Raw genomic sequence first — 57,671 nt, 5'->3', positions numbered from 1 at the left:
GCGATTTCCAAGGTTTACAAGGGCTTGCCGATGGAACACAACGGACGCAAACAACACTGGGCCAACTTCCTACACTGTGTTCGCGAACGCAAAGAACCGATTTCGGATGTCCATTCGCACATGGAAATGCTGAACGTCTGCCATCTAGCAGGCATCTCGGCTCGCTTTGGCCGCGATCTAAAGTGGGACGATTCACAGGAGCAAATCGTGGGTGACGAAGAAGCCAACAGCTTCTTGGCACGTCCTTATCGCGAAGGGTATGAAATTGAGATGCGAAAGCCAGTGAAGAGCTAGCATCTTGATGAAGGACTAAGAATCAAGCGAAACGCCACGGGGGAAGCTGACTTCCTCTGTGGCGTTTTTGTTTTGCATTTCAAGCGATTTGCTAACCGCATTTGCTTTCCTCGGCCGGTCCACGCCCCCTATAATAGCGAAGTTCGGCTTCGAGCCCGCCCTTCGCCCCTCTCTCGCCCATACCTATTTGGACCACGCAATGAACGATCCTCACGCCGTTAACCGTCGTCAATTTCTGGGACACAGCTCCGCAGCCATCGCAGGTGCTGCGATCGCGGGCGCCGCAGCCACCCCGCTGCTTTCTTCTGCAGCAGAAACAGCCGAAGCAACGCCAACTGCCGAAACCTTGGTAGGCCGACTGTACGAAACGCTCAGCGAAAAACAGCGTGCCGATGTCTGTTTCGACTGGAATCACCAAGATCCCAAACGAGGTTTGTTGCGTACCTTCGTTGCCAACAACTGGAACATCACCAAGCACGAGATCAACGACGACTTCTATAGCGACGAGCAGCGTGACCTGATCAAGCAAACCTTTGAATCGATCATTCATCCCGATTGGCACCAGCGTTACTACCAACAACTCGAAGACGACGCTGGTGGATTTGGAAACGAACAATCCATTGCGATTTTTGGGACTCCCGGCAACGGCAAGTTCGAAATGGTGATGACGGGTCGCCACATGACATTGCGCTGCGATGGCGATTCGACCGACCACGTCGCGTTCGGCGGGCCGATCTTCTATGGCCACGCGCCGGAGTTCAACGAAGGTGCAAATCACATCGACAATGTGTTTTGGGACCAAGCTCTCGCCGCAAATGAGCTGTACAAAATGCTCGACGGACGGCAACAAAAAGAAGCGTTGGTCGCAAAGACACCACGCGAACAGAACGTTCATTTTCGTGGCAAACAAGGCAAACGAACTGGATTGCCGGTGTCCGACATGTCGGCCGATCAACAAGCTCACCTGCAAACGGTTTTGCAAAAATTGGTCGAGATGTATCGCCAAAGTGATCGCGACGAAGTGGTCAAATGCCTAAAGAGCCAAGGTGGACTCGAAGCCTGCGAATTGGCGTTCTACCAAGACCACGACATCGGTAACGACAAGGTTTGGGACAATTGGCGTCTTGAAGGCCCCGCCTTTGTATGGCACTATCGCGGGGCTCCTCACGTCCATGTGTGGGTCAACGTTGCCGATGATCCAAGCGTAAAAACGAACAGCTGATCTTGTCGCGGGCGGCATGCACGCTACAGTCAAACCAAACTTTTACCCTTTTTCCTTTCACGATTTACCATTGATTCAGAGAGACCTTCTATGCGTGGAATTGCTTACGCGATCGCAGCCCTTGCCGCCGTTATCATCATGGTGGCTATTGCAAAAATGCCCCCTAACCCGGCACAACCCACAAACGAAGTGGCCAGTGCGAAGACCGAAACGGTGTCCAGCGAAGTGATGGCCGACGAAGGAACGCTGACGCTTGCGGTTCCTGAAATGCACTGCTCGGTGTCGTGCTACCCCCGTGTCAAGGAAGTACTGGAAAACACCGAAGCGGTGGAAACCGTCGAGTTGGCTGCACAGAAAGAAGAAGGCATCATCGACAATCGACAAGTGATCGTGCACTACAAACCGGGCTTTGATGTCGGCCAAGCTCTGACCGCTTTGGAAAAGGAAGGCTTCTCCAAATCCGACGTCGTGCACTAGTCGCGTCTGACAATGACAGTGCCTGAGCTTCGACCTGCCCCGAGCGATCCGATTGAACCAAACGCAAAACCGATCGGCGTTTTGTTAGTGGGACACGGTACGCGAGACGAAGTCGGCACGCAGCAGTTTTTTGAACTCGCCGGCAAGCTGCAAACCCAGCTTCCGGCCATGCTGGTCCAACCGAGCTTGCTCGAGTTTCAGCAGCCGACGATTCCGGTCGCATGGAATCGGTTGGTCAGCCAAGGCGTCACCGAAATCCGCGTGGCTCCGCTGCTGTTATTTGCCGCTGGCCACGCCAAGCAGGACATTCCGGACTTGGTGCGAAAGTGCCAAGCGGCAACACCGCATGTGTCGTTTACCCACACACGGCCAATTTCACGGCAAGCGGCGCTGGTGGATTTGGTTTGCAGCCACTTGCGTGCATCTCGCCGCCAGTTCACGCATCCGGACGATGAAATCACGTTAATGATGGTCGGCCGGGGCAGCCACGATCCGTGTGCCCAAGCCGACATGCGAGTGTTAAGCGAAGTGGTTTCTCATCGGCTAGGCATCAAAAATCCATCCACTTCGTTCTATGCGATGGCGCAACCCCCATTTGCCGAAACCCTCGACCATCTGGCCCGACGCAGTCGCCAAATCCTGATTCATCCTCATCTGCTGTTTGATGGCCGCTTGTTTCAAGCGATTCAAGCGATCGTGACGCAAGCCCAAGCCAAGTATCCCGACGTCGAAATCCGCTTGTCGTCGTATCTGGGACCTCATGAATCGGTCGCCCAATCAATCGCGGCGCGTATCACTGAGAACACTGCTCACGTGTAAGACGCATCTCGAGTGCGGATCGCCGCAATGAGCGACTGGCTCGTTACAAAAAATGCTTGCGATGGTGTGTTGCCCCCCTTTATAGTGAACCGGCTTTCGATCACATGTCGCTGATGATTGATGCGTCGCTGCATGAATCGTGTTTGAACCGGCGGTATCGAAACCCCATCGCCATTCCGATTGTCACTTCACCCCTGACTGTGCCATGCGACAAACCAACCACCGCGCCTTCACGCTCGTCGAACTGTTGGTCGTGATCGCAATCATCGGAATACTGGTGGGTTTGCTGTTGCCGGCGGTGCAGTCGGTTCGTGAAGCGGCACGCGTCATCCAGTGCCAAAATCACCTGAAGCAAATCGGACTCAGCTTTCACAATTACTCAACCGGATTTCGCCAATTCCCGGGGTACGCGGGCGAGGCAAAGCCGCAGCTTGTTTACTTTCCGGATCGCAATCAACCGAAGCTCGCGATGGCCGGAGCAAATTGGATTGCTCAAACGTTGGCCTATTCCGAACAGAACGAATTGGCGGCAAAGTTGTCTCGGATCGCGGAAACGCCCAATGCAACGTTGACCTCCGAGCGGATCGAGACGATCCAATCTTCGGTTGCCATGCTGCATTGTCCGTCGCGCCGCGATGCTCACCCTTATCCGCTGATGTCGCGTTATCAATCGCATTACGGCAGCGAGGCGGCACGCACGGACTATGCCATATCAGCGGGCAGCGGCAGTGAGCTCGACCCCAGCGAAGCTTTGAGCGATCGCATGATCCGAGTTGAAAAAAGCGGGGTTTGGCAATTGGGCCGATCCACCCGTGCACGAGATGTTTTGGACGGACTGAGTGCCACCTACGCGGTTGGCGAAAAAGCAATGGATCCCAACCATTACACCACCGGCATTTGCCAAGGCGATCAAATGCCCATTTGCGGTGACCCCCGCGACGATGACACACCAAGCACGTATGCTCGCTATGCCGTGCGGCCTCCGATGCTGGACCGCATGAACGATTGCTTGGTATGCCATGATTTCGGCAGCGCTCATCCAGCCGGCTGGAACGTGCTGATGCTGGACGGATCCGTCAAGATGGCGACGTTCAGCATCGATCTGGAAATCCATAAAGCCAATGCGTCGATCCAAGGGCACGAAGTTCCTGAGTCGTTTTGACCAACGCTCGGATCGCGATCCTCGCATCCATCCATCTCGGCAGCCATTGATCTCAGCATGGGGCCATCTTGGCATGGGGCTCCCTAAAAGCGTCATTCGAATCGCAAATTCGGACATCCGACGTGGACCAAGGGGTGTAGAATGGCAGAACGCGAGTCCGCTTTGTCGGATTTCGTTTTTTAGCCTGATCGCAAAAGCCGCCGACCATGGAACTCGAAATCCTTGTCTTTCAATGTGAACAACGTCACTTTGGCGTCGAGGCTCACTATGTTCGGGAAGTGTTGCGAGCCGTGTCGCTGACCCCCGTTCCCAAAGCTCCGGATGCAGTAATGGGTTTGGTCAATCTTCGCGGCCATGTGATACCGGTGCTGGATACCAAACGGCTGCTGGGGCTAGGCCGATCGACGATTCGCACGAGCGATCATTTGATTGTGATCAAGGTCGCGGATTGCGAGTTCGCCTGGCACGTCGACCACGCCGTGGACCTGCTGCGGATCCGCCCCGATGACGGTGAGGTGACTGACGGTGAAACGGTGACCGACAGCGACACAGTAGCTGACAACAGTGCAGAGACCGACAACGGAGACGACAAAGACCACACGGCAATCCGCGCGACCACTGCGGAAACCACCAAGGCATCCTCGTCGATGATTCCACCCTCACGCTTGCTTCGCACGGTTGCCAAGACGCACTTGGGAGTCGTCCAAGTGATCGAACCGACGACGTTGTATTTGGATGACGCAATGAGAGACGTGCGAGAACTTGCCGCGTCGGTCGTTGCCACCGAATACACGACGTGATGGAGCCCGCGTGGTGAACGACAGCGAACTGAGTAACGTCCTTGCCGTCATCCAACAACGCACCGGACTTTCGTTTCGCAGCGACCAACGACCCTCGATCCAACGCACTCTCTCGCTGCTGATGCAACGCCTTGGAATCAGTGATTCCGCTGAGCTGATTGGCTTGATTCAAAGCAGCGCCGAGATCTATGACGAATTGGTCGATGAGATCACGGTGGGCGAGACCTACTTTTTCCGTGAACCCAAACAATTCGATTTCATCCGCCATCAAATCATTCCTGAACTGCGTTCACGCCGTGGTGATTCAACCATCTTACGAGCGTGGTCTGCGGCGTGTGCCTCGGGCGAAGAAGCTTATTCGCTTGCAATTTTGTGTGAACAAGAGAGGCAGCATTTGGACGTGTTGGGCACCGATCTGTCGGTCGAATCGATTGCCAAGGCGCGACGCGCAAGTTATCGCGAATGGTCCTTTCGCGGCGGTGCGATGCCTCAGGTCGCTAACTACTTGGTGCAAACGCATGCATCCCAACCGGGCGAACGCTATGAGTTAAGCAAGCAGGTTCGCAGGCACGTTCGATTCCAAATCCTGAACCTAGCCTGCGACAATTACCCCAATCCAAGTGCCGGGATTGGAAATTTTGATTTGATTTTGTGCCGCAATGTGTTGATCTATTTCGAACGCGAAACGATCGATGCAATCGCAAATCGGTTGTATGAGTGTTTGGTGCCCGGGGGTTGGTTGATCACGGCTTCGGGAGATCCATCACTAATTCACGCCAGCAACTTTGCCGCAATCACCACACCGTACGGCACGTTCTATCAGCGGCCTAGCGTTCGAAAAGCAGGGACGCGCGACGTGACGGCAGATCCCCACTCTGCAACCCAAACCAAGCGGAACCCAGAAACCACGCCGTCCAACGTTCCCCCTCGGATCCCCACGGATCACCGGTCCGCCGCGAATGCGGAACCGGCTAAATCTCCCAGCTCACTGCGGGCCCCACTGCCGTCAACGTCGCCGCCAACGTTGCCATCAAACCCCAAGGTCCCCGCCCCGATTCGTGTCATGGCCGAGGCGAGGCAGTCGCTTGCCGCCGGCGACTACACTACGGCGTTTCGATTGACCAAGGATCATCTTCATCACCCCGACGCCTGTGTGATTCACGTGCGCAGCCAAGCGAACCTGGATGCCACCGCCGCACTTGAAACTTGTAGCGAAGCGGTAGCGAGGCATCCACTCGCGACGGAATTGCATTACTTGCGGGCTCGATTGCTGATGGACGCGAACGAGATTGGCGAAGCTGCACGGGCCATCGGACGGGCCTTGTTTTTGGAGCGAAGTAACGTGATGTGCCAATTTTTAGCTGGCTCGATCCAATTCAGGCGAGGACAATGGAAGGTTGCCTATCGTCATTTCGAGACCGCATTGAAATTGTGTAACCAGCAAGACCCTCAATCGTTAATCCCCTTTTCTAAACAGGACACAGCGGCGGTGACAGCGGCGGCAGCCGAATCACAAATGACCAAAATCCGAGATCTGCTTGCGAAAACACCATGAGTGCAGCTGAAAATCAACTCACCAAAACGTTCGATTGGGACGCTGCCAAACGCCGTCTCGAAGAATCCAGCAAAACGTTGCTCGATTCCGAGAGTCTACCGTCGGAACAGTCCGCCAAGATCTTGGACGAGCGGGCCCGGCTACTTGCTCGCGTGCCGACTCCAACGCTCGACAACCGCGAAGCACTCGAGGTGGTACGGTTTCGCATCGGCAACGAAGAGTTTGCGATCGGTTCAGAATTTGTACTCGAGCTGACCTTCCCTAACGCGATCACTCCGATTCCTCAGCTCGAGCCGCATTTCGTAGGCGTGACCAATCTTCGCGGCGAGGTCACCACCGTGATCGACCTAGGCAAACTGTTGGGCATCTCGGTCGACGAGGAACCCAAATTACAGGCCTTGGTGCTTGGACGCGATCGGCCAGAATTTGCGATTCGAGTCAGCGGCATCGATCATGTGGTGGCGCTGCGTCACGACGAACTGCTTGAACCGATGGGAGTCGCCGGAGGGTATCGTGATTTAATGCTCGGGTGCAGCAGGGACGGTTTGCTTGTGCTCGACGGCGAAGCACTGCTTGAATGCGAAGAATTGTATGTAGACCAATGTGAGTGAAGCGTTCGCTCCGCAACGTTTGAGGCAACGGCATGAGATTGGCAGAACACGTTCGCAAACTATCACTGCGATGGCAAATATCAGTCTTGCTGGGGCTAGCGATTCTTATCTCGCTATTGACGCTCGGAACGCTAGCGTTTCGAAAGAGTCGAGAAATTGTCACCGACATGACACTTGAAAAGATGGTGGCGCAAACCAACGAAATCGCCAGCAATCTGGAAAGCACGTTGGCGCGTTCACGCGCCGATACGCTGGCGATCCCAAGCTACCCGCCGATCCCTGGCATCATTCGTTGCTGGGACAACGAACTAAACCCAGGCCAAGACCCCGTGCAAACGGGATCGAATATTCAAATTTGGATCGACCGGCTCGCCCAAATCATCACCACCGAAATGCGTGCCTACAACGAGCGAATCGAATCCGCCTTTTATGACGCAACGGGGCAAGGCGTGATGCGAGTGGTCTCGCGACGCGGCGGCCACGAATTGGAAACGGACCAGATCCGCAATATCGCAGATGCATCTTACTTTCTAAAAACACGTGAACTTCCCCAAGGCAACGTCTATGTTTCGCCGCTGGAACTAAACCCCCAAGGCAACGCGATCATCCACGTCTGCACACCGGTGTTTAGCACGTCAAACAATCAAACGGACGAAGAATTCCGGGGCGTTTTCGTGATCACGTTGGCAGGCGACCGCGTGTTCTCTAACGCCGTCGAGACGCTTGCAGGCGACCGGGTGAACCCAGAACAGGTCATTGAAATTGTCGATAACACCATGCAATTCCTGTATTGCAGCAGCAATAGTGATGCGACCGCATTGAGCAATGATCGGTTTGATCAACTGCGACCGGTGCGTGCCGAACGCTTACTGAAAAACGATGACGTGAGCACACAATTTGGTAATAACGCAAAAGCCATTTACGTTTCAGCCGCGGACCGTCCCGATAACAAATCAATGCTTGGTACGTTCACTCGCGTGTTTTATGACCCTAGTGACCACACTCGATTCTGGGGCGTCACGACCAGCGAGTACGGCGAGTCGGCGCTGCAGAGCGTCACGGATTTGCGAAACCGGTTCCTGTTAACAGGGACGTTGATCATGATCGGCGTCTTGACGGCCAGCTACTTTTTCGCCGCACGTTTGGCGGCCCCATTGGCAACGCTGACCCGCACTGCGGATGAGATCGCCGGTGGCCAAATTGACAAATCCATGCCCCAGATTCTTGGTGCGGGTGAAGTCATCCAGCTCAACACGTCCTTTCGCGAAATGACCGAATCGCTTCGCAGACACATCGCCGATGCGAAGGACCAAAAAGCCAGAACGCAGGCGACGATCGACTCGACCGCCGATGCCATCGTGTCGCTTGACCGTGAAGGCATCATTTTGTCTTGCAATAGTGCGACAAGAGAGATGTTTGGTTACAGCGAGGACGAATTGGTCGGCCAAAACGCGTCCCGATTGTCGCCGTCGTTGTGCAACGACGCGTCGCATCCATCGCTGCACCACTTAGCACCGGGTGAAGTCCGTCGGCTTGGCCCAGGTTCCGAAGTGACGGGTCGGCACCGAGACGGATCCGAGATCCCGTTGCTGATGCGAGTGGTGGCAATGAATTACGCAGGTGATGAAATCTACATTGCCACGCTACAGGACATCGCCGAACGAAAACGCAACGAACTGGAACGCAGCAAATTGTTCAGTGCGATTCGTGACGCCGTAAAGCGACTTGCCACTGCCACGCAAGAAATTCTGGCCACGACAAGCCAGCAAGCCGCGGGCGCCCAGGAACAGGCGGCGACGGTGTCCGAGGTCGTCGCCACCGCCGAAGAGATCGCTCAGACCGCGGCCCAAGCTGCCCAACGTGCTGACGAGGTCGCACAAGCCGCTCGTCATACCGACGAAGTGGGTAACGAAGGACGAACGGCAATCGAAGGTTCCGTCACCGCGATGGAAGAAGTCAAACGACAAGTCGAATCGATCGCGGAAAACATGCTGTCGCTTGCCGAACGGGCCCAAGCGATCGGCGAAATCATCGCCACGGTTAACGACATCGCTGAACAAACCAATGTGCTTGCCCTGAACGCTGCCGTCGAAGCATCGCGTGCGGGCGAACATGGAAAAGGCTTTGCTGTCGTTGCGGCCGAAGTCAAATCGTTGGCCGAACAATCCAAACGCGCCACCGCGCAAATCCGCTCGATCTTGAGCGAGATCCAATCGGCAACCAATGCCGCCGTGCTGTCGACCGAACATGGCACCCACACCGTTAGCCAAGCCAGTGACGTCACGTCGCGAGCCGGCGAAGTGATCAAAACCCTCGCACAAACCCTTGCCGATTCCACTCAAATGGCCACGCAAATCTCGGCGTCGGCCAACCAGCAGGCGGCCGGGGTGCGGCAGTTAAACGAAGGCATTCGCGACATTGACACCGTCACCAAACAAAGCCTTAGTGCCGTACAGCTAATCGAAGAATCCGCCCGCAATTTGAACGGACTCAGTAATGAACTCGCTTCACTAACGGAGATTTGATCATCGCCTGCCACCCCGGCACCTGCATTTGACTCTTCGAAGGCTTGGCAAACTCGACGTTTGTCCTACGTACAGGAACCCAAAAACAATGGACGAACAAGAATTTGCACAATTGTTGATGGAAACGTTCCTTCAAGAATTGAGCGAACACATCGAAACGCTCAATCGTGAATTGTTGGCGGTCGAAAAGGAACAAACGCCTGAACAACTCGATGAGTTGTGGAAGGTCATTTTCCGTGCCGCGCATACGCTCAAAGGGGCCTCTGCGGCGGTCAACGTGCAGCCGATCCAAACGGCCTGCCATCACCTCGAAGACATTTTCGGCTACTTTCGTGACCAGCGTCGCCCAGCGCCTGCCGCCATGATCTCGTTGATGCTGAAGGTCATTGATGGCATCGACGACATCTCGGTGCGACTTCGCGCCGAAGAATCTCTTGATGACTCGGCGCTCGTCAAAATGTTGCCCGAATTGAAGCGAGTCGCAGACGAGTTGACCTCCGGCGAATCCGAGTCCGTCACGCCAGACGAGTCTTCTGGTGCCGAGGCGGCGGAGACAGAGTCTTCTGGCGCAGCGGCATCGGCTGCGGAGACCAGCGACACTGCGGATTCCGACATTGCGGATTCCGATGCGTCCGGTTCGGCGGCTTCGTCCGATGCCGACGAGGCGGCCGAAGATCACCGGCCCACCTTCCTCGAGGCCGTGGACGATCATGTTGCGACGATCTCGTCCAGTGCGTTGGCCTTGGAAACGGCTGGCAGCAACGAAGAAAAACAAGACGCCCTGCGTTTGCTGCTGGACGCAGTGGGCGACCTCAAAGCGTCAGCCAGTGACGGCGCTGACAGCGCGAACGACTTGGCGGTGGTTTGTGAAGTCGGCGGCCATCTCGAACGGCTGCTCACGTGGATGCAAAACGAGAACCAAGACGTAACGGCGGAACAGGTGTCGCGGATCCTGGAAACCGCGAACGCGTTCGCCGAAGCGGGGCGACGGCTTCGCGATGGCCGTGATTTGAAAACGGCCCCGATCGGAAAAATGGGCGACAAGCTCGAACGCCTGCTTTCCACGAAACCGCAAACGCCACCGGCGGCAAGTAAGACGAGCGACACGGCGAGGACAAGCCAACCATCCAAACCGAGCTTGCCATCCAAACAAAACCAACCATCGAAAGCGACAGTGCCATCGAAGACGAGCGGGTCTTCGAAAACGACAGTGTCTTCGAAACCGAGTGGGCCTTCGAAGACGAGCGGGCCATCAAAATCCGTCGAAATCGCAACGCGGGTTCCGGCGGCGGACCAAACGGCTTCGATACGCGTCCCCGCGCAAAAACTGGACGCCTTGCTTGCGTACAGCGGTGAATTGCTTGTGGTCCGCGGGCGATTTTCGCTGCGGGCGAAGGATGCGAACGAGCTGCGTGATTTGGCGACCGAATTAAAATCGCACTGGCTGCATACTCAACACCTATCGCGACAAACCACGCCTACCCACGCTGCCGCCCGCTCTGCCGATCAGCCGACGGCGGTCTCGGGGGTCGCCGAAACCTGGATCGAGAAAACGTCCAAATCCTTGACGATGCTGACCAAAAAGATCGAAGCGTTGTCCACCAACATCGAAGCGGACAACCGTTTGCTCGGACAAACCTGCAGCCAGCTCGATGACGAGGTGTACCATGTGCGAATGCTGCCATTCACCGATGCCTGCGGTGGACTCGAACGCGCCGTCCGCGACATTGCGACCACCAGCAACAAAAAGGTCAACTTCAAAATCGAAGGGGGGGATGTTGAGGTGGACCGTTCGGTGTTGGAAGGACTGAAGGATCCGCTACTGCATTTGGTTCGCAACGCCGTGGATCATGGAATCGAGAAACCGGCAGAGCGAATTGCCGCCGGAAAATCCCAATCGGCCTCGCTCACCGTCAGCGCCTCGCTGCGTGGCGGACACGTCGAGGTGGTGGTCCAAGACGATGGAGCGGGGCTGGACTTGGACCGCATCTGCAGCATTGCCCAAAAACGCGGTTTAGAAATCCCCGAAGACCGCCGCGAACAAGCAAGACTGATCTTTGCCCCCGGATTTTCCACCGCCAAAATGATCACCGATATTTCGGGCCGCGGCGTGGGATTGGATGTGGTGCAAAGCCGCGTCGAATCGCTGCACGGTGCTGTCGATGTTACCTTTCGTGTCGGTCACTGGACACGATTCACGTTGTTGGTCCCGCTGACATTGACGACGATCCGATCGCTGTTGGTGCAAGTCAACGACGATGTTTTCGCGATTCCGACGACAGCGGTCCAGCGATTGGTGCGTTTTGGAATCACCGAAGTTCGCACTTCGCTCGGACGTGACACATTGATGCTGAGCGATTCTCCGACTCCGATCGTATCGCTGGCAGCGACCCTTGGACTAAAATCCAAGGGGTTGATCGCGGGAAAATTGTCAAAGGGATTAGCGGTCATCTTAGCGGCGGGTGAGCAGCGGGTTGCGGTCACGGTCGATGACGTCTTGAGCGAACAAGAGGTGCTGGTCAAAAACCTCGGCAGCCGAATCCGACGACTGCGTCACTTTTCCGGCTGCACCCTGCTGCCCACCGGACGGATTGCTATGGTGATGAATACGTCCAACGTTGTACGCACCGCGCTAGGCATTGCACCGACGTACTCACGATCAACGCTTCGAAAACAAGAATCAACCACTCGCAAACAATTGTTGTTGGCGGATGATTCGGTAACCACACGAGAGCTGCTGAAGAACATCCTTGAAACCGCGGGCTATGACGTCGTCGCCACTGCCGATGGCGAACAGGCATGGACGGCGGCACAAGACTCGCATTTCGATGCCGTTGTCAGCGATGTCGACATGCCACGAGTGGACGGATTTGAATTGACCATGAAACTACGAAACAATCCCTCGACTGCCGAGATTCCGATTATCCTGGTGACCGCACGCGGATCCGACGACGACAAAGAACGAGGTGTCCAAGTGGGTGCCAATGGATACATCGTGAAAGGCAGCTTTGATCAAGCCAACCTTCTCGACACGATCGCTCAGTTGGTTTAGGGAGATAAACATGCACACGGTTTTGATTGTCGACGATTCCGCTACGGCGCGTGAAGTATTGCGGGCGATCCTGTGTGAGGAAGCGGGGTTTCGCGTGGTCGGTTTTGCCAAAGACGGACACGAAGCGGTCGAAAAAGCCAAAGAGTTGCGTCCCGACGTGATCACGATGGACATCAACATGCCGGGGATGAATGGATTGGATGCGACACGCGAAATCATGATCGAAGCGCCCACGCCGATCGTCATTGTCTCGGCAAGCACACGAGTCCGAGAGATCGAAGCTTCGATGGAAGCGCTCGGGGCAGGAGCATTGGCGATTCTGTTAAAACCGCCAGGACCGCATTCGCCTCGATACGCCGCATTGGCCAAAGAAATCGTCAAAACGGTCAAGGCGATGGCGGGCGTGTTGGTGATACGGCGACGTCGACGGCTGAAAACCGACGATGAATCAAGTCTCGTTCGCGAAGTCACCGATCTGCCCCCCCAAGCCAAGATCCAAGCGGTCTCGATCTTGTCTTCGACCGGGGGTCCTCCGGCGCTTGCAAAAGTACTAGGCGAGCTGCCAGCCGATTTTCCGGCTCCGATCCTGCTCGTACAGCACATGGTCCCCAGCTTTGTCGCGGGATTTGCCAGTTGGCTTGATACCGTGGTGCCGCTCCCCGTTCGGCTCGCTTGTCAGCACGATCGCATCGAACACGGCTGCGTCTACGTCGCCGCGGCAGGCAGCCATCTCGGCGTGGCCCGAGGCTCGCGAATCTGCCTGTCCGACGATCCTCCGATCGATGGCTTTCAACCGGCGGGCACGCACCTATTTGCCAGCGTCGCTGAACAGTTTGGCAAAGCATGTGCAGGAGTGATCATGACCGGAATGGGACATGATGGCGTCGATGGGCTACAGCGAATCCATGCAGCCGGCGGCTTCACGATTGCCCAAGACGAAGCGACTAGCGTCGTGTTTGGGATGGCAAAAGTCGCGATCCAGCGGAACATCATCCATTCCGTCTTGCCACTGGACCAGATCGCCAACCAGCTGCAACGGCTTGTTCGATAAATTAGCGACACGGCGAAACCGCATCGCGACAATACATCCTTGCTGCGGGATCGCCGCTAACATCCACGGCACTGGTATCTCACGAATACCGCACCCTCAACCCAACCGCGACCCTAACGCGATTGTTGCTGGACCATTCGCAGAAAATCTTCGGTCGGCTCGCTGACCGTCATCACTTGCGGTGAGCTTTGCGGGCTGTTTCGGTCGCGGATGATCACGATCACTTCTTGGTTGCTTGCTTGTGCGACGCCGGCCGGAGCAAAGTCGGTCGGAGCAAAGTCGGCAGGGGCGGCGATCGCCGATGGCTGCAGCGCCGAAGCGGGAAGCCCCATTGGCGTGGTCGAGTTTTGATTCAAGCTAGCCATTCGCTCGGGAACTGCTGCGGCGGCGGTGTTCTTGTAAAGACTGGTCAAGTTCACACGGTCCAATTGCCAGTGCACGGCACCCGGTCCGGCATAGATTCCCACGTCCTCTTTGTAATCTGCTGCGTTACAAACTCCGATCAAACGGCCTGCATCGTCGAATAAACCGCCGCCACTGCGTCCGTCAATCGGAGCGCCTTCGATCTCGAGATTCGACGCGTTGATGTGTTGGTTGTACTTGTTGACGCCGGTGACGCGAGTGTCGCGTCGGCTGGGGTCGTCGCCGCGATCACAGCCGTAGCTAAATGCGGGTTGACCGGTGCGAACTTGATCGGCCGACGATATCACCTCGACGGGATCAATCGCAAAACCGGGACGAATCACGACGAGTGCGATGTCGCGATCGTCCGCATCGTAGTCGAGCAGCTGACCAAGCACCGTGTGCACTTGGCCTGCGACGAACAAATCGACTTCGATCTTTCCTTCGCCCTTGGTTTCGCGGAACAGATGGCCGCAGGTCAAAACAAGACTCTCTTCGCCTTGGGTATCAATGATCGTTCCGGTGCCGGCACCGTAGCCTTTACCGTCATGAACTCGCAGACGAACGGTTGCCGCACGAGCTCGTTCCACCGCATCCGCTTTGCTCAAACTTGGCATCGGTTCGCTCGATTGAGCAGCGTCGCGGCGAGTGGCCGCGGTCAACGTTTGCCCCTGGAAATCTCGGTTTGAGGCGGCTTGATTTGGGGACGATCCGACTGGCAATCGGCCGACGGGGGCCAAGCGAGTCTGGGGAGCTGGAAAGGATTCGCCGCCGCGGGTCATCGATCCGGTCTGTACCAACGGACCGCCCGGTTTGACCGCTAATGCATTTTGCAGATCCGCGAGCGACTGCGTTCCGACCAACCGAGTGACTTCTTTTCCGCCGGCAACCACGACGAAGGTGGGCGTTTGGCGGATACCATAACGGCGGGTCAGATCGGGTTCGGATTGAACATCCACGTGCCGCACGGGGACACCGGATTGTTCGAGTTGAGCGAGCACGGGCTGCATCGCTCGACAGGGAGGGCACTGCGAGGAAGAAAAGTCGATCAAAATGGCACCCGCGGCTTGTGCCGTGACACCTTGAAAGCAATTTGTTGCCGCAACAAACGCCATCGCGATCGCGAACATTATCTTCATCACGCTCGTCCCTCCATGGACGGTAGTGTTCATTTCGGATGAGCCATCCAAGGCCTACCGAAGCGGAGATGACCGCATTGATTTTCCAACGTCCCTGCTGGATTTGGGTCACCTGAGGATCCCAATCCTGCATGAATTCACCCCGACGAGGCAAGATCAATGCCGGCGATCGGCGTGGAACTTTAGTTTTTTTTGAGTTTCACAACCATTTTTTTCCGATTTGTTCATTCCGCTGAAGCCGCAAAAACGTGTACAGATCGTCGCCCCGCGTCGTCGAAAACGAGATTCAAAGCTACAATCCGCCCAAGACGCTCGCGGCATCCCCCTGTTTGACGTTTTGCCGACAAAAATCGATTGTCCGATTCCTGGCAGCTTCCCCCTTCACAACGTTCCCAAATCAATTTCGATGACTCGCCGAATCCTTGTCACTAGCGCCCTGCCCTACGCCAATGGTCCGATCCACATCGGGCACCTGGTCGAATACATCCAAACCGACATCTGGGTGCGATTCCAAAAATTAAGAGGCAATCGCTGTATCTACGTCTGTGCCGACGACACCCACGGCACCGCGATCATGATTCGGGCCCGTAAAGAAGGCCGCAGCGAAGAGGAATTGATCGCCGCGATGAGCGAATCGCATCAACGCGATTTCAGCGGATTTGGCATCGAATTTGACCACTACGGCAGCACTCACAGCGACGCCAACCGCGAATTGTGTGGCGAATTTTGGAAATCGCTGCGTGCGAACGACTTGATCGCCGAACGCGAAATCGAGCAGCTTTACGATCCCGAAGCCCAAACCTTTTTGGCCGACCGCTTCGTCCGCGGCACCTGTCCCAAATGTGGCAAGCCGGACCAACCGGGCGACAATTGCGTATGCGGACATACGTACAGTCCAACCGAACTGATCGATCCCAAAAGCACACTGAGTGGTGCGACACCCGAGATTCGCAAGGCTATCCATTTGTTCGTCGAGCTCGACAAACTACGCGAGTTTTTGTCGACCTGGATCGACAGCAGCGATGCGTTGCAAAGCGAAACGGCCAACTATTTGAAAGGCCATTTCTTGGCCAACGAACTTCGCGACTGGGACATCAGCCGCCCCGGTCCCTACTTTGGCTTTGAGATCCCCGATTCGCCCGGTAACTATTGGTACGTCTGGTTCGATGCTCCGATCGGCTACATCGCCAGCACGAAACAGTGGTGCGACGCCAATGGCGAAAAGCTCGAGGATTGGTGGAAATCCGACGATTGCGAGATCCATCACTTCATCGGCAAGGACATCACCTATTTCCACACGCTGTTTTGGCCTGGGATGCTAAAAACTGCGGGCTACAGTCTGCCGACCAAAGTTCGCATTCACGGATTCCTGACCGTGACCGGCGAAAAAATGAGCAAATCGACCGGCACGCTGGTGTCCGCCGAAACCTACCTGAAACACACCAAACCCGCGTATCTGCGGTACTTTTACGCCACAAAATTGACCGCTCGCGTGGAAGACATCGATCTAGGGCTCGATGAATTCACCGACAAAATCAACAGCGACCTAGTCGGCAAGGTCGTCAATTTGGCTAGCCGTGTTGGCAAATTTGCGAGTGCGACGGGGCTTTCGGCAACCTACCCGGACGACGGGGGTTTGTTCCAAGCCGCTGCCGATGCGGGCGACGAAATTGCTGCCGCGTACGAATCGTGCGATTACTCTCGTGCGATGCGGCGGATCATGGAATTGGCCGATGCAGCTAACCCGTTTGTCGAGCACGCCAAACCGTGGGAGATGAAAAAGGATGCGGATCGCCAGGACGAGCTACGCGACGTTTGTACGGTCGCACTGAATCTGTTCCGACAATTGACGATTTATTTGACGCCGGTCTTGCCGGAATTGGCCAAGCAGTGTGGTGATTTGTTAGGCGAAGAAATCACATCGTGGGATCAAAGTAAAACCCCGCTTACCGGAACCGCTGTGGCCAAGTTCCAACGAATGATGGACCGAGTTCAACCCGAGGATTTAAAGAAGATGATCGACGAAAGCAAAGAATTGGCAGCCGAAGAAACCAAGCAAGACAATTTGCCCACGTTCAACGACAGCGACCAACCGCTCAAAGACGAACCATTAGCCGATGAGATCACGATTGATGATTTCGCCAAAGTCGACTTGCGAGTCGCTCGCGTGGTCAATGCCGAGCACGTGCCGGAAGCCAACAAGCTTTTGAAATTGACGCTCAGTCTAGGTGGTGACGAGCGACGCCAAGTGTTTGCCGGCATCAAAGCCGCTTACGAACCCGAAGCCCTGATCGGCCGTTTGGTTGTGATGGTCGCCAATCTTCAACCACGTAAAATGCGATTTGGTTTGAGCGAAGGGATGGTGACGGCCGCGGGCCCAGGCGGCGCCGAGGTGTTTGTCCTCGGGGTGGATGAAGGTGCTCAACCTGGCCAACGTGTCCATTAAACAAAATGCTGCAACGGCCTATCAATCACTTTCGTAGCTTTCTGCTCGACAAACTGGTGCTACGGCCCACCCGCGACCGGGTGGACCATGGCATGCAGTATCGTTTGCAGCTGCCATCGCGATTTGGGCCGCTAGAGACATTTGGTTACGCCAATTATCGCGATCCCGGTTTTGGAGATGCGGAAAGCAATGCAGGCGACCCGCCCGAATTGTTGCTACTGAAATTCCCTGGGACGGCAGGCCGCGCCGAGCGTTCGTCGCCGTTCCCGACGGAAATGATGCGAGATGTCCGCACACATGCTTGGACTTGGAACCCACCGGGATATGGCAATAGTGCGGGCCGTCCGACGCTGCGACGCATTGCCGAAGCGGCGATCGATTTTTTCGAAGCCTCGATCGATCGCTACCAACAACGCTACGCGGCGGTGCCAACGGTTTGGTTGTGTGGCAACAGCCTCGGTTGTGCCACCGCGCTGCATGTCGCCACGATCGCACAACAAAGTTCGTCTCCGATCGCAGGCCTGCTATTGCGAAATCCACCCCCAGTGGATTTGGTGGTAAAACACGTCGCCAAACGCTATCCGCTGGGCCGGTTGATCCATCCGGTGGCCGACCAATTGGCGCCGGCGATGAACGCGATCTACACCGCTGCAAGCGTCAATGTGCCAGCAATCTTTTTGCAATGTCAAAACGATTCGCTGGTTCCGCCCTCGCTGCAGCAACGCATTCGCGACGCCTACGCCGGCCCACAAATGCTTGTCAAACTTGACGGGCTCGATCATGACGGCGCGATGGATGAACAACATTTGCCTGCGGTCCGTGATGCGTTGTGTTGGCTTCGCGAACAATCGCGTCTTTGATGTTTCTGTTGAGCCATTTTCTGATTAACTAGTGCAATGCCACCATCCGACCACAGCATTCGTATTCGTCATGCAACCGAGCACGATGCGGCACGCGTCGCTGAAATCTACAATCACTATGTTGATGTCGGCGGCGCCACGTTTGATACCGTCCATCTGTCGAGCGAAATGGTGGGCCAACGGATCAAGCAACCCAAACCGGATGGTTGGTTCGTCGCCGCGTCCGAGGACTCCATACTCGGATGGGCATCGGCGCGACGTTACAGCGACCGCTTTGGCTATCGATTTTGTTGCGAAACGGCAATCTACATCGCGCCCGATGGCCAAGGCCGTCAAATCGGCAACCAATTGCAACAGAGAATCGACCAGCACTGTATCGACTGCAATCTGCATCATGCGGTAGCTCGAATCATTGCCGACAACCAACGCAGCCTAGCATTCCATTATCGTCACGGTTACGAGATGGTCGGCATTCAGAAAGAGATCGGCCGCATGAATGACCAATGGGTCGACGTGGCCATCTTGCAAAAGATCTTTCGCCCCGACGGCAATTGATGTCCCCTCCTTCACGCTGCAATATTGACCACCTTCGTGCTCGCGCAGGACTGCTGCGGCAAGTCCGATCGTTTTTTGACGAGCGGGATTTCTTCGAGGTGCAACCGCCGTGTTTGTCACGCGACTGCATCGTCGATCCGTACATCAACCCGCTCACGATTGCGACCAAACAACTTGCGTTGGCCGAACCGGACCTTCCCGAGTGCTACTACTTGCAAACATCGCCCGAGTTGGCGATGAAACGAATGTTGGCCGCCGGAGCGCCGTCGATTTACAGCATCGGCCCGGTGTTTCGAGCAGGCGAGCGAGGCCCCACGCACAACGTCGAATTCACCATGCTGGAATGGTACGACGTCGGAGCCGATATCGACTCGGGGATCAACACCACCGGAACATTGGCATGCGAGGTATTAGAAACCGCTCGCTTTGACGTGACCACCTATCGCGACACATTTTTGGAAGCCCTCGGAATCGATCCGATCTCGGCACCGCTGACGCGGTTACAATCGGAAACCGCAGCCATTGATGCAATGCTTGCTAAAGACATTGCCAGCGACCGTGATGCAATGCTGGACGTGCTGTTCACTCATCACGTGCAGCCCAATCTTGGCAGCGACGTCCCGGTGATCGTCCGCAACTACCCCCTCACCCAAGCGGCATTGGCACGTCAAGCCACTGACGATGAAGATTGTGCAGCTCGCTTTGAAATGTTTTTCAAAGGCATCGAACTTGCAAATGGTTATGATGAATTACTTGACGCTGACGAATTGGTCCGGCGGACGCAGATCAACAATCAACGCCGGATCGCTTGCGGCGAAACCTCGCTGCCAATCGACAACTCGTTGCTTGACGCGATGCGGCGGGGGCTCCCCGCCAGCACGGGAGTGGCACTCGGCTTTGATCGGCTGTTGATGTTGCAAGTAAAGTCAACCTCGATCGACAAAGTTGTACCGCTAACGATTGAAATCGCGTAAAATTAGCTTAGTTCGCCGATCCCCCGGATCGCCCTCCCCGGCTTGATCCGCCCTGTGTTAGAATGAGCTTCTCTTTGAAACACAAACGCGAGTAGTCGACATGACCGATAATGCAACTTCGACTCGGCGATTAGCCGTCAACGCAGCGTTCTTAAAAGACATCAAGGACGACAACCATCACTTAAAAGTGTTGGTCGATAAGATTGGCCCGATGGTGTCGCATCCAAAAATAGCGACCAACCACTGGGCGGAACTGATCGAACTATTTTCCGAACTCCGCGATCAGCTTGCGCTTCACTTTTCGCTTGAAGAAGCGTTTGGCTATTTTGACGAAGCGATTGACACCTCGCCGGAATTAAGCACGAATGCGGAATCGCTGCGTTCGCAGCACACCACTTTATTCGAGGCGATTCGCCACTTGACGGAATCCGCCAGCGAAGTGTCCTCGGATCAAGAAGAAAAGATCGCCCGCGTGCTGGTTCGCTACGACACCTTCTTGCGTTCGTTTGCTCAGCATGAAGAGGCCGAGCTGAAACTGATCCTCGAAGCCTTTGACGATGACCTCGGCGTTGGCGACTGATTGACTACCAAATCATGCTGAATCCAAAATTCAGCCCGTTCCAATTCAAGTCGTGGTACGCCGGTGTCTGGCTCGAGGCATCGAAGAACGATTGGCTCGAGGATTGTTCCAACGCTCCGACCGCATCTTCGAGCCAAAGTCCTTGGTAGGCCAACTGCAGCGAAGCCCAACTGCATAACCACATCGACCCACCCACTTCAACATCAACCAACGATGTATCTTTGTCGCCTTCGTAGTTGAACGACGTATTCAGAGCCACGGCGGAGCCGTGAACTTCGTTGTTGAGTGCCGCGAATTTGCCACGAGCGTAGATCCGCGATCGGCCATTGGTCCACAACGTTGCTTCGCCACCAACTTGAACTCCGAACGCCTCGTTCGAAGCGGTTGAAAAGAACCCTGATCGCGTCGTCGTTGCCAGCGACGCGGTATCAATCACGTCAAACGTCTCGTCCAAGCGAAACCAACGAAGCCCCGCGGTCAATCGAATCCGCTGTATCGGCCGGTAACCGATCATCCATTCTGCCGAATCGAGATCCGAGTCCAGAAACATCGTATAGCTTGGATCCGGGGCTGACGGCAAACCGCCATAAAACAGCGGATTCAGATTGGTCGTGGTGTAGTTGCCGGCGTCGAACTGCGTCTCGGCCACCATGTCGTCGACCGACAAAAATACAAAGTCACAGTCGAATCCGGGGGCATAACGCGTCAAATTAAACAGCGTTACCGAAATACGAGCCCCCAGCTTCATTTCGGGATCGATCGCGTCACTCGTCTCTACCAATTCGAGAGAATCCGTGTACAGCAGTGGGAACGCATCCGGCCCCGAACGCTTTAACGCCAAAGCACCGATGTCGACGCCAAACAACGGTTCGAATCGATGCGGACCTGGCAAATCGAGCTTATCAAAATTGTTCAGCGGACGGTCCGCAGCCGGTGCATCGAATTCCAACATGCTACTGCCACCAACGGCAAGCGACGGCAGCAACGAACCGGCCAACGCCAGCATCATCGACGCCGATCGAAACAACGTTGCAATCGACGCGGCTAAATTGAGCCGGTTGCCTGTGATTCCATCCATGATGACAAGCCTTGCAGCGATCACGCTCCATCATTGAAGCGTGTGGGTTTTGAACAGTCAGTTAAAAAAATGATATCAAAACCGACTTCGGCTATTCCTCCGACAACGCTTAACCCATTCGCAAGCGGGGGGCAGTTGACGGACGTGTTGATGCAAGCATCCTCGTTGCAATCGCTACATCCGCGTCAACCTGCAGATCAAAAGGATTCGCTCGCACCAGGGAACGAACGATCGGCGACGGCGTCGCGATAGGTCGTCGCGGCGTCGCGAATCAGCGAAGATGCGTCGGCGATTTTCCGCACAAACTTGGGCGTGTACCCCTGAGTCAAACCGATCAAATCGTTGGTAACCAGCACTTGTCCGGTTGTGTGCGGCCCCGCACCGATGCCGATCGTCGGCACCGCCACCGCCTCGGTGATCGCTTTGCCGGCATCGACGGTGACACATTCGACCAGCACGGCGAAGGCACCTGCTTTTTCTGCTGCCAACGCATCGGTCACCAACGAATCGATCTCGCGGTGCACACGGTATCCTCCGTCGACGTGGATGTTCTGAGGCCGCAGCCCAACGTGTGCCATGACCGGAATTCCGGCCGTCACCAACGTCTCGATTCGTTCGGCCTGTTCGGCGCCCCCTTCGAGTTTGACGGCGTGACACTTGGTCTCTTTCAACACCCGGGCTCCGCAATCAACGCTGCGGGAAATTTCACGCTGGCCTTCGGGAAATGGCAGATCGACGACGACCAACGCTCGCTCGGCCGCCCTTCCCACCATTTCGGCGTGGTACAGCATTTGATCCATGGTCACCGGCAACGTCGTCTCGTGGCCTTGCACCACCATCGCAAGCGAATCGCCGACCAGTAAAATGTCGATTCCCGCTTGGTCTAAAATCGCGGCGGTTGGGAAATCGTACGCGGTCAACATCGAGATCGTCTTGCCGTCGTCACGCATTCGCTGAAGCGTTCGGGTGGTCACTCGGGGTCGTGCGGCGGGCGAAGGAGGCGACATCTGCGCGTGGGGGCTCGGGGAAATTTGAATCAGAAAGTGATCAACACAAGTCTCCAAGCTAACCGTACAATGCGAGAAGTCCAGCGGGGATGGTCCGGCCAACACCGCAGCTTTATGATTTTTGGGAGTTTTCAAATCGATGAAGAATTTATGTTTGTTTCGGTTTACCGACACCCAGCCATGCCCTGCCGTGGATGCTGCATCGAGCCGTTGGTCGCGTCGCTCGAGAATCAATTCCTTACAAACCCTAGCTCGAATTGGCTGCATGTTGGCGTGGTTGCTGCTGATCCCCTCGACCGCGTTCGCCCAAGGTAATGCCAATCTGGTCACGCAGTTTACGGGGACGCTGAAAACCGCTCAGCCCGGCGTGTTGGTGGTCACCCGCGACGATGGCACCGAGATGTTTGTCCAACCGCCAGATGAATTACCCAATCTAGCCTTCGTCGCCGAAGCCAAACCAGCCTTCCTAGGCCGCGGAATGTTGATTCGATTTTCCGGCGTCTTCGACGGAGCGGGCAACCCGCTATCGAAGATCGAAAAAGTCGAAATCTTTCAGCCCGTTCCGCCTCAACAACTCAAAGGCCACCAGCGAGACAAATTTACACCGGGTGTCTACGGCGACCCTCACGCCAATCCTCAACAGCGAGTGGAGCCGCAAAAATACGAGGTGGTCGGCATCCCGATGGGAATCACCCCCAATGGCATTTTGATGACGCAAGCGGGTAAGATTTCGGTCCGCTGCCAATTGGCCGAAGAGGCTCAATTCGAATTGCGGCTAAACAATCTCTCTTTGGCTCAGCCCGGCGACCCGGTGTCGGTCAGCGGTTTCTACCAACCCTCGGACGAAACCAAAGTCAAGGCAGAAACCATCACGATCACGACGGATCGCGTTTATGGTGAACCGTTGGCGAAAGAGAATTCACGCACTCGCCGTCCATCACGCAGGAACCGCGCGACCGACGAGGACGCCACCAAAACCGACCCGCAAACCGAAGTGACCGAGTAACCCCACCGCGTATTGATTCTCGTACTAAAAAACTCGATGCTCCGCCTGTCCTTGATTCTGAAAGCTTGTCCATGTTGATGCGTGTCAGCGGAGGCCACGTCATTGACCCAGCATCGGGAATCGACGAAGTTCAGGATGTATGGATTCGCGACCAAGCGATCACCAATCCGTCCCCCGACTCGGTCGCCGACCATACGATTGACGCAACCGATTGCATCGTGATGGCGGGAGCAATCGATTTGCATACCCATATCGGTGGTGGAAAACTAACGCTGGCAAGATTGCTGCTGCAGGATCAATTTCCTCGTGATTGCCCACGAACGAGCGAGTTCTTGCCAGCCGCCAACGTCGTCGGCAATCGCTATCTCGACATGGGCTATACCACCTGTTTCGAACCCGCCGTGATTCCCTGCAATGCCCGCTCAGCCCATGCGGAAATGGCCGATGCGGTCGGAATCGACACCGGCGGCTATTGCTTGCTCGGCAACGATTACGTGCTACTGAAATTGCTCGCCGAAGAAGCACCGCAAGCCATCATCAACGATTACGTCGCTTGGATGGTCACTGCCACCCAGTGCATCGCGGTAAAGGTGGTTAACCCCGGCGGCATCAGCGCGTTCAAGTTCAATACACGCCAATTCGACGTCAACACGCCGCATCCTCGTTACGGCGTCACTCCGTCGACGATCATTCGCCGATTGTGCCGTGCAGTTCACGAGATCGGCCTGGCTCACCCGCTGCATGTTCACTGCAGCAATCTTGGCGTTCCTGGCAACATCGCGTCGACGCTGGCGACGATCGAAGCCGCTGACGGTTTGCCGATTCATCTGACCCATGCCCAGTTTCATAGCTATGGCAATTCCGGTGCATTCAAAATGTCCTCGGCAGCCGAACAATTGGCGCGTGCCCTACAAACCCATCCCAACGTCACCATCGACGTGGGACAGGTCATGTTTGGCCAAACCGTTACAATCAGTGCCGATTCGATGCATCAGTACGACAATTCTGCCTATGCCAAACCGCGAAAATCCGTGTTGGTGGACGTCGAGTGCGAAGCCGGTTGTGGCGTGGTTCCCTTCCGCTATCGACGTAAACAATATGTCCATAGTTTGCAGTGGGCGATTGGATTGGAATTGTTTTTGATGATCGACGACCCTTCGCGAGTCTTCTTGACGACCGATCATCCCAACGGCGGTCCGTTTACGACGTACCCTCACTTGATCCGGCTGCTGTGCGACCGCTCGTACCGCGAAACCGCGCTCGCCGAAATCGACGCCAATGCGTCTGCGTCGAGCCAATTGGCAGGAATGTCGCGTGAGTACAGTTTCAACGAGATCGCCACGATGACGCGTTCGGCTCCCGCAGCCATCCTCGGTCTCAACGGCGTCGGCAACCTTGCCGCGGGATCCCAGGCCGATGTGGTGATCTATCGCAAGCGAGAAAACTTCGAACAAATGTTTGCCAAGCCCGCTTATGTGATCCGCCGTGGCAACATCGTTCGCGGCGAAGGTTCAATCGATGCGGCGACCCTCGCTAGCGTCACCCACACCGTGGACGTTCCCTTTGATCCCCAAACCATCCCGATGCTCGCTCAGCGGTATGCCGAACAGGCGACGATGGCGATGAGTCGGCTGAGGATCAGTGACGACGAAATGCAAACCACGCTCGGCACGACGCCAAACAAACATACCGCCGTGCGAGCAACGATTTAAACGACATGGACGAATTCTTTCATATCAACAATGTTCGCATCGACGCGACATTCGCCGAAGCGTTTGACATGAAGGCAACGCGATTGATTGTCACCGCGAACGATCGCCAATGGGCAACCGATGCCGCCGCTGCGATGACTGGCTTTGGCACAAGTGTGATCGCTTGTGGGATTGAAATTGCCGTCGAACGTGAACTCGCCGAAACAGAAACCCCCGATGGACGCCCGGGGGTTGCGATCCTTGCCTTTGCCGTATCCGGCAAGGAGATGGACCGGCAGATAGCGATGCGTGCCGGCCAATGCGTTTTGACCTGTCCGACAACCGCGTTGTACGCTGGAATCGAGGAAACCGAACCGAAGTCCGACAAACGGGTCCCGATCGGAAAGACGCTGCGTTACTTCGGAGACGGCCACCAAATCAGTAAGATGATCGGATCGCGGCGTTATTGGCGGATCCCCGTGATGGACGGCGAATTTGTCTGTGACCACGACGTGGCGCGTGTCGATGGCATTGGCGGCGGAAATCTGATCTTGATCGGCAATGACGTTAACGCGGTCACCACCGCATGCCGCGCTGCGGTCCAGTCGATGCGACCGATTGAAGGTGTCATCACTCCGTTTCCAGGAGGCGTAACACGCAGCGGATCCAAGGTGGGTTCGAAATATGCCACCCTGTTTGCTTCGACCAACAATGCCTTCTGCCCCACGCTTCGCACCGTGGATCCATCCACGCAATTGATGCGTGACGAATCGGTGGTGATGGAAGTAGTCATCGATGGGCTATCGGACCAAGCCATTGCCCATGCGATGCGGATGGGAATCCACGCCGCCGTCGACTCGCAAACCGACGGAGGACTGCTTCGAATCACCGCAGGAAACTACGGTGGAAAACTCGGACGACACCATTTCCACCTTGCAGAGATTCTAAAATGAACAGCTGGCTTTTAGAATTGCAACGGCAACCCGAGCACGACATCGACGCGTCGGCAATCTCGCTATTGGCCCTCGCTCAAATCAGTGATGCCGATCAGGTCAAACGATTGCACCTGCAATGTGGTGACGACGTATGTGCGGTCGGCGAACTGTTTTCCGTTTCGAAAATGCCAGCTGAAAATGAATTGCAGTTGGTTGGCGACCTGAGTCGATTTCACCGTTTGGGAATGCAGCATCGCAGCGGACGAATGACGATCCAAGGCAACGTGGGCAACTACGCCGGGACGATGATGTCCGGTGGCGAAATCTGGATTGCCGGTGATGCAGGCGACTTTCTTGGGGCACCGGTGGCTGGCTTTCGCAGCGGTATGAGCGGAGGCCGAATCGTGGTTGGCGGTTCGGCCGGTAATCATGTCGGCCACCGGATGCGACGTGGCGAAATCTTCATCGAAGCTGCTGTGAAAGACTTTCTCGGCAGCCATCAAATCGCCGGCACGATCGTGGTGGCTGCCACGATTGGCAAAAGCGCGGGCTACGCGATGCGGCGAGGCACGCTGATCGTCAATCAGCCTCCCGTCCTGAGCCGGACGCGTTTCAGCGACCCGATTGAGGCATTTTCGGTCATCGGCCCCTTATTGGAACGCCAAACCAAGGCCTGGACGAGTGCCGCCGCACCGCCTCAGTTTGCTTGCAAAAACGTTATTGGCCTGTTGAACCGGATTGCCGAGGACGGATTCGTGTCAATACGTGGCGATTTCGCGGTCGGCGGTCAAGGAGAGATCCTTTTTCCGCGTTAGGGGCCGAATTTGATGGATCCAGGCATCCTTTTTGCATTGTGCCGTCAGCGAAGGCTCGGTATTCGGGTCATTGATTTGCGATGAAGTGCCAGCAAAAACGGCTGAAATTCCCGTAACCACTGGCGGAAAGCGGGCCATAGTGACTATTTTCTTCGGTAGTAAGCAGTTGCGTTTCGCGTTCGAGCTTTCAAACACACCGGCCTGATATCCTTTCGTGGGCCAATCCCCTACACACAACCAAGCATTCTTAAAAATGAAATTTCTCTCTTTCCGATCGATTCTTCTTGTTGCGGCCACATGCATGTTGGTCACGCTCGCGCAACCAAACGCTAAAGCTGAAGCCACCCTCGGTATCGGTTCTAAAGCTCCCGCGATCGACATCGAGCACTGGCTGCAAGACGGCAAAGGATTTTTCAAACCGGTCAAGAAGTTTGAAAAAGGCAAAGTCTATGTCGTTGAGTTCTGGGCAACTTGGTGTGGCCCATGTGTGATGAGCATGCCTCACCTTGCCGAGCTACAAAATCAGTACCGCGGCGAAAATGTACAAATCATCAGCGTCTCGGACGAAGAAGTCGAAGAGGTCAAAGAGTTTTTGGCGCGAGAAAACAAAGAACTGAAAAAGACGTTCGACGAAATCACATCGGCATACTCGTTGACCACCGACCCTGACCGCTCGGTCTACAAAGACTACATGGAAGCAGCCAACCAACAGGGCATCCCGACCGCGTTTATCGTTGGCAAAACCAGCCAAGTCGAATGGATCGGCCACCCCATGGAAATGGAAGAACCGCTGCAACAAGTGGTTTCCGATTCGTGGGACCGCGAAGCCTTCAAGAAGGCCATGGAAGAACAACAACGGCTCGAAGCGGCAATCCAAGAAATTTCAATGTTGGCGGGAGCTGGAAAGTTTGATGAAGCAATCAAACTGGTCGACAAACAACTTGAGGAAACGGACGATGCCGCGTTGCAGGCAAACCTAAAGGATTTCCGATCAAGCTTGATGTTGTCGGCGGGTCACGTCACCGACGAAGTCGTGAAATACTATCGCGAACGTCTCGAGGAAATGAAGGGCGATTGGATGTCGCTGGGTCAATTCGCCTACTCGCTGACCGCTGTGGTTCAACAAGGTGGCAGTGTCGGTCCATTGGCCGGTGAAGCCGTTGCCGCACTCGCACCGATCGTTGACAAAGTGGACGCCGAAGCCAAACCGCTCGTCTACAACATTTTGGCCCAGCTTTCCAAGATCGATGAAAAACTCGACGAAGCAATCAAGTTCCAAGAAAAGGCCGTTGAACTTAGCGACGATCGTCAAAAGAAACGGATGGAATTGTTCCTCGAAGAATTGAAGTCTGAAAAAGAAGACAAGTAAACGACTCGGAAATCAATCAACGATTAAGCCCCGCTCAATCGTGTCACTTTGATCCAACCTGAAACCACTGCTGTCCAATTTGGGCGGCAGTGGTTTTTTCTTAAACAAACCAAACGCGATTCGCGTATCCCATTCGCGACGCACTGCACCCCAACATGTCTGGTCGAGAGTAGAACGTTCGAAATTGGCCGGGCGGCTCGCGCTGCTCCGCTATAACAACCACCCGGTTCGTGCCAAAGTAGACGGCATTGGGCGAACGCTTATTGTGGAGGCAGATCAAATGACAAATCAAAGCGTCGCCAACACATCGCCGTCGCCATCATACTGAGGGCAGCAACACACCACGATGCGATGATCGCACCGCCGACAAAGCCGTACAGATAGACTTCTTTCGGAAAGAGGTGGTTGCACACGGCGGCCCACAGCACCAACATTCCCAAGGATGCAGCGATCACGCCTGCTTTTCCTAAAAATGTCAACTTGGCTCGTAACATCATTGCCAACCCTTGTTGGTGAGCATGGTGTGGATACACCAAAAACAGTGCGTTTTCTACGGCAAACGTGAATACCGCAAAGGCGGCCATTAGCACCGTCCACATCAACCACTGGACCCAACCAGGCTGAACGATCCAAGCTGCGATCGTCAGGGTGACGCACTGGAAACCCCATGTGATCAAAATGGGCAACGTCAATTGGCCAACGACCATTGAAAGCGGTTTGACGGGCAACGATTTCAATAACTGCATTCGCAACAAGTCACGGCGAAAATCAATCCGAAGTGCCGGAGGCGCCAGCAGCATCGTGCACAACGCCACTCCGCTGACGACATAAAACCACTGTTCGATGACTTGGTCGGTCACCAACGGTGACAAACACAATAAAGTGGGAATCACAAAGCTAGCCAAGATTGTTTTTCGATACCGCCGCACACTTTGGTACTGACGAGCCACAATCGCCACGATGCCGCTCAGCTTCGGGTGTCCTCGCAGCACATCGACATCGAACAAGCGATCCTGGACGGACCGACTTACCATATCTTCGCCGCCTCCCGATTGATCCAGCTTGCGAAGGAGTGCTTGTTCCTGCAATCGACTCTGAGCGAGCGCCCAATGGTCAGCCCACACCAAAACACGGACTGCCGACAGAATCGTCAACGCAATGCACACGATTGCAAGGACAGTCCAAATCGAATAGTTCGCGGTCACGGCCAGCGATGCCATGGGAATCCACGCGATAGCCACGGCTTGAATCAGGAAGCTTTGTGCAAGCTCGCCCACCGCATAAAAAACATGAATCAAATACAGCCATGTCGGGGACCCCATCGGGGTCGCCGCAGCCACGTTCGCGGTCACTTGTAGCGCCGCTGCGGTGACTAGGACAGCGCTAATCGCTTTCGCGCGCCGCCGACTCGAATCACTCAATCCACTAGCAATGCGGACTAAAATTTGCCGCACGGTATCCAGCAATAACAGCGATCCGAACACCCCCATCATCAATAGCTCGACGTGCTGAACATCACGAGCGATCACGATCGTCAACAACAAGGTTTTGATCGCGGTCGCCGAAACAATGTTGGTGATTCGATAGGTCGCCAAACTGGATCGGTGCAGCGGTCCACCGCCCAACCACAACCGTTCGGCGACCGTCATCTCGAGGTCGACGACTGTTTCCGCCCAAATACAACGCACGGCATGGTAAAACGCATACAGCACCATCCCCCCTGACAACCAGCCGCGGAGATGATCCGGTGACGCTGGTGCCCGGTTGGACAGCACCAACACGCCATACATCAGATACGCGACCAGAAAAATCCCTGCCAAAAGTGTCGCGACAATGCGCCGAGGCGAACAAATCCGATCCAGCGTTCGCCGCAAACGAAATTGACTCCGCGAGTTCGTCAACCACCACAATTGACGATGCACCTGAGGCGCATCCCAACGTGGCCGGAGTTCCGCTGCATCCGCTTTCCCGCTCATGCCACCCCTTCCATCATCGCAACCTCGGCATCCACTGCGAGACCGACTGCCGGATTTTCGATCGCTGCAAAATAGGCATCTTCAAGCGATCCGATCCCGGGGTACGCGGATCGCAGATCATCCGCGGTTCCAAAGAACTTTGCTTCGCCCTGCTTCATCACCAAATAATGCGTGCAGACGCCTTCGATCATCGGCAGCAAATGGCTGCTGATCATCACCGTCGCTCCTGCTTCGGCACGCTGCCGGACCGACGCCAATAATTCGCGAATCCCTGGCGGATCAAGCCCGGTCATCGGCTCGTCCAATAGCAGCACCGCAGGATTAAACAGGTACGCGCAGCATACCGCCAACTTTTGCCGCATCCCACGCGACAATGTTGTGGCGCCCGCGTCGACCTTGTCCAACAATTGAAATTGGCTCAGCAGCCGAGTCGCTTGGGCACGAAAATCGTTGACCTGATACAACCGTCCGATCATTTCCAAGTGCTGCCCCACCGTCAAATCGTCAAACAGTGGCGGGTCGTCGGGCACGTAAGCCAAACGGCGTTTCAGCTCGATCAAATCGGTCTTTTGGTCACAACCTGCGACCCTTAGCGATCCGTCGGACGGCGGAATCAATCCCGCCAAACATCGCATCACCGTCGTTTTGCCAGCCCCATTGGGACCGACCAGCCCGCAAACCTGTCCCGGCTGCAATGCAAACGAAACACCGTCAACGGCCAAATGCCGATCGTAAATCTTACGCAAGCCTTGAACTTTGATCATGGTCCGCCGTCGCTAAACGCCACAAAGAGGAAAGGTTCGTTGTTACCGATGTACTGAAAGCTAGCACATAAGTAGCCCGCGGCATTCACAAGTACGGTCGTAGCGATAAAGCGGATTGTCGGATCGATTTCGGCTGCAATCGATTCCCGGTGCATTGATCCGGTGGGCAATCGATTGAGCCCGATGCCTACTGGGTGATCCAGAAATGTTGCAGTGCACCGTCGATCTCGTTGCGACCGAGACTGCGTCGTTCCTCCCTTGCTCCGCTGCGGCGATCGGCGACTCCTTTGACAATCACACGGACCGAGTCCGACAGATCGTAAAGGTGTGCGATACGACTAGCGACAGCTAACTGAAAACGGGCTTGAGGATAGACCGGGACGTTCAATCGATCGAGCGACCATAAATTCATCTGCAGACGGTGCCAGCCGTCGGAGTCGTCATCGACCAGAAACGGATGCATACTCGCTGGCAATTGATCCATCGCCGAGCGGTGAATTTGCACCTCTGCACGACTACTGTGCGGCGAATACAGAGCCCACGACGTCCAATGATCCCAGTACCCCCAGCGCTCGGTCACCGGCATGAGGATCGCGAGAATCACGATCGCTTGGGCAAAGCGTTTGCCGATCGACTTGGCATCCGCAGGAACGTCGGCGTGAGAGGGTGGCGGCGAAGATTCGCGTGGTTTCGCGAGTGGCTTTAGAAACAAAAACCACGCTTGGATGATCAGCAAAACATTCCAAAACAGCACCCCGGCGCTGTGATCCAGATTCCAAGGACCGAGCATGATCACCAAACTGAAGTGCAACAGCATCACACAGAACCCTGCGATTCGCCGCGTCCGGCGGAACAGCAATCCAATCGCAATCAACGCTTCGCTTAGCGGCAACAACAATGCGATGACCGCTAGCACGTTGTGCTCGAAACGATCCGCCAAGTTGCCAATCCCCGGCAACTCAACCGCTGCCAGAAAATTTTGACCGACCGTATGAGCGAACTGGTAATCAAGCTTCCCAAGTCCGCTGTACAGATACACGCTTGCAGCAAGCGGAATCAGCCATCGCCGTGCGGTTTCGCGATCCATCGTGGCAAAGACCACCGCGTAAATCGCACTTTGGTACGCCCAGGGCTGCAGCCGGTGCTGATTAAGCACAAAGGAAACACAAAATCCGACCGCAACGATCCACCATAACCATGCATGCCGACTCTCGGCCGTGGCAACGATCGCCACACAGGCGACCAGGATCAGCAACAAAGCAATCCAGTGCATCCATGACGGCAAGCTGCCCAACGCAGAGACCATTGGAACCAACAGCGACGGTTCACTCCCACGCCATAGCGGAAACGTGACCAACACCAGCACCATTAGCATGCCAGCCCAACATCGCGACAGTCCCCAAGATCCCAACACGCCATCCCCGCCTTATCGCCGTTTGTAAGCAACGTCAAACCAAGGAACATCGCGGCTCGCATTGTGGTTGATCGTTCGTGCCACCGAATTTGCCTCTGCGATGATGCCGAGCGTCCAGCCGACGTTCCTACGTGAAAAATGTGCAAAAACGAAGCCTACGCGGAATTAGCTCCTACCGACACCCCCTCGCGAATTTGCGTTGCGACGCTCGATCGCTCAAGATGACGGTCAAGGCAACGTTGACAAAAGCCTCTAAAATTTTCACACCCTTGGCGCCGCTTCCCACCGGAAAGAGTGAGGAATGTTAAAACGACACTCCTCTGACCCATCGACCTCACTCGATCACGATGACGTCGATGGCACGACCGCTCGCTGGAGCTTCTTTCAGCGTTACGGTTTGGTCGTTGTCGGATTGTCACCGCTGATTGCCAACGCGATCGGCAGCGTTTTCAACATTGCTTACAACCACGTGCAAGTCGAACCGCTGCTATCGACCGCTCAAATGACCCGCTTCAGGGAATGTTGGCAGTGGTTCAATCTGCTTGTCTATCCGATGGCAGTCGTCTGTTTTGTCACGCCGTTGATTTGGTTGCGGCCGGTGCACAACGCGTTGATCGCGGGCGATGCCGTGGACGCCAACGTGTTGCAGAAAGCTCAAAAGAGGATAGTGAATTTGCCGTGGTGGTTTTTGTTGGTTGCGGCCACCGGTTGGCTCAGTTGCATTCCCGTTTTCCCCGCGGCACTCTACGCGGTTCCTGAACCGTTATCGGGTGACGTCGTCGCCCATCTGATCACGTCCTTCTTGACCGCATCGTTGATTGCGGTCACGCATAGTTTCTTTGCCGTCGAACTAGCGATTCAAAAATTTCTGTTCCCGGTATTCTTCCAGCAGCACAATCCCGCAGCGGTGCCCGGCGGCGTGCCGCTGAACATCACCGCCCGTGGCGTGTTGTGGATCTTCTCGGCGGTGGTCAGCCCAGTGGTTTCGCTGGTGTTGATTTTGCTGCTTCCCGACGCCGCCCATCGAGCTCCCTGGTTCGCCATCGCCGTGGGAGTGGTCGCCATTCTGTTTGGATTGATCTCAAGCGTGATGTTGTCCAAGTTGGTGGCGACTCCGATTCACGAGCTGAACTTGGCTTCGATGCGAGTGGCAAGCGGCGATTTAACCGCACGAGTCGATCTGCTGCGTGCGGATGATTTTGGCATGTTGATCGAGCGATTCAATAACATGGTCCAAGGGCTGCGTGAACGCGAACAACTTCAACAGACGTTCGGCCGACATGTGGGAGAAGAAGCCGCTCGTCAAATCATGAGCCACGGCGATCGCTTGAGCGGTCGTGAAGAGTCGGTGTCGGTGATGTTTGTCGATGTTCGCAACTTCACTCGGTTTTCGTCACATCACTCACCTGAACAAGTCGTGACGGCACTGAATGTGTTCTTTCGCGAAGCCGTCGAGATCGTCGAGGCTCATGGCGGGATGGTCAACAAATTTTTGGGCGATGGATTCATGGCATTATTTGGCATCGGAAAGGAGTCCGACCACCATGCCCAACGCGCGGTGGAAACCGCAAAGACCATGTTGCAGTGGGTTGCCCAATCACGTCCTCTGTTCGAGCAAGCGGGATGGCCCGATTTGCAAATCGGCGTCGGAATCAATACCGGCACCGCGGTCGTCGGCAGCATCGGATCTCCCAAACGACAAGAGTACACCGCCATCGGCGACACCGTGAACGTCGCCGCGCGAGTCGAATCACTAACCAAAGACCTCGGTTGTTCGCTGATTGTGACTCAGTGCACCGCCGATCAACTCTCGCCGGAAGTGACGCTACGCGAATTGCCGCCACAGCGAGTCAAAGGCAAAACGGATCCGCTGCAAGTCTTTGCCGTCGACTATTAAGAACAGCGTCGTTCGTCGTCCCCGCCTTTGACAAATCGGCCCCGGATTCGGCAAATTTGCAGCAGAATCGTGGAATCATCAGCAATTATGGTGCGATACGCGTGCGAAACCAAACCTAGTTTTTGCGAGGCACCCAGGTTTCAGGTGCATCCAACATCAGCGGCTCATGGAAAACGGTCAACTGATCGCCTTGCTCTTTCATCCAATGGTTCAATTCGGTTGAAAGCTTCTGTTGCACTTCAGCCAACTCGGGTGTTCCGGCGAGATTAATTTGTTCGTCGGGATCGGCCTGCAGGTCAAACAACTCGTACTCGGGCCGGCCGTGATAGCTCGCTACGATCTTCGCGGCACGTGCGTCCGTTTTCGCTTTGTCGGTCCATTCTTTGAAATAGTCGCCCGAGGTTTCGCGAAGCAACAAATCGATGTGGGTGGTGAATGCGAACTCGGGATGTGGATTGTAGATCAATTTGTAGCGATCGTTTCGAATTGACCGACTTAGATACACGTTCATCTTCTTGTCACCGCTATGCGTCGTAAAAATTCGATCGCGATGCGAGTCGGCGGTACCACGCAATACCTTTGCAAATGAACGTCCGTCCAACGATTCGGGAATCGTACCCCCGGCGATATCGATCAGCGTCGGCAGCAGGTCTACCCAACTGACCATGGCGTCCGTTCGCGAGCCCTTCTCGATTTCCCCCGGCCACGAAACAATCAACGGAACCTGAATCCCTTCGTCGTACAACGTCCATTTGCCGAAAGGGAATTGCGCACCATGGTCACTCGAGAAAACAAAGACCGTGCGATCGGACAAATGACGCTGGGTGAGCCCACGAAGTTCGCTCAGGTAAGCATCCAAATCTTTGACTTCTTGAAGATAACGAGTGCGTTGCACGCGAGTTCGCGGCGTGTCCAACAATTGCGGGGGCATCGTCATCGAATTGGGATCCACCGTCGATTCGCTTGGCCACGGGACATGCGGGTTCGACACCCCGACAAACAACGCAAGCGGTCGCGGATCGGTACGCTTCTCGAGAAATGATTTGACGTTCTCGCGTACCTCGGGGATGTTCTGTTTGCGATCGAACGTATCGAAATGATAATCGGTCACACTTCGTGAATGCGCCACTTTGCCAAATGCCGCGGTCTGATACCCCAGTTCGTTTAGCAGTTGCGGCAGACGTAAAACCTCGCTGCGAGGATAACTGTGATTCTCTTCGGCACCGTTAGGAGCTGGCATCAGCCCGGTCAGCAATGCCGCTCGGCTCGGAGCACATGAGGGGCTAGCGACAAAGGCCCGGTTGAAGACCATTCCTTCGCCGGCTAACTGGCTGATCGCGGGTGTCTCGATATTGGTTCCGCCATAAATCGACAAATCGGCTGCGGAAAGATCGTCGGCTAAATAGACGACAATATCAGGTTTGCGTTGGGGTGACTCTGCAACCGACTGCGAGACCAAAGCAATGGCCAACAAACTGCAGCTTAAAATTCGGAACGTTGGGGCATGGTTGTACATCATTGAAGAAGCAGCCTTTGCGAGTGATGGGGATCGGGGCTAATCGTCAATTGCCAAACGGGCGTCCTGGCACGATTCTGCTTGTTTCTGGCACAATCTTCAAGGTTTCGACGGTCAAATGAGACTACATTAGAACGACCACAGCATCAACCAATCCTCCCTTAGCGACGTTCCCGCTTAGTGACGCCCCCCTTTTAGTGACGGCCCAACGTGGCCCTGACGCGAGCCCCATCTATGTTGAACCTAGTCAAAAAAACACTCTACACGCTGATTGCCGTCGCCATCGGAAGCGTGACCGGTATGGCAGCCGATTCAAAACCCAATGTCGTCTTCATTCTGGCGGATGACCTGGGCTGGAGCGATACGACGCTGTACGGAACGACGTCGTTCTACAAGACGCCGAATATTGAGCGACTGGCGAAACGCGGCATGACGTTCACACGTGCTTATTCCTCTAGCCCGTTGTGTTCACCGACGCGAGCGAGTGTTTTGACGGGACTTAGTCCTGCCCGTCATGGCATCACCTCGCCCAATTGCCATTTGCTACGAGTCGTCCTCAACGCGATTGCCAAGAATCAAGGTCCGCCGACTCAAAAAGCCACCGTTCCTGAATCGGTCTCACGACTGAATACCACGTATTATACCTTGGCCGAAATGCTCAAAGACAACGGCTATACCACCGGCCACTTTGGAAAGTGGCATCTCGGACCGGAGCCCTACTCGCCGCTTGAACATGGCTTCGATGTCGATGTACCGCATCATCCGGGCCCGGGCCCGGCGGGCAGCTACGTCGCGCCATGGAAATTCAAAGATTTTGACCATGACCCGCAGATTCCTGACGAACATCTCGAGGATCGCATGGCGAAAGAAGCGGTCGCGTTTTTGGAACAACACGCGGACGAGCCCTTCTTTTTGAATTACTGGATGTTCAGTGTCCATGCGCCGTTTGATGCCAAGCAAACGCTGATCGACAAGTATCAAAAACAAATTGACCCCAACGATCCTCAACGCAGCCCCACCTACGCCGCCATGATCGAAAGCATGGATGACGCGGTGGGCACATTGCTGGACACATTGGATCGACTTGGCATTGCCGACAACACCATCATCGTCTTCGCCTCGGACAATGGCGGAAACATGTACAACGAAGTGGATGGCACCTCGGCAACCAGCAACGCACCGCTACGCGGTGGAAAGGCAACGATGTACGAAGGAGGCGTACGCGGGCCGGCAATCGTGGTCCACCCCGGAACGGTTTCACCGGGTTCGCGAAGCGACGAGATCATTCAGAGCATCGATTTCTATCCAACGCTGCTGGAAATGCTCTCGATCGAACCGCAACCGAACCAACATTTCGACGGCGTTAGCATCGTGCCTGCACTGCAGGGCAAATCGCTCGATCGCGAAGCCATCTTCACGTACTTCCCTCATTCGCCTGGCGTCCCCGATTGGTTGCCTCCTGCGATTAGCGTCCACGCGGGCGACTGGAAACTGATACGTCTGTTCCACAGCGGAGATGATGGCCAGCATCGCTACAAACTTTACAATCTAAAACAAGATATCGGCGAGCGTAACAATCTTGCCGATCAGTATCCCGAGCGAGTCAGCCAACTGGATGCGCTGATCGAACAGCACCTTGTCGAGACGGGTGCCGTCCGACCGCTACCGAACCCAAAGTTTGATCCGTCCAAGTACGACGTGACACTCGAAGGGAAAGCGAGAATGAAAGGTAGCGCAAACGGACCTAAGAAATCGAAAACGAATCCGCCCGGTAAACCGATCGCAGGATGGCAGCCCGGCGGCACCTGCACTCTGGCGAATTCAAATGGCGCACTGGTTGTCACCAGCACGGGTGGCGATCCCTATCTCAGTCACTCGCTGCCCAGTGCAATCAACGATTCGTCATTTGCGTTCCATTTCACCATGACTTCGGACTCGTCCGGCAGAGGCCAATTTTACTGGCAGGAACAGGGAATGGGCCCATTTGCCGCCAAGCGTAGCCAAGTGGTTGACATTCAACACGACGGTGGCACGCACGAGTACATCATCCGATTCAAAACGAAGAACCCGTTGGTGGCTGTACGAATCGATCCGTCGCGAGGCACTGGCAAGATGGAAATCTCGGACATTCGATTGGTCGGCGAGAATGACACCACGCACTACCAATTGCAGTTGCCAGCGGCACCTGCCGTGTCGACGCGGCGTGAACGGAAACCCAATGTGATTGTCATCTTCACCGATGACCACGGCTACGCCGACCTAAGTTGCCAAGATGTTTTTGACGACGTGAAAACGCCACACCTCGATGCACTGGCCACCGGCGGCGTTCGCATGACCGATGGCTACTGCACAGCCCCCCAGTGTGTGCCGTCACGTGGCGGGCTGATCAGCGGGCAATACCAGACAAAATGGGGACTCGAATCCAATCCCCAATTTCAGGACGCGAAGGTGTTAAAACGTTTCGCTGCCCTACAGACCATCCCCGAGCGTTTGCAGCAAGCCGGTTATGCCACGGGAATGGCTGGCAAATGGCACCTCGGACCGAATCACGCCGACGCAATCGCCGTGCACGGATTCGACAAGGTGTTCCACAAGAACAGCAATGGCCCGGGACACTGGAACATGAATTTGGCGGGCGAAGACGTCGCTCCACAACCGCAGCATGGCGGCGGTTATCACATCGACTTGATCTCTCAGTTCGCTTGTTCCTTTATCGATCGATTCCGCGACCAACCGTTCTTTTTCTACCTCGCTTGCCGGGCACCCCACGTACCGCTGGACGCGCCCCAAAAATACCTTGACCGATTCCCTGGCAAGATGCCCGAGCGACGACGCCAAGCGTTAGCGATGCTGTCGGCCGTTGATGATGGCGTTGGCCAGATCGTGGCAACGCTGCAAAAGCACAAACTTGACGAGGACACGCTGATCTTTGTCATCGGCGACAACGGCGCACCACTGAAAATTCACAAGTTGGATGCTCCCGGCGGAGGTCCCGGATGGGATGGGTCGCTGAACGATCCGATGAATGGTGAAAAAGGCATGTTGACCGAAGGCGGGATCCGAGTCCCATTCTTGGTGCACTGGAAAGGCACGATTCCGGGTGGCCAAGTCTATTCGCATCCGGTCATCTCGCTAGACGTTGGTGCAACCGCCTGTTCTCTCGCTGGTCTGCCCGATGATCCGGCGCTCGATGGCGTCAACCTGCTGCCCTATCTGACCGGAGCAAAACAGGACGCTCCGCATGAAGTCCTGTTTTGGCGATGGCTCGGTCAATCCGCGATCCGAAAAGGAAAATGGAAATACCTCCGCAGCGACGACCGCGAATACCTTTTTGACGTCGAGAACGACTTCCAAGAGACCCGCAACTTGCTACAAAGTACACCCGAGATTGCGGCATCGCTGCGAGCGGATCTCGAAGCATGGGCCCAGACGCAGTCGCCCCCTGGAATCTGGGCATTGAAGTCCGAAGCGATGAGCAACCAAGCGGCAAAATACTTTGATTGGTACCTCGACGGAAAACGAAATGAGGAATGGTCGCCGAGGAAACCGAAGCAGCCGCGAACCAAACCAACCAAACCACAGGTCAATCCGTGAAAGGTTGTTCCACCCCCGCAGATCGTGACGCGTCCTACGCCGACTTGTAACGCAGGGAGCGAATGTCTTCCAGGATCAGATACAGGCACGGCACCAGGACCAAAATGATCGCGGTTGAGAACAAGATCCCGAAGCCGAGCGAGATCGCCATCGGAATGATGTATTGGGCTTGAAGCGACTTTTCGAAAATCAGAGGCATCAACCCACCGAACGTCGTCAAGGTGGTCAGCATGATTGGCCGGAAACGGCGCAATCCCGCCTGTGTGATCGCCTCGAACGCAGAACACTGGCTGCGTCGGCGATTGGCGTAGTCGATCATGATCAACGAATCGTTGATGACGACGCCCGAAAGCGCGATCACGCCCATAAAACTGACCAACGACAAATCATAGCCAAGCACAATGTGTCCTAAAACGGCACCGACGATACCAAACGGAATCGCCACCAATACAATCAACGGCTGAATGTAACCGCGAAATGCAATCGCTAACAGCGAATAGATCACGGCCAACGCCAACCCAAAGGAACCCCATAGCGAAGCAGTCGCGCGACGCATCTCCGCATCGCTTCCTTCGAACGTCCACGTGATCCCAGGAAAATCTTCACGCAAACGAGGCAGCTCGGTGTTTCGCAGCGCATCGATCACTTGCGTCACCGCACGTTTGGGTTCGACATCCATCGAGACATTGATGACGCGGCGGCCGTCACGCCGGTTGATCGACGAAAAAGCCACGTTCTTTTCGACTTCGGCAACATCCAACAACGGCACCTCGGCGCCCGATGGCGTGCGAATGACTAAGTCTTCCAAGTGGTAAATGTCTTCGCGTTGATCTTCGGGCAACTTCACACGAACTTCGATCTCGTTGGTCCCTCGCAACAGCCGCAGAGCCAACGAACCAAAGAAGGCACCTCGCAATTGATCTCCGAGCTCTTCGTCGGTCAGTCCAAGGGCGCGTCCTTCGGGGCGAAGCCGGAAATCGTACTGAGCCTTGCCTTTGTTGTAGTTGTCGCCGATATCGCGAGCGTTGGAGTAAAGTTTGACCCGTTCGACGAATGCCTGAGCCGCTTTCTCTAGCACTGCGATGTCGCTATGGCTGAGATCGACGCTGATATCTTGGCGATGTCCGCCGGGACCACTTTCCGCCTCGAACGTGACTTGATTGACCCCCGGCAAATCGCCGATCGAATCTCGCCACAATTCAATGACTTCGTCGGCCGTCATGTCTCGTTCGTCCGGCGGCTTCAGCACGATTTCGACATCGATAAAATCCTGGCCGCGAACATTCGTTTTGATGCCTTCGGCAACCTCGTAAAGATTGTGCTCGTCAAACATTCGCAAACTAGCTCGAGTGACCGCGTCTGCGATTTCGGCCGCTTGATCTTGCGTTGTACCGACCGGCATGCGAACCCCCGCTTCGATCTCGTCTGCCGATACTGTGGGCATCAGAATCATGCCCATGTGCGAGCTTGTCGCGTAACCCACGATGACCATGAACAAACCGACCGCCGTACACGTGGTGACATAACGAAACCGCAGACAGAGGTTTAGGATCGGACCAAAAACAAACTCGACGACTCGATTGAACCACCGGCTGAAGCGTTGTTGCAAATAATGAAGCCGAGCCCCTAATCCGTGCCGCCGTCTGCCTGCCTTACGTACATGCGCTAAGTGCGCTGGCAAGATGAACAATGACTCGACAAGTGACAGCGACAATACGATGATCACGACGACCGGTAACGGTGCCCAGAATTTTCCGGTCTCACCTGGAATAAACATCAACGGCACGAAGGCAACAATGTTGGTCAGGATGCTGAACGTGACCGGCCCCGCCACCTCGCGAGTCCCCTCGATTGCCGCAAGCTCGTTGTCTCCGCTGGCTTGACGTTTCTCGTAAACGTTCTCTCCGACCACCACCGCGTCGTCGACGACGATTCCTAACACCACCAGAAAACCGAACAGCGAGATCATGTTGATACTGACGTCAACCGCTGGTAACAACAACACGCCTCCGATGAATGAGACGGCCATTCCCATCATCACCCAGAATGCCAGGCGGAATTCTAAAAACAACGCCAGGATCAACAACACAATGCCGACCGCCATGACCGCATTTTCTAAGACCAGGAAAAGCCGTCGACGGAACTCATCCGCATTGTTGCTGTCGATTCGCCATTTCACGCCAGGCGGCAGAACCGATTCGAATTCGAGCATGGTTTCTTGGACCGCGTTGGCCACGTCGATCGGCGATTGAGATCCGACTCGAAAAACGTCGAGCTCGACCGAAGGCGTTTGACTGAACTGAGAATGAAAACCAACCTCCTCGAAACCATCGCGGATGGTGGCAATATCACCCAATGTGACCGAGGGCCCCGAGCGTCCTGAAACGATTTCGATCCCGGCGAACTCTTCGGCCCACTGTTTTCTCGCCTTGACCCTTAACAAGATTTCGCCCGCAGTGGTCTGAACCGAACCGGCGGCCACATCTCGGCTGGCGGTGCGAATGATCTCGGCAACTGCCGGCAGCGTTAATCCGTACTGTCGCAGCCGCTGGCGTGGGATCTCCACGTGGGTCACGTATTCGGGCACCCGCCGCAATGCCACTTGTGTGATCTGGTCATTGGCCTGCAACGTGTCACGAAGCTGCTCGGCGAGCTTGCGAAGGGACCAAATATCCACAGGTCCATATAGTGCAACTTGCATGACCTCTTGCTGCTGCGACTGTAGACGAACTTCGGGTTGCTCGATCTGCTCGGGAAACGTCCGGATGCGACTGATCGCTTGGTCAATATCCTGATACGCTTTCATACGTTGCGATCCGGCTACGATTTCGATCAGCACTTCTCCGCGGCCTTCGCGAGCCTCGCTGGTGATCTCGCGGATCCCTTCGACGCCGCGGACCGCCTCCTCGATCGGACGCAAAATCCCCTGCTCGACTTCCGACGGCGCAGCACCGGGATAACCGACATAAACCTCGACAACATCAAGTTGAAACTGCGGAAAAACCTCTTTTTGCATCACGGCGGCTGACCACAATCCACCACCTAGCAAGATGATCATCAGCAGATTGGCGGCAATCGAATTGCGTGCCATCCATGCGATGGGACCACGCTGCAAATTCGGCGTCGATTCGTCGATACTCACTCTGCAGCACCCTCACTGGTCTCGCTGCCGGTGGGGACGTCGGCGTCGCTTGTCTGGTCGCGTGGTGAACCCGCATCAGAATCATCAGTGATTTTGCGAAGCCCTACCCCTTCCGCCACCGTCGCCAAGGTGGTCGTGACAACCTCATCACCATTTTGCAGCCCGTCGCTGATGTAAGCATAATCCGCGTCACGAAACAGCACTTCGGTGTCGCGAATTTGCAACTGCCCCTCCTTCATAACCCAAACCGTATCGTTCTCACGCACATACCGACGCTCGAGACGAACCACGTCCTCGATCGGTCGCCCTTCAATTTGCACTTCAATCAACGACTGCAGAATCAGCGGTGGCGTGTCGGTGGTTTCTCCCAATGGATCCGTTACCGTCACCAGCACTTGAGCCAAACGCGTGCGGTCATCGACCGTGCCAATCATTCGCGCCACACGAGCTTGTTTCTGGGTCCCCACGGGCCAAGCATCTGGATTTTCCAGTGTCACCATCGACCCTTGCTCGTCGGACGTGGGGAACTGAATCCAACGCAGACTGCGAACCGGAACCGCAGCCGCGATCCAATATTCATCGATACCGACGAGTTGTGCAAGTTCGTCGCCAGGCGACACTTGCGAGCCAACATTGACCGACCGCGAGATGACCTGGGCGTCAAATGGTGCAAAGACACTCGACCGAGCCAGGTCCAACTTCGCCCTTTCCACCGCCGCTTTGGCCGCATTGACCTCGGCACGGATCGACGCGATCTGCGGTGCTCGTAACACCAAATCGCGATTGGTTTCATCAATGGTTTCCTCGAGCAGCTTCAACTCTTTTTGCGCCAAGCTTTGTCGACCTTCCTCGATTTGCAGCGAAGCTTCGGCCTGTTGCAATTCACTTTCTTGGATCGATAACGCGTTTTCAAAGTCCGCAGGATCGATGCGCAACAGCAGATCGCCTTTGCGAACCCTTCCTCCGGGCAAGAATTGCGGAGCCACCTCGACCACTTGGCCGCTCACGCGAGGGCTTAGCACGATCTCCTGGGCCGGCTGGACGGTCCCGAGCACTCGCAAGGTGGGCGAAAAATCCCCGCGTTCCACCGTGACGGTTTCGACCAATGCGGCAGACTTGCGAGTGGCTTTGATCTGTTTCGCGGTCGGCTCCGTGCGATTGATCACCACAATCGCGGCGACCGAAGCGGACAAGATCGCCAAACACGCCATCGTGGTCCCAATGATCCCAAGCCAACGCGATGGACGAGACGGTCGGGATTTATTCATCGCGGCGTGTCTCTGGAGACTTCAAGTCCGAATCGACAAAGTTTGGAACCACATCGATCAATCCATCCATCGCCTGCGCAGCCGAGGTGTGATCGAAATAGTGGAGATCAATGTATTTCGAATCGATGTCATTGCCATGGAAATTCAATGCTTCCGAAGCGTTTTTCTGGCCAGCAACGACACTGGCGGCAGGGATGTCGGCGGTGGAGATGTCGGTGGCGGAGATGGCGACGGTGGGGATGTCGGCTGGGGGCATGTCGGCAGGAACGCTGGCGGGTGGTTGCACGGTAGGGGCTGGTTGGAGGTTGTCTTGAGGCAGAGGGTCAAAGCTGCCGGCCAACGCAAGGTACAGCGCCACCCGGATCAGTCTTAATTCTAATTGAGCGGAAAGCATTTCGCGCTGCAAACGTTGCTGGGCGGTAATGGCCGTCAACACTGCGAGATAGTCCGTGTCGGGTTCCAGCAGATACTGTTCGCGTAGTTGCTCCGCGGCTTGGCGTGCCAATTCGAGTTGTTTTTCCAGATGGCTCAATCGTTCGATCTGGTAGCGTTCGCGAGCCAAGCTGTCTTCGACTTCACCAAATGCGATCAGCATGGTTTGACCATAGCGGTTGAACAGCTCACACACCACCGCCGAAGTGCGAGCAACCTCGGCCTTGCGTTGGCCACCGTCAACAAGGGGGGCGATCAATTGGCCTCCGATCGAAACGAACCAATCACGAAAAATGGTTTCGGGCCGATCGGCAACGTTTAGCAGCGATCCAGTCAAACTGAGACGCGGATACTGGTCACTGATTGCCGCCGCCAAATCGCGATCGGCGGCGGCGAACGCCAAGTAGTCGCGGCGTACATCCGGCCGCCGCTGCAATAGTTCCGACGGCAATCCAGTTGCTGGCAGCGGAGGTAAATCTGGCAATACGGTTCCCGCATCGTACTGGGCCGACTGTGGCATTTGGCCGACCAACACGGCCAATTGATGCTCAAGCACCTCGATGCGTGCTTTTGCTACAACCGCCTGTTCCAACGTTGCTTCGACCAATTGACGTTGGCGAAGCACATCGGGGCTACGAATCAGTCCCAAACCAAACCGAGACTCTTGCAGAAGCAGTCCTGTCCGATTGGTTTTGATCTGTTCGTCGAGCAACCCAAGTTGGGCGTGGGCTTCAATCAATGAAAACCAAGTCCGGGTGATCTCCGCAGAAAGCGTCAAGGCGACCGCGCGATAATCTTGCTGCGTGGCGGCGGCTCGCAATCGCTCAGCCTCCACGCGTGATTCGATCTGGCCCCAAAGATCCAGCGGGTACGCCGCCTCGAATCCAAAGACATAATTTTGAAGATCCGTGCCAGGGCCAAAGCTGCCGCCGATATCGGCAACGCCATTCACATCCGGAAACAGATCCGAAGCTTCTCGGCGGGCCACCGCTCTTGCCGCGCGAAGCCGTTGCCGGGCTGCCGCAAGCGTGAAACTGCTCTCCAGTGCTTGGTTGATTTGTTCATTCAAAGCGGGATCGGCAAACTCGCTCCACCACCGATCGGATACCGGCAACTCGCCACTTTGCGAAAACGGGGGCGGATTCTGCGTCGGCAGTGCTGGAAGCGACTCACGGCCCGCGCAACCGCCAACGACCACCAGCATGACTGCCATGGTTGCACAGGCACTGCAACGCAATGAGAAACGGAATAATCCCATGCTGGCAAACCTACCGAGCGTCCACCGACCGAAACAAGCTCAATTAACAACAACACCGAACACAATTTCAGTGAAACAACCTCAAGAGGGACAGAGCTTCACATCGGGGGGAACATCCACTCATGGGGGACAGAGCCCGATCGTTGGGGGTTGACTTTTGATCAGGCCAGGCGAACGATTCATCATTGGCCCTTGGCTCGATTCCTCCTGACTGACACGGAGGTGTGTGATGGTTCGCCTTACACGCTCGGAAGTCTTCGATCCCGACGAAATTGCCATCGCTCATACCTGTAGTCGGACTGTCCGGCGATGCTTCTTGATGGGCGATGATCCCTTTACCGGGAAAAATTTCGATCATCGCAAAACGTGGATCGAACAGCACTTGATGCACTTCGCCCAAAATTTCAGTGTCGATCTCCTTGGGTATAGTTTGCTATCAAATCATATGCATTTGATTCTGCGTACGCGGCCAGATGTCGTTGCCACCTGGAGCGACAACGAGGTAGCACGCCGGTGGATGATGATTTGTCCGCATCGACGAGATGACGATGGGCTTCCGCTTCCGCCTACCGAGCCCGAGATCCGCTCGATCGCAGGATGTCCCGTTAAGTGTGCCGAAATTCGCAGACGGCTCAGCAGTGTCAGCTGGTGGATGCGACTACTCTGCCAACGTGTCGCGCTGCGAGCGAACCGCGAAGACGAAGAATCGGGCCATTTCTTTCAAGGCCGATTCCATGCCACGCGGATTGTTGACGAGGCCTCGCTGTTGGCGTGTGCGGCCTACGTTGACTTGAATCCGATTCGTGCTGCGATGGCCGAAACGCTCGAGCAGAGCGATCACACCTCGGTGCAGCGGCGAATTCAGTCCATCACCGCTAATCGCAGAAATTGCATTCCGGCGGCAAAACGACGAGACAGTTTCCTGGCTCCGGTCACGATTGACGAGCGGTCTGGTCAGATTGGTCCGTGCGTGAGCCAGTCGGGAAAACGCTGCAGCGACAAAGGCTTTCTGCCGATGTCACTCGAAGATTACTTGGAAATGCTCGACTGGACGGCACGCCAAATCGCCCCCGGTAAAAGCGGCCGGACGCCCGCGGACACACCGCCGGTGCTCAAGCGATTGGGTTTGGACGGCACGACATGGTGTGAACTGGTCAGCGACTTTGGCCGGCTGTTTTGCACGGTCGCAGGACGCCCCGAGTGTGTCGATCCGCTGCGAAGCCTCCGCACCCACCGCCGCTATCATTTGCGGCGACGAGCGAGAGAGTTGCTTGCTCGCGTGGATTAGCTTGAGAGCGTCCCTTCTTTTTGACTGCGGGGCATGGCGACGAGTCGCCGATAAGAGAGCTGCGCGCGTTGTCGCGTGTTAGCTTGCTGATTTCGGCAGGTTTCTGTCAATTGCGGCGTTTTATGAGTGATTCGCACTTGTAAGTCGGCCGGCCCTCTCCGATCTAGCTCTTCAGTGGCGCCCACCCAGGCCCCGGAGAAATGCTCTGTCCCCAGTAGGGCGGTGGCACTCACCTAGGCCCCGGAAAAATGCTCTGTCCCGGGTGGCGATGCCACGCGGATTGTTGACGAGGCCTCGCTGTTGGCGTGTGCGGCCTACGTTGACTTGAATCCGATTCGTGCTGCGATGGCCGAAACGCTTGAGCAGAGCGATCACACCTCGGTGCAGCGGCGAATTGAGTCCATCACGTCCAATCGCAGCAATTGCATTCCGGCGGCAAAACGACGAGACAGTTTCTTGGCTCCGGTCACGATCGACGAGCGGTCTGGTCAGATTGGCCCGTGCGTGAGCCAGTCGGGAAAACGCTGCAGCGACAAAGGCTTTCTGCCGATGTCGCTCGAAGATTACGTGGAAATGCTCGACTGGACGGCACGCCAGATCGCCCCCGGTAAAAGCGGTCGGACGCCCGCGGACACACCGCCGGTGCTCAAGCGATTGGGTTTGGACGGCACGGCATGGTGTGAACTGGTCAGCGACTTTGGCCGGTTGTTTTGCACGGTCGCAGGACGCCCCGAGTGTGTCGATCCGCTGCGAAGCCTCCGCACCCACCGCCGCTATCATTTGCGGCGACGAGCGAGAGAGTTGCTTGCTCGCGTGGATTAGCTTGAGAGCGTCCCTTCTTTTTGACTGCGGAGCTTGGCGACGAGTCGCCGATAAGAGAGCTGCGCGCGTTGTCGCGTGTTAGCTTGCTGATTTCGGCAGGTTTCTGTCAATTGCGGCGTTTTATGAGTGATTCGCACTTGTAAGTCGGCCGGCCCTCTCCGATCTAGCTCTTCAGTGGCGCCCACCCAGGCCCCGGCAAAATGCTCTGTCCCTGTTAGGGCGGAAAGATGCTCTGTCCCCGGTAGGAGTCCCCGGTAGGAGGTTAAAAGGCTCTGTCCCTGGTGGAGGTGGTCCCTGGTGGGGTGTGCTTGTGTTTTGGCCTAAAGTCTTGGGCTTCTTTGCCTGCAGTTGTTTGTGGTCTTTGCCGCTCTCTCTCGCGTGAAAGTGGCTGGTGGTTGTTGTCACTGCCTTGGCCTCGGGCTGCCGCGAGGTTCTAGCTGATTGGTCGATGGATCTGGTCTTTCTGATTACAGGAGTCTGGAGGGGTCGCTTTCGAGTCCTCGGTAACCTGCCTGTGAACGTCAAGATCGCTAAATTCGGAATAAATTAGCTCGGGGGGGAAGGTTTTAGCGGACTGAAGGGCAATCCTCGACGATGAAAGCTGAGCAGACGCCAGAGAGTTGCTCCCGTTTTTAGAAGGACAGTGCCTTGAATTCCGTAAATCCAAAATCGTGCCTTCTCGTGATTGTGTTTTGTGTGCCTCTGCTCCAAGGATGCGCTACGATTGCAAGCAGCCGCGAGTACCCCGTGGCGTTCGAGAACAGTGGCGGCAAAACATACTTCGCAATTCATGACCAAAAGAATCAACTTGTTCACCAGGGCGTTACGCCTGAGCAAGTCACTTTGCCTGCCAAGTCGGCGCCGTTTCGACCTGCGAAGTACAATGTGACATTTGCAGGAGCCGGAGAATTCACTCAGCATCGCGAGCTGCACGCGGGGGTCGATCCATGGACTGCCGGAAATATTCTGGTGGGCGGTGGCTTGGGGGCCATCGTTGATGGGGCTACGGGAGCGATGTTTAAGCTACCCGCAAACGTCAATGCCGACGTGCCTGCTCAGTATGCGATCGCCGACCCTGCACAGGGGGCCAGGATGGCGATGCGTCATTCGGATGCTGTTGAGCAGGCCGGGGCCTGGCAACCGGACGTGCGCCGCGTCGAGTACCAGTCGGCATTGCCGCCGAGTCGTTAGAGACCGGCGGGCAAGTTGCAGCCGAATACTTGGCCGCTTCGCCACTCAGCAAATCTGCTCGCCGCTAAATGTGATCGGCAGACCGTTTTGAATCGGGCGTTCTTTTGCCGGCTGGACCACAGGTTTGTCGCAAGAAGTAACACGCGAAGTTCCACGGCGGTTCGGAGGCGGTGCCTTGGTGCCATCCGAGTTCGCCCCAGCCGAGTAGTTTTTCTAGCGGAGCGGCGCGAGCCGTCCGGTTAAAATCGAACGTTTTAACCGCTGCATCCCGGCGGGCCCTTTCGCCGCGAACGCTCCCCAAGGTAAAAGGCCCAAAGTAGAAGGCATTGGGCAGTGGCCTCATGCGATGCTTGGCAGCTGTCGGTGCGATACACGCGTAAAAAAAGCCCGAACTCGTGTGAGTCGGGCTTTCGCGAAAAGCGACGCGGACGGGACTCGAACCCGCAACCTCCGGATCGACAGTCCGGGGCTCTAACCAATTGAGCTACCGCGCCTTTCTGTGGCGGTGGTGCCGAAGCACCAGTGTCGCGTTTGCGATGAAGCAAACAATATGATCAGCAAGTTGATTCTTTGCAACCCGTGTTGGGAAGCATTTTTTTGATCGCTGTGAAGCGTCTTTGCTAATCACTTGGACGGGGATTATATCGATCCACCGAACCTCTGCAAGTCACCTTTGCCAAGAACTTTGGCGGGCCAATCTCGCTTGCGGACTGGCTGTGACGATTAAACCAATCATGCTGGAATTCATCGGACATTGCAACCTGGGTTGGCCACTTTTTTTGCTGCTGTCGTCCAAGAAAACCTAGGGTTAGGCAGCGAACCTATTTCTTGGGAATCCCGTTTTCTCAAGTCGCTGAAAACACCGTTTCTGACGTCCACCGTTAGGCAATTCAAATGATGACCGAACTACTGCTTGCATTCTCGTTAGGGGATTGGTTCCGGGATGCCTGCAACGAACTGACCTACTATTTTGGCCACATGAACAAGACCCAGTGGGGTATCGTCTCCGCCTGTTCAGTGGCCTTTGGCTTCTTGTGCCTGAAGGGAACCGGAATCAACCGTTGAAGCGTGTTATGTGGATTCGCAGCAATCTTTCAAACCCGTGGCGACTCTCGCTTGCGCAAACGATTTTTTGTCAGCCACGACCTTAATCTCGGCATGGCAATTTCCGGTTTCGAGGTTACCGGTTTGTCGAAGGTTGATTGCGATACAGCAGCCAATACGATGCGGGAATCACCACCAACGTAAACAGCGTCGAGGTCAGTATCCCAAAAATGATGGCCCAAGCGAGTCCCGAGAAGACGGGATCGAGCGTGATCACGCCGTTGGCAAGCAGCGTGGTGCCCGCGGTCAACAAGATCGGACGCGTACGAACGGCGACGCTGCGAATGATCGATTCGCGAAGATCATGCCCTTCGGCTTGTGCCAGGTGAATGAAGTCGATCAAGACAACGGAGTTTCGCACCACGATTCCCGCTAGCGCAATCATCCCGATCATCGCCGTCGCGGTGAAAAAGACGGGATTGGGGTGTCCGCCAACTCCGACATCCGTGATCCAGTTCAAAATCCAAAAACCAGGCATGATGCCGATCATGGTCAGCGGGATCGCCGTCATGATCAACACTGGCAACATTCGCGATCCGGTTTGGAACATCAAGATAATAAAAATCCCCAGCAGCGCGGCGCCAAACGCTAGCCCCAGATCACGGAACACATCGAGGGTGATTTTCCACTCGCCTTCGCCCGCCCAATTGACGGTATAGCCAGCGGGAATCGACCACGGCACGTTGCCGCCGAGGGAAATCCAGGAGCGTTCGGCCAGCGGTTTGGGCGCCGCTGCAGCGAGTTGAGCTTGATTTCTGCGGACGATGTTTTCGACTGATTCGTCGGAGACTGTACTGTCCCACTGGACATCCAGGACGGCGTCAGCCGGCGGACGGCCCGCGACCTCGGCGTAGACAAAGACGACGCGTTTCAGATTTTTGTGATAGATCGTCTTCTCTTCATCGACCATTTTGAAATGCCCGAGCGATCCAAGCTGGACGCTTTGCCCGGCGTTACCTTGAACGTAGATCTCTGCGAGATCGTCAATGGCGGATCGATTCTTGCGGGGCAGTTTCAGCTCGATCCACAGCGGTTCGACTTCACTTGGTTCATGCATCACGGTGGCTTTGTAACCGCTCAATACTGCAGCGACGGTATCGGCAATTGCCTTGGTGGAAATTCCCGATAGCGCCGCCTTGGCTTTGTCGGTCTCAAATACGTAACGCAGCGAGTCGTCTTCGGCGCTGACATCCAGATCCACCACGCCGGGTTCCGCCGCCAATCGGGCTTTGACCGTCCGGGCGACCGCGATTTGGTCGTCGTAGCTGCCTTCGGGCGGTCCATAGACCTCGGCTGTTATCGATGCCAATACCGGCGGCCCCGGTGGTACCTCGACCAATTTTAGATTCGCCCCCAGCGACGTTCCCAGCTTGGTTACTTCGTCGCGAATCCGCAGCAAGATTTCGTGTGACTGTTGGACGCGAAAGTCCTTGCCAATCAAATTGACGCGAATGTCCGCCACATTCGCTCCTTGACGCAAAAAGTAGTGACGCACCATTCCATTAAAATCCATCGGCGATGCCACTCCGACAAAAACCTCGTAGTCACGCACTTCGGCAAGTCCGCCTAGGTAGCGGCCGATCCGGCGAGCGACAACGTCGGTGCGTTCAAGCGTCGTTCCCTCGGGCATGTCGATCACGATTTGAAATTCGTTTTTGTTGTCATACGGCAACATCTTGACGGGGACAAATCGAAACACCGGCAGCAGCAGCGCTGCGACAAACAATGCGGCAATTGCGACAAGCACTCCCGCGGCATAGATGGTTTTGCTCAGGATCGGAGTCAGAACCGCCCGGCTGATTCGGTACAGCGGACGCTGGGCAAGATCAAATCCATCGCTGCGGACATCCCCCGTTTCGAAATGTTTTAGTGAGACCAGAGCCAACCACGGCGTGATTACAAACGCTACCAGCGTCGAGATCGTGACTGTCAGCGGAACGTTCAATGCCATCGGTCCCATGTACGGTCCCATCATGCCGGTGATAAACGCCAATGGCAAAAAACTGGCGATGATCGCCAGCGTCGACAGAATCAACGCTGGCCGCACCTCTTGCACCGCACGCAGCACCGATTGGCGAGGCGGCAAAATCTTCATCGCAAAGTAGCGGGCGATATTTTCGACATCGGTGATCGGGTCGTCCACAAGCAATCCCAACGCCAAGATCAGTGCGAACATCGTGACTCGATTGATCGAATAGCCCACCATCAAATTGACAAACAATGTCAGGCTATAGCAGACCGGAATCGCCAACGCGATCACAATCGCAGGCCGCCATCCCATCACCAAGCCGATCAAACCGACCACGGTCAAAACGGCGACCAATAAGCCTTCGATGAGCTCATTGACCTTTTCGTTCGCGGTTTCGCCATAGTCGCGTGTGATGCGAGCATGCACCCCGCGAGGCAAATGGGATCGCGACAATGATTCCATTTTCTCGTGAACCGCCTCGGCCACACGCACCGCATTGGTGCCTTTGCGTTTGGCTACCGAGATGTTGACGGCGGGGAAAACGTCGGCGACATCACCACGTTCCGGGTCGGCAGGACCAAAGCCGATCCAGCTATAGCTTTCTGCTTCGGCAGGCCCGTCAACGACCGTGGCGACATTCTTCAGATAGACTGGGCGATCGCTGGCTACATTGACGACAAGGTTTTCAAGTTCGTCGAGCGATTCAAAGAAGGTGCCTGTTTCAACCGCAAAGAGTTTGTCCTGTTGTTCAAAACTGCCGTTGCGAATGGTGACGTTGCCGACTTGCAACGCATTGGCGACTTGCAGTGGTGAAGTGCGATGCGCGGCGAGTCGCTGGGCGTCAATGCGGACGTAGATTCGCCGCGGTCGGCCGCCTACGACTTCGACTCGATTGGTGTTGGGAATCGCTTGCAATTCGTGCTGGATTTCTTCGGCGATCCGTCTTAGTTCATGATCGCCGTAACGATCGCTGCGTTCGGACCACAGCGTGGCGATCACGATCGGAACATCGTCGACTTCGATTGGCTTGATCACCCATGACTGGACCGTTGGCGGGATCAGATCGGTTGACGAATTGATCTTGTTATAAAGTTTAACGAGTGAATCTTCGCGATCCTCACCCACAAAGAAACGCACCGTCACGATCGCTTGTCCCGTCTTGCTCATCGAATAGACATACTCGACTCCATCAATTTGATAGAGCAGTTTTTCGATCCGGTCGGTGACTTGCCGTTCTACTTCTTCGGCCGACAATCCCGGTGCGGAAACAAAGACGTCCGCCATCGGAACGACGATTTGAGGTTCTTCTTCGCGGGGCGTTAGCCAAAGCGATGCCGCACCAAGCAGTAGCGAGATGACGATCAACATGATCGCGACATCGCCGCGAAGAAAGACTTCGACAATGCGAGTTAAGAAAGGAGTTTTCGCGTCATCGTTCATTCGTCACGATTCCTAGAAGCAGATTTCCTAGAGCCAGATTTCACTCGATGTTCGTTTCGTCCGGGGTAGGAACAGCAGGTTCTGCGTGCAGAATCACGCGTTCACCGGCTTTCAATCCGCTTAGCACCTCGTGACGTCCAGGCATTCCCATTTGACCGCTTTTGATCAAGCGACGTTCGACGACACCATCGGCAAGCACAACGTCGACAAAGTCGAGTTGCCCCATCCGGACGATGGCATCATCGGCAAGACACAAATGTCGTCGCTGGCCCGTGGGAATTCGTAATCGCCCAAACATGCCTTCATAAAGTTGGTCGGACCTTGGCAGCGTTGCTTTCACCAGAAACGATCGGCTGGGGGCATCGGCTTGCGGCACAATTTCGTCAATCGAGACCGGGAATTCTTGGTCCACCGCGTCGACATAGACTTTCATTTCGTCACCGATCCGCATCTTGACGGCCAAGCTTTCCTGTACAGGGGCTTCGAGCCGGAGCGAGGTTTCGTCATAGAGCACTAGCAACGGTTCGCCTGGTTTAACGACGTCGCCGGGTTCGGCCAGTCGGTCGACAATCCGTCCGCTTTTCGAAGCGATGATCTTGGTGTACGAAAGCTGGACGGCCGATTCCGAGACCGCTTGCCTGGCTCGACTCTCTTCGGCCTCGGCCACCTGCAGATCTCGCAACGCCAAGTCTTGGTCCGATGGCGAAGCGGCATTTTGTTTTTTGAGCGACTCGACCCGCTCGAATTGTTTTTCGGCTTGAGCGCGGCGTGCGATTGCCGCTTCAAGACTTTGTTTGGCTTGGTCGAGTCGAGCCTGAAACTCTTGGCTTTCCAATCGAATCAATTCTTGGCCTTCGACCACTTGATCGCCCGCCGTCACTCGGATGTTCTCGATGGTTGCCAGCAATTTGGACGAGACCACCGTGCGGCTGGATGCTTTTAACGTTCCAACTGCTTCTTCGATCGCTTGCTTGCGAATTTCGTGAACAACATCGGTGGGCTCGCCAGCATACTGCTGGGTTCCGCGAACGCTCCAGTCCGGAGCGATCTTGGTCTCGAACATGCCCGACAACCAAGCGATTGTTAGCAACATCAACACCAATCCGGCAACCATCGCGAGCACACGCGTGGAATTGGAAATGAGTTTGGGGATCCATGCAGTCTTCATGTCTCATCTCGTCTAGCAACCCAATGGTTTGAAACCACAACGTTCACGAACCGCAACACGATTGATCGTTCTTCACTTGATTCCAGGGCATCTTGGCAAGCATCATGCCCATCAAACAGCTGTCCAAGATGCCTGCCCCCGCCAAGCCGGCACCCATGATCGCCGCGATGATGGCAAAGTATGGCGACACGGTGATCGCCAAGATGCCGCTGATCAAGACAATTGTGCCGGCGACAATGCGGACTTGCCGCTCGAGCGAGACGCCCTTTTTACCGCGAACGACTGGATAACCCGCGGCATCCCAAGCCATTGTGCCTCCGTCCACATTGGCCACGTTGGTGTAGCCAGCGTCAATCAGTTTTTGACAGGCCTTTGCACCACGAGCTCCGGATTTGCAAATGACATAAAGCGTTTTCGCAGGATCACGTCGGCTCATCAACGTTGCAGGATCGAGCGAATCAAGTGGCACGTTTTCCGCCATCAACGCTCGCACTTCACGAAACTCCAGCGGTGTACGAACATCGATTAGATCGATCTCGTCTCGCGAATCCAACATCGCAAGCTCATCAACGCTAACGGTTTTAACGTCCGACATTTTTTGTTCCATCCTGCAAAACTGATTGAGGTATCCCGCCGAAGACGAACGCACCACAAGCAAACGCTGAGCCGATCGCATCTCGGCTGTGATCGATCGGCATATCGTGGTCGCAGCTGGCCGCGGGTTTGCTTGGGTGACAGATCGAGCGAACGCTGATTCCGCGACGTCCCGACTGGTCTGTTCAATATATCGTGACATTGCGATATGTCAATCCAACGAATCTTGGCGGAACGCTGGATTCGGCCGTTATGGCGCTAATCGAGACATATCGCACATTGCCACGTTGGACGCTCAGGTCGCGTCGAAGTGGCCGTCTGTGCCGCGAGGGACCGCCCCGATATAACTCGAGCGATTCGCTCGCCGCTGACCAGAGCAATAGCAAGAGCCTGCGCCGCGTCGGGGCCGTGCCGTAGCCGAACGCCGATGACACTGCTGGACGTTTTTATTTACTTAGCGGTTCACCAATCGGGCGAGCCGTTCTTTGAGAGCACGGCCGAAGCTGTCCATGGCTTCAGGGCTAGGGATCAATTCGCTTGGCGAGAAGTCGTAGTCGGCGCCGGTTTCATAGCCACAAGGCAGTGGGACGAATTTCAGATCACGTTCAGCTGCCAATCGCATTGCACGTTTCATATGAGACGCGCTGGTCACCAGGCCGATCTTTCCGTGGCGAGGAAAGCCTGGGGGAGGTGAAGCAAAGAAGGCCTGCAAATTCTTCATCTCTTGGGATGTATTATCACCGGGGGATTCGTAGATCTTGTCGCTTGGGATTCCGATGGATTCAAGCATCATTCGACCTGCTTCGGCCGGCTGAATTCTTCCCAGCGACGAACCGCCGGTGCAAATCACGGCTTGCGTATGACCGCCGTGCCAGAGCTGGGCCGTATACATAATGCGTTGGCCGGCGATTCCTAGTTCGGGGACTTCGTCGTACGCGATGGTGACGCCACCGCCAAGCACAACGACACAGCGAAACGGTTCCGATTGGGCGTCGAGATCGGCGCGAGGTGGTTCGAGACTGCTCATGCTGGCGTCGGCAACGTCTCCGTTGCCAGTGATTGAAATCAATGCGAACAGCAGGGCGAAAACGATTCCAAAACGCCGGGCCCCTCGCCGAAAACAGAGCAGGCTGGCGACCAACGTGAACGTCCAAAGGATGCCAAGCGGCATCACCAATGCGGTGGCACAGCGATCCGCCATCCCTTTGTCGACCTGTATCCACGTCCAAATCACGAGGGCAAGGTCGATCGCGGCGCCCCAAGCGATCCCCGTCATGACATTACGAACCGTCCACACGTGGTCGGGGGACGAGGTGCGGCCGGTGGACACGTTAGTGGGCTGGGCGGGTGGATCGTTGACGGCAGGATCGATCACAGCAGCATCGTTGGGGCGAGAGTGATTCATGGTTTGCAAAAATCAGCAGGCGAAACAGGAATGGAGGGCAAATGAATGCGGAACAAGGCAGCGGTTTTTTGCGGCCAATTTCGCGTTTTTCAAGATTGCGGCCGCATCGAGCGAAGATCCGTCCATTTTCGCGTTGCCGGGATCCGGATCGAGCAAGGAAAACCGGCTCGAAAATTGGCCCAGAAATTGGCTCGAAAAATGCAACGGTGGATTGGTCGGTCAGGCGCGTCAAGCATCGAGAAATTTTTGTGGCGATACAATCCTGTGAAAATGACGTGGTTTGACCGCTTCCGAGTTGGACAGCAGAAGCAGTCTAATCGAATGACTCTGCTTGAACATGTTGGTTCTTTTGTCGTTGAATTTTGGTAATCAAAAGGAGTGATCGTATGCGATGGCGTGGACGTCGGCAGAGTGACAATGTTGAAGACCGTCGGGGGATGAGCGGACCGGCGGTTGCCCGCGGCGGTGCGGGGATATTGATCTTGGCGTTGATTGTGGCGTTGTTGGGCGGAGACCCTCGCCAGATATTGCAGCAACCTCAGCAAGTGCCCGGTGCCAGAATTGGGCAAGCCGAAGCGAATCGTGAGTTAACGCCCGCGGAGATCGAAGCCGGGGATTTTGCAAAAACCATTCTCGCCGATAGCGAGGATGTGTGGACGCACCTGTTTCGCACGCAGTTGGGCCGCGAATATGTCCCACCGACTCTCGTCTTGTTCAGTGGCCAAGTGCGATCGGCGTGTGGCGGTGCGACAGCGGAATCGGGGCCATTTTATTGTCCGGCCGACCGCAAGGTTTATCTCGACACCTCCTTTTTCGCTCAGTTGTCGGACCAATTAGGGGCTCCGGGCGATTTTGCGCAAGCCTATGTGATTGCTCATGAGGTCGGTCACCATGTACAAAACCTGCTTGGTTACACCGATCAAGTCCAGCAGATCCGGCGGACTCGCAGCGAAACCGAAGCGAATCAAGCCTCGGTGCAACTCGAATTGCAGGCCGACTTTCTC

Annotated in this window: 43 protein-coding genes and 1 tRNA gene (2 of these 44 running past the window's edge); 29 read left to right on the top strand and 15 right to left on the bottom strand. The window is 55.7% G+C overall.

The features are described 5' to 3' along the window. The 11 genes from ABEA92_RS11730 to cheB all read left to right on the top strand — a co-directional run. Positions 1 to 294 carry the final stretch of a Gfo/Idh/MocA family oxidoreductase gene (locus ABEA92_RS11730; RefSeq protein ID WP_345684011.1) on the top strand. Its footprint begins 1,122 nt before the window's first position, so the window shows 294 of its 1,416 coding nt (coding positions 1,123–1,416); its start codon lies beyond the left edge, outside the window; it ends in the stop codon at positions 292 to 294. A gap of 199 nt (positions 295 to 493) precedes the next feature. Next, positions 494 to 1,516, top strand: a complete 1,023-nt coding sequence (locus ABEA92_RS11725) for a DUF3500 domain-containing protein (protein WP_345684010.1) — start codon at positions 494 to 496, stop codon at positions 1,514 to 1,516. Between the two features lie 90 nt (positions 1,517 to 1,606). After that, positions 1,607 to 1,993: a heavy-metal-associated domain-containing protein gene (locus ABEA92_RS11720; RefSeq protein ID WP_345684009.1), complete on the top strand. Its 387-nt coding sequence runs from the start codon at positions 1,607 to 1,609 to the stop codon at positions 1,991 to 1,993. Between the two features lie 18 nt (positions 1,994 to 2,011). Next, positions 2,012 to 2,812, top strand: a complete 801-nt coding sequence (locus ABEA92_RS11715) for a sirohydrochlorin chelatase (protein ID WP_345684008.1) — start codon at positions 2,012 to 2,014, stop codon at positions 2,810 to 2,812. A gap of 205 nt (positions 2,813 to 3,017) precedes the next feature. Next, positions 3,018 to 3,974, top strand: coding sequence for a DUF1559 family PulG-like putative transporter (locus tag ABEA92_RS11710; protein ID WP_345684007.1), 957 nt, complete (start codon positions 3,018 to 3,020; stop codon positions 3,972 to 3,974). A gap of 206 nt (positions 3,975 to 4,180) precedes the next feature. Beyond that, positions 4,181 to 4,774, top strand: coding sequence for a chemotaxis protein CheW (locus ABEA92_RS11705; RefSeq protein WP_345684006.1), 594 nt, complete (start codon positions 4,181 to 4,183; stop codon positions 4,772 to 4,774). 13 nt (positions 4,775 to 4,787) lie between these two features. Continuing rightward, positions 4,788 to 6,329: a CheR family methyltransferase gene (locus ABEA92_RS11700; RefSeq protein ID WP_345684005.1), complete on the top strand. Its 1,542-nt coding sequence runs from the start codon at positions 4,788 to 4,790 to the stop codon at positions 6,327 to 6,329. Further along, positions 6,326 to 6,940, top strand: a complete 615-nt coding sequence (locus tag ABEA92_RS11695; protein WP_345684004.1) for a chemotaxis protein CheW — start codon at positions 6,326 to 6,328, stop codon at positions 6,938 to 6,940. The genes ABEA92_RS11700 and ABEA92_RS11695 overlap by 4 nt, the downstream gene beginning before the upstream one ends. A gap of 32 nt (positions 6,941 to 6,972) precedes the next feature. Then, a complete protein-coding gene (locus ABEA92_RS11690; RefSeq protein WP_345684003.1) occupies positions 6,973 to 9,465 on the top strand; it encodes a methyl-accepting chemotaxis protein in 2,493 nt (830 codons plus the stop codon). 88 nt (positions 9,466 to 9,553) lie between these two features. Beyond that, positions 9,554 to 12,517, top strand: a complete 2,964-nt coding sequence (locus ABEA92_RS11685; protein ID WP_345684002.1) for a response regulator — start codon at positions 9,554 to 9,556, stop codon at positions 12,515 to 12,517. Between the two features lie 10 nt (positions 12,518 to 12,527). Then, entirely contained in the window at positions 12,528 to 13,568 is a 1,041-nt protein-coding gene (cheB, locus tag ABEA92_RS11680) for a chemotaxis-specific protein-glutamate methyltransferase CheB (protein WP_345684001.1), read from the top strand. Positions 13,569 to 13,681: 113 nt separating this feature from the next. Here cheB and ABEA92_RS11675 read toward each other — a convergent pair whose 3' ends face one another. Continuing rightward, positions 13,682 to 15,109 carry a trypsin-like peptidase domain-containing protein gene (locus tag ABEA92_RS11675; protein ID WP_345684000.1) on the bottom strand — a complete coding sequence of 476 codons (1,428 nt, stop codon included), beginning with the start codon at positions 15,107 to 15,109 and terminating at the stop codon, positions 13,682 to 13,684. Positions 15,110 to 15,515: 406 nt separating this feature from the next. Between ABEA92_RS11675 and metG the strand changes: the two genes are divergently transcribed. The 5 genes from metG (at position 15,516) to ABEA92_RS11650 (ending at position 20,524) form a co-directional block, all read left to right on the top strand. Further along, complete coding sequence (gene metG / locus ABEA92_RS11670; RefSeq protein ID WP_345683999.1) at positions 15,516 to 17,555, top strand: methionine--tRNA ligase; 2,040 nt, start codon at positions 15,516 to 15,518, stop codon at positions 17,553 to 17,555. A 5-nt stretch (positions 17,556 to 17,560) separates the two neighbouring features. Next, complete coding sequence (locus tag ABEA92_RS11665; protein ID WP_345683998.1) at positions 17,561 to 18,415, top strand: alpha/beta hydrolase; 855 nt, start codon at positions 17,561 to 17,563, stop codon at positions 18,413 to 18,415. Positions 18,416 to 18,451: 36 nt separating this feature from the next. After that, entirely contained in the window at positions 18,452 to 18,970 is a 519-nt protein-coding gene (locus ABEA92_RS11660) for a GNAT family N-acetyltransferase (RefSeq protein ID WP_345683997.1), read from the top strand. After that, positions 18,970 to 19,944 (top strand): EF-P lysine aminoacylase EpmA, encoded by a 975-nt coding sequence (gene epmA, locus ABEA92_RS11655; RefSeq protein WP_345683996.1) that lies wholly within the window; start codon positions 18,970 to 18,972, stop codon positions 19,942 to 19,944. The genes ABEA92_RS11660 and epmA overlap by 1 nt, the downstream gene beginning before the upstream one ends. A 100-nt stretch (positions 19,945 to 20,044) precedes the next feature. Further along, a complete protein-coding gene (locus ABEA92_RS11650; protein ID WP_345683995.1) occupies positions 20,045 to 20,524 on the top strand; it encodes a hemerythrin domain-containing protein in 480 nt (159 codons plus the stop codon). Positions 20,525 to 20,528: 4 nt separating this feature from the next. Here ABEA92_RS11650 and ABEA92_RS11645 read toward each other — a convergent pair whose 3' ends face one another. Then, positions 20,529 to 21,602, bottom strand: a complete 1,074-nt coding sequence (locus ABEA92_RS11645) for a hypothetical protein (protein WP_345683994.1) — start codon at positions 21,600 to 21,602, stop codon at positions 20,529 to 20,531. 197 nt (positions 21,603 to 21,799) lie between these two features. Continuing rightward, on the bottom strand, positions 21,800 to 22,576 hold the full coding sequence (gene panB, locus ABEA92_RS11640) for a 3-methyl-2-oxobutanoate hydroxymethyltransferase (RefSeq protein ID WP_345683993.1): 777 nt from the start codon (positions 22,574 to 22,576) through the stop codon (positions 21,800 to 21,802). A 172-nt stretch (positions 22,577 to 22,748) separates the two neighbouring features. Here panB and ABEA92_RS11635 point away from each other — a divergent pair, with 172 nt between their 5' ends. From ABEA92_RS11635 to ABEA92_RS11615, 5 genes are all read left to right on the top strand, one after another. Then, a complete protein-coding gene (locus ABEA92_RS11635) occupies positions 22,749 to 23,615 on the top strand; it encodes a hypothetical protein (protein WP_345683992.1) in 867 nt (288 codons plus the stop codon). Positions 23,616 to 23,686: 71 nt separating this feature from the next. Continuing rightward, the gene (locus tag ABEA92_RS11630) at positions 23,687 to 25,327 is read left to right on the top strand and encodes a formylmethanofuran dehydrogenase subunit A (RefSeq protein ID WP_345683991.1); all 1,641 of its coding nucleotides are present in this window, start codon (positions 23,687 to 23,689) and stop codon (positions 25,325 to 25,327) included. A gap of 5 nt (positions 25,328 to 25,332) precedes the next feature. Next, positions 25,333 to 26,259 carry a formylmethanofuran--tetrahydromethanopterin N-formyltransferase gene (gene fhcD / locus ABEA92_RS11625; RefSeq protein ID WP_345683990.1) on the top strand — a complete coding sequence of 309 codons (927 nt, stop codon included), beginning with the start codon at positions 25,333 to 25,335 and terminating at the stop codon, positions 26,257 to 26,259. Then, entirely contained in the window at positions 26,256 to 27,056 is an 801-nt protein-coding gene (locus ABEA92_RS11620) for a hypothetical protein (protein WP_345683989.1), read from the top strand. The genes fhcD and ABEA92_RS11620 overlap by 4 nt, the downstream gene beginning before the upstream one ends. A gap of 253 nt (positions 27,057 to 27,309) precedes the next feature. Beyond that, on the top strand, positions 27,310 to 28,425 hold the full coding sequence (locus ABEA92_RS11615; protein WP_345683988.1) for a TlpA disulfide reductase family protein: 1,116 nt from the start codon (positions 27,310 to 27,312) through the stop codon (positions 28,423 to 28,425). A gap of 260 nt (positions 28,426 to 28,685) precedes the next feature. Here the strand turns inward: ABEA92_RS11615 and ABEA92_RS11610 are convergent, their stop codons facing one another. The 3 genes from ABEA92_RS11610 to ABEA92_RS11600 all read right to left on the bottom strand — a co-directional run bounded on the left by ABEA92_RS11610 (position 28,686) and on the right by ABEA92_RS11600 (position 32,540). Continuing rightward, positions 28,686 to 30,401 carry a hypothetical protein gene (locus tag ABEA92_RS11610; protein ID WP_345683987.1) on the bottom strand — a complete coding sequence of 572 codons (1,716 nt, stop codon included), beginning with the start codon at positions 30,399 to 30,401 and terminating at the stop codon, positions 28,686 to 28,688. After that, entirely contained in the window at positions 30,398 to 31,165 is a 768-nt protein-coding gene (locus tag ABEA92_RS11605) for an ABC transporter ATP-binding protein (protein WP_345683986.1), read from the bottom strand. Before ABEA92_RS11605 ends, ABEA92_RS11610 begins: the two co-directional genes overlap by 4 nt. Positions 31,166 to 31,352: 187 nt before the next feature. Next, positions 31,353 to 32,540 (bottom strand): hypothetical protein, encoded by a 1,188-nt coding sequence (locus ABEA92_RS11600; RefSeq protein WP_345683985.1) that lies wholly within the window; start codon positions 32,538 to 32,540, stop codon positions 31,353 to 31,355. Positions 32,541 to 32,880: 340 nt separating this feature from the next. On the opposite strand from ABEA92_RS11600, the gene ABEA92_RS11595 reads away from it, so the two are divergent. Next, entirely contained in the window at positions 32,881 to 34,476 is a 1,596-nt protein-coding gene (locus ABEA92_RS11595) for an adenylate/guanylate cyclase domain-containing protein (RefSeq protein WP_345683984.1), read from the top strand. A 115-nt stretch (positions 34,477 to 34,591) separates the two neighbouring features. Here the strand turns inward: ABEA92_RS11595 and ABEA92_RS11590 are convergent, their stop codons facing one another. Next, positions 34,592 to 35,995 carry a sulfatase family protein gene (locus ABEA92_RS11590; protein ID WP_345683983.1) on the bottom strand — a complete coding sequence of 468 codons (1,404 nt, stop codon included), beginning with the start codon at positions 35,993 to 35,995 and terminating at the stop codon, positions 34,592 to 34,594. 231 nt (positions 35,996 to 36,226) lie between these two features. Here ABEA92_RS11590 and ABEA92_RS11585 point away from each other — a divergent pair, with 231 nt between their 5' ends. Further along, positions 36,227 to 39,586, top strand: a complete 3,360-nt coding sequence (locus ABEA92_RS11585) for a sulfatase-like hydrolase/transferase (protein ID WP_345683982.1) — start codon at positions 36,227 to 36,229, stop codon at positions 39,584 to 39,586. A gap of 34 nt (positions 39,587 to 39,620) precedes the next feature. Here ABEA92_RS11585 and ABEA92_RS11580 read toward each other — a convergent pair whose 3' ends face one another. From ABEA92_RS11580 to ABEA92_RS11570, 3 genes are read right to left on the bottom strand one after another with little or no spacing between them, the layout of a single operon-like run. After that, complete coding sequence (locus ABEA92_RS11580; RefSeq protein ID WP_345684039.1) at positions 39,621 to 42,677, bottom strand: efflux RND transporter permease subunit; 3,057 nt, start codon at positions 42,675 to 42,677, stop codon at positions 39,621 to 39,623. A 47-nt stretch (positions 42,678 to 42,724) separates the two neighbouring features. After that, positions 42,725 to 43,996, bottom strand: coding sequence for an efflux RND transporter periplasmic adaptor subunit (locus tag ABEA92_RS11575; RefSeq protein ID WP_345683981.1), 1,272 nt, complete (start codon positions 43,994 to 43,996; stop codon positions 42,725 to 42,727). After that, positions 43,989 to 45,641: a TolC family protein gene (locus ABEA92_RS11570; protein ID WP_345683980.1), complete on the bottom strand. Its 1,653-nt coding sequence runs from the start codon at positions 45,639 to 45,641 to the stop codon at positions 43,989 to 43,991. The genes ABEA92_RS11575 and ABEA92_RS11570 overlap by 8 nt, the downstream gene beginning before the upstream one ends. 274 nt (positions 45,642 to 45,915) lie before the next feature. On the opposite strand from ABEA92_RS11570, the gene ABEA92_RS11565 reads away from it, so the two are divergent. The 3 genes from ABEA92_RS11565 (at position 45,916) to ABEA92_RS11555 (ending at position 48,987) form a co-directional block, all read left to right on the top strand. Then, positions 45,916 to 46,974, top strand: coding sequence for a hypothetical protein (locus ABEA92_RS11565; protein WP_345683979.1), 1,059 nt, complete (start codon positions 45,916 to 45,918; stop codon positions 46,972 to 46,974). Positions 46,975 to 47,298: 324 nt separating this feature from the next. Continuing rightward, positions 47,299 to 47,796 carry a hypothetical protein gene (locus tag ABEA92_RS11560; RefSeq protein ID WP_345683978.1) on the top strand — a complete coding sequence of 166 codons (498 nt, stop codon included), beginning with the start codon at positions 47,299 to 47,301 and terminating at the stop codon, positions 47,794 to 47,796. Positions 47,797 to 48,543: 747 nt separating this feature from the next. Next, the gene (locus tag ABEA92_RS11555; protein ID WP_345683977.1) at positions 48,544 to 48,987 is read left to right on the top strand and encodes a hypothetical protein; all 444 of its coding nucleotides are present in this window, start codon (positions 48,544 to 48,546) and stop codon (positions 48,985 to 48,987) included. A gap of 420 nt (positions 48,988 to 49,407) precedes the next feature. On the opposite strand, the gene ABEA92_RS11550 is transcribed toward ABEA92_RS11555, so the two are convergent. Beyond that, a tRNA-Asp gene (locus ABEA92_RS11550) sits at positions 49,408 to 49,481 on the bottom strand. A 400-nt stretch (positions 49,482 to 49,881) separates the two neighbouring features. Between ABEA92_RS11550 and ABEA92_RS11545 the strand changes: the two genes are divergently transcribed. Continuing rightward, positions 49,882 to 50,052, top strand: coding sequence for a hypothetical protein (locus ABEA92_RS11545; protein ID WP_345683976.1), 171 nt, complete (start codon positions 49,882 to 49,884; stop codon positions 50,050 to 50,052). 115 nt (positions 50,053 to 50,167) lie between these two features. Here the strand turns inward: ABEA92_RS11545 and ABEA92_RS11540 are convergent, their stop codons facing one another. From ABEA92_RS11540 to ABEA92_RS11525, 4 genes are all read right to left on the bottom strand, one after another. Then, complete coding sequence (locus tag ABEA92_RS11540) at positions 50,168 to 53,500, bottom strand: efflux RND transporter permease subunit (RefSeq protein WP_345683975.1); 3,333 nt, start codon at positions 53,498 to 53,500, stop codon at positions 50,168 to 50,170. Between the two features lie 40 nt (positions 53,501 to 53,540). Then, complete coding sequence (locus ABEA92_RS11535) at positions 53,541 to 54,668, bottom strand: efflux RND transporter periplasmic adaptor subunit (protein ID WP_345683974.1); 1,128 nt, start codon at positions 54,666 to 54,668, stop codon at positions 53,541 to 53,543. Positions 54,669 to 54,711: 43 nt separating this feature from the next. Further along, positions 54,712 to 55,263, bottom strand: coding sequence for a rhodanese-like domain-containing protein (locus ABEA92_RS11530; RefSeq protein WP_345683973.1), 552 nt, complete (start codon positions 55,261 to 55,263; stop codon positions 54,712 to 54,714). Positions 55,264 to 55,716: 453 nt separating this feature from the next. Then, positions 55,717 to 56,667, bottom strand: coding sequence for a YdcF family protein (locus ABEA92_RS11525; protein WP_345683972.1), 951 nt, complete (start codon positions 56,665 to 56,667; stop codon positions 55,717 to 55,719). 41 nt (positions 56,668 to 56,708) lie between these two features. Here ABEA92_RS11525 and ABEA92_RS11520 point away from each other — a divergent pair, with 41 nt between their 5' ends. Continuing rightward, positions 56,709 to 56,951 carry a hypothetical protein gene (locus ABEA92_RS11520; RefSeq protein ID WP_345683971.1) on the top strand — a complete coding sequence of 81 codons (243 nt, stop codon included), beginning with the start codon at positions 56,709 to 56,711 and terminating at the stop codon, positions 56,949 to 56,951. 102 nt (positions 56,952 to 57,053) lie between these two features. Further along, positions 57,054 to 57,671, top strand: partial view of a KPN_02809 family neutral zinc metallopeptidase gene (ypfJ, locus tag ABEA92_RS11515; RefSeq protein WP_345683970.1) — the 5' portion only. 243 nt of this gene lie beyond the right edge of the window; 618 of the gene's 861 nt are visible here — the first part of the coding sequence; it begins with the start codon at positions 57,054 to 57,056; the stop codon falls past the right edge of the window.

The sequence above is a fragment of the Novipirellula caenicola genome, assembly GCF_039545035.1.
GTDB lineage: Bacteria > Planctomycetota > Planctomycetia > Pirellulales > Pirellulaceae > Novipirellula > Novipirellula caenicola.
Note: the sequence above shows the minus strand (reverse complement) of the source record. Positions and strands in the feature narration are given on the sequence as shown.

Coding starts and splice junctions, on each gene's coding strand:
- ABEA92_RS11645 (WP_345683994.1), bottom strand. CDS start 21,602: ATGGATGGAATCACAGGCAACCGGCTCAATTTAGCCGCGTCGATTGCA.
- ABEA92_RS11620 (WP_345683989.1), top strand. CDS start 26,256: ATGAACAGCTGGCTTTTAGAATTGCAACGGCAACCCGAGCACGACATC.
- ABEA92_RS11630 (WP_345683991.1), top strand. CDS start 23,687: ATGTTGATGCGTGTCAGCGGAGGCCACGTCATTGACCCAGCATCGGGA.
- ABEA92_RS11660 (WP_345683997.1), top strand. CDS start 18,452: ATGCCACCATCCGACCACAGCATTCGTATTCGTCATGCAACCGAGCAC.
- ABEA92_RS11695 (WP_345684004.1), top strand. CDS start 6,326: ATGAGTGCAGCTGAAAATCAACTCACCAAAACGTTCGATTGGGACGCT.
- ABEA92_RS11570 (WP_345683980.1), bottom strand. CDS start 45,641: ATGGCAGTCATGCTGGTGGTCGTTGGCGGTTGCGCGGGCCGTGAGTCG.
- ABEA92_RS11665 (WP_345683998.1), top strand. CDS start 17,561: ATGCTGCAACGGCCTATCAATCACTTTCGTAGCTTTCTGCTCGACAAA.
- ABEA92_RS11575 (WP_345683981.1), bottom strand. CDS start 43,996: ATGAATAAATCCCGACCGTCTCGTCCATCGCGTTGGCTTGGGATCATT.
- ABEA92_RS11535 (WP_345683974.1), bottom strand. CDS start 54,668: ATGAAGACTGCATGGATCCCCAAACTCATTTCCAATTCCACGCGTGTG.
- ABEA92_RS11685 (WP_345684002.1), top strand. CDS start 9,554: ATGGACGAACAAGAATTTGCACAATTGTTGATGGAAACGTTCCTTCAA.
- ABEA92_RS11705 (WP_345684006.1), top strand. CDS start 4,181: ATGGAACTCGAAATCCTTGTCTTTCAATGTGAACAACGTCACTTTGGC.
- ABEA92_RS11675 (WP_345684000.1), bottom strand. CDS start 15,109: ATGAAGATAATGTTCGCGATCGCGATGGCGTTTGTTGCGGCAACAAAT.
- ABEA92_RS11690 (WP_345684003.1), top strand. CDS start 6,973: ATGAGATTGGCAGAACACGTTCGCAAACTATCACTGCGATGGCAAATA.
- ABEA92_RS11605 (WP_345683986.1), bottom strand. CDS start 31,165: ATGATCAAAGTTCAAGGCTTGCGTAAGATTTACGATCGGCATTTGGCC.
- metG (WP_345683999.1), top strand. CDS start 15,516: ATGACTCGCCGAATCCTTGTCACTAGCGCCCTGCCCTACGCCAATGGT.
- ABEA92_RS11520 (WP_345683971.1), top strand. CDS start 56,709: ATGAATGCGGAACAAGGCAGCGGTTTTTTGCGGCCAATTTCGCGTTTT.
- epmA (WP_345683996.1), top strand. CDS start 18,970: ATGTCCCCTCCTTCACGCTGCAATATTGACCACCTTCGTGCTCGCGCA.
- ABEA92_RS11610 (WP_345683987.1), bottom strand. CDS start 30,401: ATGAGCGGGAAAGCGGATGCAGCGGAACTCCGGCCACGTTGGGATGCG.
- ABEA92_RS11600 (WP_345683985.1), bottom strand. CDS start 32,540: ATGCTAATGGTGCTGGTGTTGGTCACGTTTCCGCTATGGCGTGGGAGT.
- ABEA92_RS11585 (WP_345683982.1), top strand. CDS start 36,227: ATGTTGAACCTAGTCAAAAAAACACTCTACACGCTGATTGCCGTCGCC.
- ABEA92_RS11590 (WP_345683983.1), bottom strand. CDS start 35,995: ATGATGTACAACCATGCCCCAACGTTCCGAATTTTAAGCTGCAGTTTG.
- ABEA92_RS11725 (WP_345684010.1), top strand. CDS start 494: ATGAACGATCCTCACGCCGTTAACCGTCGTCAATTTCTGGGACACAGC.
- ABEA92_RS11580 (WP_345684039.1), bottom strand. CDS start 42,677: ATGGCACGCAATTCGATTGCCGCCAATCTGCTGATGATCATCTTGCTA.
- ABEA92_RS11530 (WP_345683973.1), bottom strand. CDS start 55,263: ATGTCGGACGTTAAAACCGTTAGCGTTGATGAGCTTGCGATGTTGGAT.
- fhcD (WP_345683990.1), top strand. CDS start 25,333: ATGGACGAATTCTTTCATATCAACAATGTTCGCATCGACGCGACATTC.
- ABEA92_RS11650 (WP_345683995.1), top strand. CDS start 20,045: ATGACCGATAATGCAACTTCGACTCGGCGATTAGCCGTCAACGCAGCG.
- ABEA92_RS11540 (WP_345683975.1), bottom strand. CDS start 53,500: ATGAACGATGACGCGAAAACTCCTTTCTTAACTCGCATTGTCGAAGTC.
- ABEA92_RS11615 (WP_345683988.1), top strand. CDS start 27,310: ATGAAATTTCTCTCTTTCCGATCGATTCTTCTTGTTGCGGCCACATGC.
- cheB (WP_345684001.1), top strand. CDS start 12,528: ATGCACACGGTTTTGATTGTCGACGATTCCGCTACGGCGCGTGAAGTA.
- ABEA92_RS11565 (WP_345683979.1), top strand. CDS start 45,916: ATGGTTCGCCTTACACGCTCGGAAGTCTTCGATCCCGACGAAATTGCC.
- ABEA92_RS11710 (WP_345684007.1), top strand. CDS start 3,018: ATGCGACAAACCAACCACCGCGCCTTCACGCTCGTCGAACTGTTGGTC.
- ABEA92_RS11635 (WP_345683992.1), top strand. CDS start 22,749: ATGAAGAATTTATGTTTGTTTCGGTTTACCGACACCCAGCCATGCCCT.
- ABEA92_RS11595 (WP_345683984.1), top strand. CDS start 32,881: ATGTTAAAACGACACTCCTCTGACCCATCGACCTCACTCGATCACGAT.
- ABEA92_RS11545 (WP_345683976.1), top strand. CDS start 49,882: ATGATGACCGAACTACTGCTTGCATTCTCGTTAGGGGATTGGTTCCGG.
- ABEA92_RS11525 (WP_345683972.1), bottom strand. CDS start 56,667: ATGAATCACTCTCGCCCCAACGATGCTGCTGTGATCGATCCTGCCGTC.
- ABEA92_RS11720 (WP_345684009.1), top strand. CDS start 1,607: ATGCGTGGAATTGCTTACGCGATCGCAGCCCTTGCCGCCGTTATCATC.